General features: G+C 62.9%; 48 protein-coding genes (1 of these 48 cut by a window edge). 38 read left to right on the top strand and 10 right to left on the bottom strand.

The window, feature by feature from the left end:
* From ACLEJU_RS16615 to ACLEJU_RS16580, 8 genes are all read left to right on the top strand, one after another.
* Nucleotides 1–317: FAD-binding protein (locus ACLEJU_RS16615; protein ID WP_279856028.1), on the top strand; the 317-nt coding region annotated here is incomplete at its 5' end.
* Nucleotides 318–396: 79 nt separating this feature from the next.
* Nucleotides 397–1,218, top strand: a complete 822-nt coding sequence (locus ACLEJU_RS16610) for a substrate-binding periplasmic protein (RefSeq protein WP_435422567.1) — start codon at nucleotides 397–399, stop codon at nucleotides 1,216–1,218.
* Nucleotides 1,219–1,227: 9 nt separating this feature from the next.
* Nucleotides 1,228–1,581, top strand: a complete 354-nt coding sequence (locus ACLEJU_RS16605; RefSeq protein ID WP_435422568.1) for a DUF4398 domain-containing protein — start codon at nucleotides 1,228–1,230, stop codon at nucleotides 1,579–1,581.
* The gene (locus tag ACLEJU_RS16600) at nucleotides 1,581–2,390 is read left to right on the top strand and encodes an OmpA family protein (RefSeq protein WP_435422633.1); all 810 of its coding nucleotides are present in this window, start codon (nucleotides 1,581–1,583) and stop codon (nucleotides 2,388–2,390) included. Before ACLEJU_RS16605 ends, ACLEJU_RS16600 begins: the two co-directional genes overlap by 1 nt.
* A gap of 198 nt (nucleotides 2,391–2,588) precedes the next feature.
* Nucleotides 2,589–4,031: an aminotransferase-like domain-containing protein gene (locus ACLEJU_RS16595; RefSeq protein ID WP_027921315.1), complete on the top strand. Its 1,443-nt coding sequence runs from the start codon at nucleotides 2,589–2,591 to the stop codon at nucleotides 4,029–4,031.
* 67 nt (nucleotides 4,032–4,098) lie between these two features.
* Nucleotides 4,099–4,563: a hypothetical protein gene (locus ACLEJU_RS16590; protein WP_435422569.1), complete on the top strand. Its 465-nt coding sequence runs from the start codon at nucleotides 4,099–4,101 to the stop codon at nucleotides 4,561–4,563.
* Between the two features lie 124 nt (nucleotides 4,564–4,687).
* Entirely contained in the window at nucleotides 4,688–4,942 is a 255-nt protein-coding gene (locus tag ACLEJU_RS16585) for a YkgJ family cysteine cluster protein (protein WP_435422570.1), read from the top strand.
* Between the two features lie 34 nt (nucleotides 4,943–4,976).
* Entirely contained in the window at nucleotides 4,977–5,582 is a 606-nt protein-coding gene (locus ACLEJU_RS16580) for an START domain-containing protein (protein ID WP_435422634.1), read from the top strand.
* A gap of 67 nt (nucleotides 5,583–5,649) precedes the next feature.
* Here the strand turns inward: ACLEJU_RS16580 and gltA are convergent, their stop codons facing one another.
* On the bottom strand, nucleotides 5,650–6,939 hold the full coding sequence (gltA, locus tag ACLEJU_RS16575) for a citrate synthase (protein ID WP_054899921.1): 1,290 nt from the start codon (nucleotides 6,937–6,939) through the stop codon (nucleotides 5,650–5,652).
* A 351-nt stretch (nucleotides 6,940–7,290) separates the two neighbouring features.
* On the opposite strand from gltA, the gene sdhC reads away from it, so the two are divergent.
* From sdhC to ACLEJU_RS16520, 11 genes are all read left to right on the top strand, one after another.
* Nucleotides 7,291–7,677, top strand: coding sequence for a succinate dehydrogenase, cytochrome b556 subunit (gene sdhC / locus ACLEJU_RS16570; RefSeq protein ID WP_012315350.1), 387 nt, complete (start codon nucleotides 7,291–7,293; stop codon nucleotides 7,675–7,677).
* The gene (gene sdhD, locus ACLEJU_RS16565) at nucleotides 7,671–8,039 is read left to right on the top strand and encodes a succinate dehydrogenase, hydrophobic membrane anchor protein (protein WP_027921320.1); all 369 of its coding nucleotides are present in this window, start codon (nucleotides 7,671–7,673) and stop codon (nucleotides 8,037–8,039) included. Before sdhC ends, sdhD begins: the two co-directional genes overlap by 7 nt.
* A gap of 3 nt (nucleotides 8,040–8,042) precedes the next feature.
* Nucleotides 8,043–9,815, top strand: coding sequence for a succinate dehydrogenase flavoprotein subunit (gene sdhA, locus ACLEJU_RS16560; protein ID WP_159411395.1), 1,773 nt, complete (start codon nucleotides 8,043–8,045; stop codon nucleotides 9,813–9,815).
* 11 nt (nucleotides 9,816–9,826) lie between these two features.
* Nucleotides 9,827–10,531 (top strand): succinate dehydrogenase iron-sulfur subunit, encoded by a 705-nt coding sequence (locus ACLEJU_RS16555; protein ID WP_012315348.1) that lies wholly within the window; start codon nucleotides 9,827–9,829, stop codon nucleotides 10,529–10,531.
* 246 nt (nucleotides 10,532–10,777) lie between these two features.
* The gene (locus ACLEJU_RS16550) at nucleotides 10,778–13,609 is read left to right on the top strand and encodes a 2-oxoglutarate dehydrogenase E1 component (protein ID WP_159411394.1); all 2,832 of its coding nucleotides are present in this window, start codon (nucleotides 10,778–10,780) and stop codon (nucleotides 13,607–13,609) included.
* 42 nt (nucleotides 13,610–13,651) lie between these two features.
* A complete protein-coding gene (gene odhB / locus ACLEJU_RS16545) occupies nucleotides 13,652–14,875 on the top strand; it encodes a 2-oxoglutarate dehydrogenase complex dihydrolipoyllysine-residue succinyltransferase (RefSeq protein WP_435422571.1) in 1,224 nt (407 codons plus the stop codon).
* A 93-nt stretch (nucleotides 14,876–14,968) separates the two neighbouring features.
* On the top strand, nucleotides 14,969–16,405 hold the full coding sequence (gene lpdA / locus ACLEJU_RS16540; RefSeq protein ID WP_003254207.1) for a dihydrolipoyl dehydrogenase: 1,437 nt from the start codon (nucleotides 14,969–14,971) through the stop codon (nucleotides 16,403–16,405).
* 172 nt (nucleotides 16,406–16,577) lie between these two features.
* Entirely contained in the window at nucleotides 16,578–17,744 is a 1,167-nt protein-coding gene (sucC, locus tag ACLEJU_RS16535) for an ADP-forming succinate--CoA ligase subunit beta (RefSeq protein WP_003254205.1), read from the top strand.
* Nucleotides 17,744–18,628, top strand: a complete 885-nt coding sequence (gene sucD / locus ACLEJU_RS16530; protein ID WP_016393102.1) for a succinate--CoA ligase subunit alpha — start codon at nucleotides 17,744–17,746, stop codon at nucleotides 18,626–18,628. Before sucC ends, sucD begins: the two co-directional genes overlap by 1 nt.
* A 408-nt stretch (nucleotides 18,629–19,036) precedes the next feature.
* Nucleotides 19,037–20,350 (top strand): branched-chain amino acid transport system II carrier protein, encoded by a 1,314-nt coding sequence (gene brnQ, locus ACLEJU_RS16525; RefSeq protein ID WP_435422572.1) that lies wholly within the window; start codon nucleotides 19,037–19,039, stop codon nucleotides 20,348–20,350.
* A gap of 187 nt (nucleotides 20,351–20,537) precedes the next feature.
* On the top strand, nucleotides 20,538–21,287 hold the full coding sequence (locus ACLEJU_RS16520; RefSeq protein WP_435422573.1) for a DUF599 domain-containing protein: 750 nt from the start codon (nucleotides 20,538–20,540) through the stop codon (nucleotides 21,285–21,287).
* Between the two features lie 67 nt (nucleotides 21,288–21,354).
* Here the strand turns inward: ACLEJU_RS16520 and ACLEJU_RS16515 are convergent, their stop codons facing one another.
* Complete coding sequence (locus ACLEJU_RS16515; protein ID WP_435422574.1) at nucleotides 21,355–21,630, bottom strand: hypothetical protein; 276 nt, start codon at nucleotides 21,628–21,630, stop codon at nucleotides 21,355–21,357.
* A 155-nt stretch (nucleotides 21,631–21,785) separates the two neighbouring features.
* Between ACLEJU_RS16515 and ACLEJU_RS16510 the strand changes: the two genes are divergently transcribed.
* The 4 genes from ACLEJU_RS16510 (at nucleotide 21,786) to ACLEJU_RS16495 (ending at nucleotide 25,507) form a co-directional block, all read left to right on the top strand.
* Nucleotides 21,786–22,262 (top strand): PaaI family thioesterase, encoded by a 477-nt coding sequence (locus ACLEJU_RS16510; RefSeq protein ID WP_294337668.1) that lies wholly within the window; start codon nucleotides 21,786–21,788, stop codon nucleotides 22,260–22,262.
* Nucleotides 22,259–22,741, top strand: a complete 483-nt coding sequence (locus tag ACLEJU_RS16505) for a PaaI family thioesterase (protein ID WP_435422575.1) — start codon at nucleotides 22,259–22,261, stop codon at nucleotides 22,739–22,741. Before ACLEJU_RS16510 ends, ACLEJU_RS16505 begins: the two co-directional genes overlap by 4 nt.
* Nucleotides 22,742–22,810: 69 nt before the next feature.
* Nucleotides 22,811–24,718 carry a molecular chaperone HtpG gene (gene htpG, locus ACLEJU_RS16500; RefSeq protein ID WP_435422576.1) on the top strand — a complete coding sequence of 636 codons (1,908 nt, stop codon included), beginning with the start codon at nucleotides 22,811–22,813 and terminating at the stop codon, nucleotides 24,716–24,718.
* A gap of 63 nt (nucleotides 24,719–24,781) precedes the next feature.
* On the top strand, nucleotides 24,782–25,507 hold the full coding sequence (locus tag ACLEJU_RS16495; RefSeq protein ID WP_435422577.1) for a dienelactone hydrolase family protein: 726 nt from the start codon (nucleotides 24,782–24,784) through the stop codon (nucleotides 25,505–25,507).
* A gap of 65 nt (nucleotides 25,508–25,572) precedes the next feature.
* On the opposite strand, the gene ACLEJU_RS16490 is transcribed toward ACLEJU_RS16495, so the two are convergent.
* Nucleotides 25,573–26,436: a pirin family protein gene (locus ACLEJU_RS16490; RefSeq protein WP_435422578.1), complete on the bottom strand. Its 864-nt coding sequence runs from the start codon at nucleotides 26,434–26,436 to the stop codon at nucleotides 25,573–25,575.
* 115 nt (nucleotides 26,437–26,551) lie between these two features.
* Here ACLEJU_RS16490 and ACLEJU_RS16485 point away from each other — a divergent pair, with 115 nt between their 5' ends.
* Nucleotides 26,552–27,601 (top strand): amidohydrolase family protein, encoded by a 1,050-nt coding sequence (locus ACLEJU_RS16485; RefSeq protein WP_435422579.1) that lies wholly within the window; start codon nucleotides 26,552–26,554, stop codon nucleotides 27,599–27,601.
* 102 nt (nucleotides 27,602–27,703) lie between these two features.
* Here ACLEJU_RS16485 and fabB read toward each other — a convergent pair whose 3' ends face one another.
* The 5 genes from fabB to ACLEJU_RS16460 form a co-directional block, all read right to left on the bottom strand.
* Nucleotides 27,704–28,924: a beta-ketoacyl-ACP synthase I gene (gene fabB / locus ACLEJU_RS16480; protein WP_050706509.1), complete on the bottom strand. Its 1,221-nt coding sequence runs from the start codon at nucleotides 28,922–28,924 to the stop codon at nucleotides 27,704–27,706.
* Nucleotides 28,925–28,935: 11 nt separating this feature from the next.
* Nucleotides 28,936–29,451, bottom strand: coding sequence for a 3-hydroxyacyl-[acyl-carrier-protein] dehydratase FabA (gene fabA / locus ACLEJU_RS16475; protein WP_012315334.1), 516 nt, complete (start codon nucleotides 29,449–29,451; stop codon nucleotides 28,936–28,938).
* Between the two features lie 202 nt (nucleotides 29,452–29,653).
* Nucleotides 29,654–31,585 (bottom strand): ATP-binding protein, encoded by a 1,932-nt coding sequence (locus ACLEJU_RS16470; RefSeq protein WP_435422580.1) that lies wholly within the window; start codon nucleotides 31,583–31,585, stop codon nucleotides 29,654–29,656.
* Nucleotides 31,582–32,472, bottom strand: coding sequence for an ABC transporter substrate-binding protein (locus ACLEJU_RS16465; RefSeq protein ID WP_435422581.1), 891 nt, complete (start codon nucleotides 32,470–32,472; stop codon nucleotides 31,582–31,584). Before ACLEJU_RS16465 ends, ACLEJU_RS16470 begins: the two co-directional genes overlap by 4 nt.
* Nucleotides 32,472–34,619, bottom strand: coding sequence for a TonB-dependent receptor plug domain-containing protein (locus ACLEJU_RS16460; protein WP_435422582.1), 2,148 nt, complete (start codon nucleotides 34,617–34,619; stop codon nucleotides 32,472–32,474). Before ACLEJU_RS16460 ends, ACLEJU_RS16465 begins: the two co-directional genes overlap by 1 nt.
* A 231-nt stretch (nucleotides 34,620–34,850) precedes the next feature.
* On the opposite strand from ACLEJU_RS16460, the gene ACLEJU_RS16455 reads away from it, so the two are divergent.
* From ACLEJU_RS16455 to ACLEJU_RS16390, 14 genes are all read left to right on the top strand, one after another.
* Nucleotides 34,851–35,876 carry an NAD(P)H-dependent glycerol-3-phosphate dehydrogenase gene (locus tag ACLEJU_RS16455; RefSeq protein ID WP_435422583.1) on the top strand — a complete coding sequence of 342 codons (1,026 nt, stop codon included), beginning with the start codon at nucleotides 34,851–34,853 and terminating at the stop codon, nucleotides 35,874–35,876.
* Nucleotides 35,877–35,891: 15 nt separating this feature from the next.
* Nucleotides 35,892–36,239 carry a DUF4389 domain-containing protein gene (locus tag ACLEJU_RS16450; RefSeq protein ID WP_103446623.1) on the top strand — a complete coding sequence of 116 codons (348 nt, stop codon included), beginning with the start codon at nucleotides 35,892–35,894 and terminating at the stop codon, nucleotides 36,237–36,239.
* Nucleotides 36,236–36,694: a phosphohistidine phosphatase SixA gene (gene sixA / locus ACLEJU_RS16445; protein WP_435422584.1), complete on the top strand. Its 459-nt coding sequence runs from the start codon at nucleotides 36,236–36,238 to the stop codon at nucleotides 36,692–36,694. Before ACLEJU_RS16450 ends, sixA begins: the two co-directional genes overlap by 4 nt.
* Nucleotides 36,695–36,792: 98 nt before the next feature.
* Nucleotides 36,793–37,179 (top strand): hypothetical protein, encoded by a 387-nt coding sequence (locus ACLEJU_RS16440; protein ID WP_435422585.1) that lies wholly within the window; start codon nucleotides 36,793–36,795, stop codon nucleotides 37,177–37,179.
* Between the two features lie 92 nt (nucleotides 37,180–37,271).
* A complete protein-coding gene (locus ACLEJU_RS16435; protein ID WP_435422586.1) occupies nucleotides 37,272–38,060 on the top strand; it encodes an alpha/beta fold hydrolase in 789 nt (262 codons plus the stop codon).
* Entirely contained in the window at nucleotides 38,057–38,911 is an 855-nt protein-coding gene (locus tag ACLEJU_RS16430) for an alpha/beta hydrolase (RefSeq protein ID WP_435422587.1), read from the top strand. The genes ACLEJU_RS16435 and ACLEJU_RS16430 overlap by 4 nt, the downstream gene beginning before the upstream one ends.
* A 109-nt stretch (nucleotides 38,912–39,020) precedes the next feature.
* The gene (locus ACLEJU_RS16425) at nucleotides 39,021–39,815 is read left to right on the top strand and encodes a DUF4892 domain-containing protein (protein ID WP_435422588.1); all 795 of its coding nucleotides are present in this window, start codon (nucleotides 39,021–39,023) and stop codon (nucleotides 39,813–39,815) included.
* A 12-nt stretch (nucleotides 39,816–39,827) separates the two neighbouring features.
* Nucleotides 39,828–40,874 carry an AI-2E family transporter gene (locus tag ACLEJU_RS16420; RefSeq protein ID WP_435422589.1) on the top strand — a complete coding sequence of 349 codons (1,047 nt, stop codon included), beginning with the start codon at nucleotides 39,828–39,830 and terminating at the stop codon, nucleotides 40,872–40,874.
* A 117-nt stretch (nucleotides 40,875–40,991) separates the two neighbouring features.
* A complete protein-coding gene (gene kdpF / locus ACLEJU_RS16415) occupies nucleotides 40,992–41,081 on the top strand; it encodes a K(+)-transporting ATPase subunit F (protein WP_033696222.1) in 90 nt (29 codons plus the stop codon).
* Between the two features lie 9 nt (nucleotides 41,082–41,090).
* Nucleotides 41,091–42,785, top strand: a complete 1,695-nt coding sequence (gene kdpA, locus ACLEJU_RS16410; protein ID WP_435422590.1) for a potassium-transporting ATPase subunit KdpA — start codon at nucleotides 41,091–41,093, stop codon at nucleotides 42,783–42,785.
* 10 nt (nucleotides 42,786–42,795) lie between these two features.
* Nucleotides 42,796–44,850 carry a potassium-transporting ATPase subunit KdpB gene (gene kdpB, locus ACLEJU_RS16405; protein ID WP_435422591.1) on the top strand — a complete coding sequence of 685 codons (2,055 nt, stop codon included), beginning with the start codon at nucleotides 42,796–42,798 and terminating at the stop codon, nucleotides 44,848–44,850.
* Between the two features lie 10 nt (nucleotides 44,851–44,860).
* Nucleotides 44,861–45,412: a potassium-transporting ATPase subunit KdpC gene (kdpC, locus tag ACLEJU_RS16400; RefSeq protein ID WP_435422592.1), complete on the top strand. Its 552-nt coding sequence runs from the start codon at nucleotides 44,861–44,863 to the stop codon at nucleotides 45,410–45,412.
* 167 nt (nucleotides 45,413–45,579) lie between these two features.
* The gene (locus ACLEJU_RS16395; protein ID WP_435422593.1) at nucleotides 45,580–48,234 is read left to right on the top strand and encodes a DUF4118 domain-containing protein; all 2,655 of its coding nucleotides are present in this window, start codon (nucleotides 45,580–45,582) and stop codon (nucleotides 48,232–48,234) included.
* The gene (locus ACLEJU_RS16390; protein ID WP_435422594.1) at nucleotides 48,231–48,926 is read left to right on the top strand and encodes a response regulator; all 696 of its coding nucleotides are present in this window, start codon (nucleotides 48,231–48,233) and stop codon (nucleotides 48,924–48,926) included. Before ACLEJU_RS16395 ends, ACLEJU_RS16390 begins: the two co-directional genes overlap by 4 nt.
* Before the next feature lie 111 nt (nucleotides 48,927–49,037).
* On the opposite strand, the gene ACLEJU_RS16385 is transcribed toward ACLEJU_RS16390, so the two are convergent.
* Together ACLEJU_RS16385 and ACLEJU_RS16380 are read right to left on the bottom strand one after the other, a co-directional pair.
* A complete protein-coding gene (locus ACLEJU_RS16385; RefSeq protein ID WP_435422595.1) occupies nucleotides 49,038–50,900 on the bottom strand; it encodes an FAD-dependent oxidoreductase in 1,863 nt (620 codons plus the stop codon).
* A 56-nt stretch (nucleotides 50,901–50,956) separates the two neighbouring features.
* Nucleotides 50,957–50,987, bottom strand: the 3' portion of a protein-coding gene (locus ACLEJU_RS16380) for a LysR family transcriptional regulator (RefSeq protein WP_435422596.1). Its footprint extends 875 nt past the window's final position; 31 of the gene's 906 nt are visible here — the last part of the coding sequence; its start codon lies off the right edge, out of view; the stop codon is at nucleotides 50,957–50,959.

Raw genomic sequence — 50,987 nt, 5'->3', positions numbered from 1 at the left:
GCAACGGTGACAACTTCAAGCACCTGTACAGCTTGGCCGACAAGCTTGGCGCTGCCGTCGGTGCCTCGCGCGCTGCGGTGGACGCAGGCTTCGTGCCGAACGACATGCAGGTCGGCCAGACCGGCAAAATCGTTGCGCCACAGCTGTACATCGCCGTCGGTATCTCCGGCGCGATCCAGCACCTGGCCGGCATGAAGGATTCCAAGGTGATCGTCGCGATCAACAAGGATGAAGAAGCGCCGATCTTCCAGGTGGCCGATTATGGCCTGGTCGCCGACCTGTTCGAGGCCGTTCCAGAGCTGGAAAAGCTGGTCTGATCCGCCTGCTTCACTTATAAAGAAGCCCGGCCCTCACACTGAGGGCCGGGCTTTTTTGTTGCCGGGCAAGGAGTGAAGGATGGTGTTGCGCGAAGCGGGCAGGGTGCTGGCATGCATGGTGGCGCTGCTGTCGCCGATGGTGATGGCGGCAGGCAAGTGCGAGCGACTGGTGGCAACCGGCAGCCCGGACGCACCGCCGTATGCCTGGCAAGACCCGAGCGACCCGAAACACCTGATCGGCGCCAATGTCGACCTGCTGCGCCAGGTGCTTGGCGAGCTGGGGGTGAAAGTCGAGGTGCTCAGTGCCGGTCGGCGCGATCAGGCGCTGGAGGAAGTGCGCAGTGGCCGCATGGACCTGCTGCTCGATACCCCCATGCAGGTGGAGCAGTTGACGGCGCTGGACTACATCCATCCGCCCTTGCAGCTCAATGAATACCTGGTCTGGACGCGCCATGACGCCACGCTGGAGTTCGACGGGCCGGCCGACCTGGCCAAGTACCAGGGCAGCCTGTCCGAACGTGCACGCCTGACCCCGGCGTTCACCGCTTTCGCCAAGGCCCAGCTGAAGCTGGTGCCGGCGCAGAACCTCACCCAGGCCTTCCAGAAACTGGTGCTGGGCCAGGTCGATTATGTATTGGCCGGTCGCTACTCGGGCATGGCCATGACCCAGAGCCTGGGCATGAGCAACAACCTCATCGCGCGCGGCTTGCCAGTGGACCGCCCTGGCCTGTACCTGGCCTTGTCGCACAATTCGGCCTGCAATGACGCGTGGTTGCGTGGGCAATTGGCGAAAAAGCTGACAGAATTGCCGATCTCCGGTGCGTCCGAAGCCGTGCTGCAACGTAATGTCGAGCGTTGGAAAGCGCAGATGCAAGTGCAGGCGGACGCCCCAAAACATTAGGAAGAGTGCGTGAGAACCCAATCCCTTATCCTGGCCGCGGCCATGCTCGGCCTGGCCGGCTGCGCCAATGACCCGGCGCCCAATGAGCAGATGCGAATTTCCGAGCAGGCGCTGGAGCAGGCCAAGGCAGTCGGAGCCACCGACCAGGTCGAGGCGCTGAAGCTGGCCGAAGACAAGTTCGCCCGGGCCAAGACCAACATGCTGACCGAGGACTACCGTGACGCACGCATGCGTGCCGAGCAGGCCGAGCTGGATGCCCGCCTGGCCGAGGCGCAGGTGCTGAACCAGAAGAGCGAAGAGCAGCTTCAGCTGCTGCAAACGCGGGTCAAGCGCCTGCGCAAGCAGTTGGAGGTGCAGCCATGATGCGCCTGAATGCGAAAACCGCGCTGGCACTGCTGGTGCTGACGGCCGGCTTGCAGGGTTGCGCCAGCCAGCGCAGTTCGGCTGCGCTGGATGACGCGACCGTGGCCTTCCAGAAGGTCAAGGACGATGCCGACGTGCTGCGCAGCGCCCCGCGTGACGTGATCCGTGCCGGTGAGTCGCTGTCCCGCGCCGAGCGCCTTTCCGGCTACATCGGCACTGGCAGCGACGTGCGCCATTATGCCTACCTGAGCCAGCGCTACAGCGAAATTGCCAGCGAGCACGCCAAGCTGGCACTGAGCGAGGAGCGTCGGGCCAAGCTCGACCTCGAACGCCAGCGTCTGCAGTTGGCCTTGCGTGAGGCCAAGCTGTCCAGTGTCCAGCAGCAGGGCAAGTGGGTGGAGAACCAGATTGCCGCGTTGGCCTCGGAGCAGGCTGACCGAGGCCTGGTGATGACCCTCAGTGACGTGCTGTTCGACACCGGCAGTGCCGACCTGAAGAACTCGGCCAGCCGCACGGTGCTCAAGCTGGTGCAGTTCCTCCAGCTCAATCCGCGTCGCGTGGTGCGGATCGAGGGCTATACCGACAGCACGGGGACGCCTGAAGATAACCTTGGTCTGTCGCGTGATCGTGCCCAGTCGGTGGCTGACATGCTGGTCGACCTGGGGATCGATGAGAAACGCCTGCAGGTCGAAGGCTATGGTGACCAGTACCCGATCGAGGCCAATGCTTCGGAGCGGGGCAGGGCGCAGAATCGCCGGGTGGAAATCGTCTTCTCCGACGATAAGGGTCGACTCGCGCCAGCCCGCTGATCACGTTGAAGAAGGGGCTGCGAAGCAGCCCCGGGTTCCATCGGCATAGTGCGTATTAATCGTTTTGACAGGTGTCACGCAACGGTATGGTTGACTACCTGGCCATCTGTCCCAGTACACTTTGCAACTGTTACGGTATGCTCTACCGTCAGTGAGTCGTACAAGAATAACGAGCCGCCTGCGCGTCGAGATACCGCCATGACCAACCTGCTGCTGTACCAGCGTATCGCCCAGCAACTGGCCGACGACATCCGTCGCGGTGTATACCAGCCGGGCGAACGCGTACCGTCCGTGCGCAAGATGAGCGCCCAGCTCAACGTCAGCCACGCCACGGTGTTGCAGGCCTACGCCAATCTCGAGGATCAGGGGCTGATCCGTGCCCGGCCGCAGTCGGGCTACTACGTGCATCAGACGCCCGCCCTGACCGCGCAGACGCCGGATATCGCTCGGGTGGAACGCCCTGGTCTGGTCACGCGTGCCAGCATCATTCAGCAGGTGCTGACCGAGGCACGCCGCGATGGCGTATTTCCGTTCGGAGCCGCGGTGCCGCACGTCGATTACCTGCCGGTGCGAGCTTTGCACCAGCAGATCGCCAAGGTCACCCGCTTCCACAGCCCGCGAGCCTTCAGCTACATGTTCAGCCCCGGCTTCGAGCCACTGCGCCGGCAGATCGCGATTCGCATGCGCGATGCCGGCGTGCTGGTCGACCCGCGTGAGGTGATTGTCACCCATGGCTGTGTCGATGCCTTGCAGATGTCGCTGCGGGTGCTGACCCGTCCGGGTGACCTGATCGCGGCCGAGTCGCCGACCTATTACGGGCTCCTGCAGTTGGCGGACCTGCTTGGGTTGAAGGTGATCGAGATCCCCAGTGACCCGTCCACCGGTATCAGCCTTGAAGCTTTGCAACTGGCCGCCAATCAGTGGTCGATCAAGGCCTTGGTGTTGACCACGCGCCTGAGCAACCCATTGGGCGGCACTGTGCCAGAGGAACGGCAGAAGCAGTTACTGCGCCTGGCATCGGATTTCGATATCCAGATCGTCGAAGACGACATCTATGGCGAACTGATGTTCGAGCAGGGCAAGACCAAAGCGCTCAAGGCCTTCGACCGGCTGGACCGGGTCATCTATTGCTCGAGCTTTTCCAAGACCCTTTCGCCCGGGGTGCGGGTCGGCTGGATGGTGGCGGGGCGTTATCAGGATGAAATCCAGCGCCTGCAGACGTTCACTACCCACTCGGCGTGCAGTGTGACGCAGATGGGCGTGGCGGCGTACCTGGAGAACGGTGGCTACGATCGGCATCTGCGCTATATCCGCCAGGAGTATCGCAAGAACCTCAGTGCCTACCAGCTGGCGGTTCAGCAGCACTTCCCGGAAGGTACCCAGATGACCCGGCCAACCGGCGGTTTCATCCTCTGGGTCAGCCTGCCGGGGCGGGTCAATACCCAGGAGTTGCATGTGCGTGCACTGGAGCAGGGCATCAGTATCGCGCCTGGGTTGATCTTCAGTAACACCGAGCAGTTCAACCACTGCATCCGGCTCAACTGCGGTATTCCATGGAACAAGGAGGCTGAGCGGGCGGTCATTACGCTCGGGCTTTTGGCGCAGCAACTGTGCAGAGAATCGCAGCCCTCACTTTTGTAGGCTTGCCAGCAGCGGGCGGAACAGAGAGCATACGCACTTTTACAATGCCGCCTGCCTGTCGATGTCCATGAATCTGTTGCGTAGTGTCGCCCTGATGATCTGTATTGCGCCGTTGTGCCTGCCTTTGGGTGGGGTCCAGGCTGCGCAGCCTGCTGCCCAGGTGCAGGCAGGGCATGACAAGGCGGCAAAGCCTGTAGCCAAAGCAAAGCCAGCGGCCAGCAAGGCCAAAGCCAAGCCCAAGCCCAAGCCCAAGAAGCCGGTCATCAAGGCGGTCACGCAGCCGTTGCCTAAAGCCAAGCTGGACCTGAGTCTGCCGAGCGACATGGTCAAGAACCTCGAACCTGAAGTGGGCGATCCTTCGACCCGTCGCAAACCTTTGCTGCCCGCCATGTTCACGGAAAAGCCGGAAACCAACGATAGCCCGTTTCAGCTCAACGGCCGGCTGATCAGCAACGAGATGCAGCTGCAGCTGCGCAACGAAAGCCGGCATGATGTGGAAGGCGCGGCGATCGATTTCCAGTTCCGCAACTGAGCTGGCTCAACTGACTGCCGGGTCACGGCCGTTTTCATCGGCTTGGCAATTTAAAACGCATGTTTGAGCGGTTACTATCCAGGGACGATCGTCCCGTTTTGTTCCAGGGAGTCCTGATTTAGCCATGAAGTGTCGTGAGGGTTGTGGTGCCTGCTGCATCGCCCCGTCCATCAGCTCCGCGATGCCGCGCATGCCCCAGGGCAAGCCGGCGGGTGAGCGCTGCCTGCACCTGACAGTGGAAAACCTTTGCGACCTGTTCGGCAAGCCCGAGCGGCCGGCGGTGTGTGGCGGTTTCAAGGCGGACATCGAGGTGTGTGGCAATGACCGCGACGAGGCAATCAGGATTCTTGGTTGGTGGGAGCAGATAACGGCGGCGTGAGAGGCTGGATCTTCGACAACAAGGATAAAACATGATGAGATCGTTCAAGCGTATTGCACTGCTGTGTGGCGTGGGTGTCCTGCTGGCGCCGGCTGCCTGGGCTGAAAACTGGCAGGTGGCCAAGGACGAAGATGGGATCAAGGTCTCGCTCAGCGAAGTGCCGGGCTCCAAGTACAAGGCCTACCAGGGCGTGACCCTGATCAAGGCGCCGCTGGCCAAGGTCCAGGCGCTGCAGGAAGACGTGGTCGGGGCTTGCAAGTGGATTCACGAGTGCAAGTCGCAGAAGTTGCTCAAGCATGAAGGTGACCAGAGCTGGACCTACACCCAGTTCAATACGCCGTGGCCGGTGACGCCGCGTGATTCCGTGTTGCATGTCACCACCATCAAGGGGGCAGACGGCAGCCTGACCCGCAATCTGGTCGAAGAACCGGCCTACATCCCGGAAGAGAAAGGTTTTGTACGGGTGGCGAAGGTGCAGGGCTTCTGGAAGCTGGTTCCCAAGGGTGACAGTACTGAAGTAACTTACCAGGTGCACACCGAGCCGGGCGGTAGCGTGCCATCGATGATCGCCAACAAGTTCGTGGTCGATTCGCCGTTCAATACCCTCAAAGGGTTGCGAGAACTGGCCGAGAAGAACTGAACTCGGCCCGGCAGGGCAATAAAAAAGGCTGCCCAAGGGCAGCCTTTTTGCGTTCGGCGGGTAAGGCTTACTTGCGGTCCTTCAGCTCGACGATGTCGCGCTGCAGTTCGCCGGTGTACAGCTGGCGAGGGCGGCCGATCTTGTACGGGCTGGAGAGCATTTCTTTCCAGTGCGAGATCCAGCCGACAGTACGTGCCAGGGCGAAGATCACGGTGAACATGCTGGTCGGAATGCCGATCGCCTTCAGGATGATGCCCGAGTAGAAGTCGACGTTCGGGTACAGCGAGCGCTCGATGAAGTACGGATCGGTCAGGGCGATCTCTTCCAGGCGCATGGCCAGTTCCAGCTGCGGATCGTTCTTGATGCCCAGCTCGCCCAGGACTTCGTCGCAGGTCTTCTTCATCACGGTGGCCCGCGGGTCGCGGTTCTTGTAGACACGGTGACCGAAGCCCATCAGCTTGAACGGGTCGTTCTTGTCCTTGGCCTTGGCGATGTACTTGTCGATGTTCGAGACATCGCCAATTTCATCGAGCATGGTCAGGACCGCTTCGTTCGCACCGCCGTGGGCCGGGCCCCACAGTGCGGCGATGCCGGCAGCGATGCAGGCGAACGGGTTCGCACCCGAGGAGCCCGCCAGGCGCACGGTGGAGGTGGAGGCGTTCTGCTCGTGGTCGGCGTGGAGGATGAAGATCCGGTCCATTGCCTTGGCCAGCACCGGGCTGATCGGTTTGATCTCGCACGGGGTGTTGAACATCATGTGCAGGAAGTTTTCCGCGTACGACAGGTCGTTGCGCGGGTACATCATCGGCTGGCCCATGGAGTACTTGTAAACCATCGCGGCCAGGGTCGGCATCTTGGCGACCAGGCGCACCGCGGAAATTTCGCGGTGTTGCGGGTTATTGATGTCCAGGGAGTCGTGGTAGAACGCCGACAGGGCGCCGACCACACCGCACATCACCGCCATCGGGTGAGCGTCGCGGCGGAAACCGTTGAAGAAGGACTTCAGCTGCTCGTGAACCATGGTGTGGTTCTTGACGGTGCTGACGAACTGGGCCTTCTGCTCGGCATTCGGCAGTTCGCCGTTGAGCAGCAGGTAGCAGGTTTCCAGGTAGTCCGATTTCTCGGCGAGCTGTTCGATCGGGTAGCCGCGGTGCAGCAGCACGCCCTTGTCGCCATCGATGTAGGTGATCTTCGACTCGCACGAAGCGGTCGCCATGAAACCAGGGTCGAAGGTGAAGTGACCAGTGGCCCCCAACCCGCGGACGTCGATTACATCAGGACCAACGGTGCCGGTTAAAATGGGCAGCTCGACGGGGGCAGCGCCCTCGATGACCAACTGCGCTTTTTTGTCAGCCATGTGGCCTCCTATTAATGCTTGAAATCATCAGACAGCCCCCCACGCAGGGCCCGCACCACTATAGAGAAGTAAATTCGAATGTCAATTTGCCTAAAGGCTGCTTGAAAGCGCCTCTGAAGGCTGATTTTTCTAGAATTTCTCGCCCATTTACGCCTTTTGCTCACTAAAGGCAATCCGCTATTTGGGCTACCCCGTCACGTTGTCATAAGCAGCCTAACTGTCTATACTCGGCACCCGACTCCCAGGGGCTTGCAAGCCCGAACTGCTGGGGGTCGCCGTTCCCTGGGTGGTGGGTACCTGACCAGTACACTTACCAACAACTTTGCCCTGATTCGCTAGGGGCTCTTCAGTGTGAAAAAAGCCGTGAAAAGCCAACGACCTGTAAACCTAGACCTAAGGACCATCAAGCTTCCTGTCACTGCGTACACGTCCATTCTGCACCGTATCTCCGGCGTCATCCTGTTCCTCGGCCTTGCCATCATGCTTTATGCACTGGGCAAGTCGCTGGGTTCCGAGGAAGGCTTCGGTGAGGTGAAGGCGTGTCTGACCAGCCCGCTGGCCAAGTTCGTGACCTGGGGCCTGCTGTCCGCCCTGCTTTATCACCTCGTGGCAGGTGTACGCCACCTGATCATGGACATGGGTATCGGTGAGACGCTGGAAGGCGGCAAGCTGGGCTCGAAAATCGTGATCGTCATCTCCGTGGTGCTGATCGTTCTGGTGGGAGTTTGGGTATGGTAACCAATGTCACGAACCTGTCGCGTTCGGGCCTCTATGACTGGATGGCGCAGCGCGTATCGGCGGTCGTTCTCGCGGCTTACTTCATCTTCCTGATCGGCTACGTGGTCTGCCACCCAGGCATCGACTACACCCAGTGGCATGGTCTGTTCTCCAACAACGCGATGCGGATCTTCAGTCTGCTGGCCCTCGTTGCCCTGGGCGCTCACGCCTGGGTCGGCATGTGGACCATCGCCACCGACTACCTGACGCCGATGTCGTTCGGCAAGTCGGCGACTGCGATTCGTTTCCTGTTCCAGGCGGTATGCGGCGTTGCAATGTTCGCTTACTTCGTCTGGGGTGTGCAGATTCTCTGGGGTATCTGATCCATGGCTAGCATTCCAACCATTTCCTTCGACGCCATCATCATCGGTGGCGGCGGCGCCGGCATGCGCGCAGCGCTGCAGCTGGCCCAAGGCGGTCACAAGACTGCCGTAGTCACCAAGGTCTTCCCGACCCGTTCGCACACTGTATCCGCCCAGGGCGGCATCACCTGCGCCATCGCTTCGGCCGACCCGAACGACGACTGGCGCTGGCACATGTACGATACCGTCAAGGGTTCCGACTACATCGGTGACCAGGACGCTATCGAATACATGTGTCAGGAAGGCCCGGCTGCGGTCTTCGAACTGGACCACATGGGCCTGCCGTTCTCGCGTACCGAAACCGGCCGTATCTACCAGCGTCCGTTCGGTGGCCAGTCCAAGGACTTCGGTAAAGGTGGCCAGGCCGCCCGTACCTGTGCTGCTTCCGACCGTACCGGTCACGCGCTGCTGCACACCCTGTATCAGGGCAACCTGAAAGCCGGTACCACCTTCCTCAACGAGTACTATGCCGTTGACCTGGTGAAGAACCAGGAAGGCGCCTTTGTCGGTGTGATCGCGATCTGCATCGAAACCGGCGAAACCATGTACATCAAGTCCAAGGCTACTGTACTGGCCACTGGCGGTGCCGGCCGTATCTACGCCTCCACCACCAACGCCCTGATCAACACCGGTGACGGTATCGGCATGGCCCTGCGTGCAGGCGTACCGGTACAGGACATCGAAATGTGGCAGTTCCACCCGACCGGCATCGCCGGCGCCGGTGTACTGGTCACCGAAGGTTGCCGCGGTGAGGGTGGCTACCTGATCAACGCCCACGGCGAGCGCTTCATGGAGCGTTACGCGCCGAACGCGAAAGACCTGGCCGGCCGCGACGTGGTTGCCCGTTCCATGGTCAAGGAAATCATCGCCGGCAACGGCGTGGGCCCGAACAAGGACCACGTACTGCTGAAGCTGGACCACCTGGGCGAGGAAGTGCTGCACAGCCGCCTGCCAGGCATCTGCGAACTGTCCAAGACCTTCGCCCACGTCGACCCGGTGGTCGCGCCGGTACCGGTCGTTCCGACCTGCCACTACATGATGGGTGGCGTTGCCACCAACATCCATGGCCAGGCCATCACCATGGACGAAGAAGGCAAGGATCACATCATTCCTGGCCTGTTCGCCGTAGGTGAAGTGGCGTGCGTATCGGTACACGGCGCCAACCGCCTGGGCGGCAACTCGCTGCTCGACCTGGTGGTGTTCGGCCGTGCTGCCGGCCTGCACCTGGAGAAGGCGCTGAGCGACGGCATCGAGCACCTCGACGCCAGCGATACCGACATCGATGTTGCCCTGAGCCGCCTGAGCAAGCTCAACGAGCGCACTTCCGGTGAAGACGTTGCCAGCCTGAAGCGCGAGCTGCAGAGCTGCATGCAGAACTACTTCGGTGTATTCCGTACTGGCGAATACATGCAGAAGGGTATCGAGCAGCTGGCCGGCCTGCGCGAGCGCATTGCCAACGTCAAGATCAACGACAAGTCCCAGGCCTTCAACACCGCGCGTATCGAAGCGCTGGAGCTGCAGAACCTGCTGGAAGTTGCCGAAGCTACCGCCATTGCGGCCGAAGCCCGTAAAGAGTCCCGCGGCGCTCACGCCCGTGAAGACTTCGAAGACCGTGACGACGAAAACTGGCTGTGCCACACCCTGTACTACCCGGGTGAGAAGCGCGTCGCCAAGCGTGGCGTCAACTTTGCGCCGAAGACTGTTCCAGCCTTCGAACCAAAAGTCCGGACTTACTAAGGGTGGCTGCTATGTTGAAAGTCGAAGTTTATCGTTACAACCCGGACACCGACTCGGCGCCCAAGATGGAGTCGTTCGACGTCGATACCGGCGGCAAGGACCTGATGGTGCTGGACGTGCTGGCGCTGATCAAGGAGAAGGACGAGGGTTTCTCGTACCGTCGCTCCTGCCGTGAAGGCGTTTGCGGTTCCGATGGCATGAACATGAACGGCAAGAACGGCCTGGCCTGCATCACCCCGCTGTCGGGCGTGGTCAAGGGCAACAAGCTGGTTCTGCGTCCGCTGCCAGGCCTGCCAGTCATTCGTGACCTGGTGGTCGACATGAGCATCTTCTACAAGCAGTACGAGAAGGTGAAGCCGTTCCTGCAGAACGACACTCCGGCTCCGGCCATCGAGCGTCTGCAGTCGCCGGAAGATCGCGACAAGCTGGACGGTCTGTACGAGTGCATCCTGTGCGCTTGCTGCTCGACCTCCTGCCCGTCGTTCTGGTGGAACCCGGACAAGTTCCTGGGCCCAGCCGCCTTGCTGCAGGCCTATCGCTTCCTGGCCGACAGCCGTGACACCAAGACCCAGGAGCGCCTGGCGTCCCTGGATGACCCGTTCAGCGTATTCCGCTGCCGCGGGATCATGAACTGCGTCAACGTTTGCCCGAAGGGTCTGAACCCTACCAAGGCAATCGGTCACGTACGTAACATGCTGCTGCAAAGCGGCACCTGATACAAAGCGTTGTAACTGCAGTAAGCCGAGGTGCGGGTGGTGAGCCCGCACTGAGGTAAAACCTGAGCAAGGGCCCACAAAGCCCGCGCTCGATACCTATGAAGATATGAGACCAGCAGGGGCTTTCCGGGCTGGTACCCGGAAAATCAGCAGGATCCAAGTGGCGTGGTTCAGTCGCTTTATTCGGACTTTTCCAGGTTTGCTGTGGCTCTCGCCGATCAGTCCCCTAACCGAGGGTGACCAAGCATGCAAGAAAGCGTGATGCAGCGCATGTGGGATAGCGCCCACCTTTCAGGTGGTAACGCTGCATATGTGGAAGAGCTCTATGAGCTCTACCTGCACGACCCTAACGCTGTGCCAGAAGAGTGGCGCACTTACTTCCAGAAGTTGCCAGCCGACGGCAGCACCGCTACCGATGTATCGCACTCGACGATCCGCGACCATTTCGTACTGCTGGCAAAGAACCAGCGCCGCGCCCAACCGGTTTCCGCCGGGAGCGTGAGCACAGAACACGAGAAGAAGCAGGTTGAAGTTCTGCGACTGATCCAGGCCTATCGTATGCGCGGCCATCAGGCTGCCAAGCTCGACCCGTTGGGGTTGTGGCAGCGACCTGCGCCTGTAGACCTGTCGATCAATCACTACGGCTTGACCAATGCCGATCTTGATACGACCTTCCGTGCCGGCGACCTGTTCATCGGCAAAGAGGAGGGGAGCCTACGCGAGATCTTCGAGGCACTCCAGAAGACATATTGTCGCACCATTGGCGCCGAGTTCACCCACATCGTCGATTCCGAGCAGCGCAGCTGGTTCCAGCAGCGCCTGGAAAGCGTGCGCGGCCGTCCGGAATTCTCGGTCGACGTGCAGACGCACCTGCTTGAGCGCGTGACTGCCGGTGAAGGCCTCGAGAAGTACCTGGGCACCAAGTATCCGGGCACCAAGCGTTTCGGCCTCGAGGGCGGCGAAAGCCTGATCCCGATGCTGGACGAAATGATCCAGCGCTCCGGCTCCTACGGCACCAAGGAAGTCGTGATCGGCATGGCCCACCGCGGCCGTCTGAACGTTCTGGTCAACACCTTCGGCAAGAACCCGCGCGAGCTGTTCGACGAGTTCGAAGGCAAGAAGATGAACGAGCTGGGCTCCGGTGACGTGAAGTATCACCAGGGCTTCTCTTCGAACGTGATGACTCCCGGTGGCGAAGTTCACCTGGCCATGGCGTTCAACCCGTCCCACCTGGAAATCGTCTCGCCAGTGGTGGAAGGTTCGGTGCGCGCCCGTCAGGACCGTCGCAACGACACCGTGGGTGACAAGGTTCTGCCGATCTCGATCCACGGCGACGCTGCATTCGCCGGCCAGGGCGTGGTCATGGAAACCTTCCAGATGTCGCAGACCCGCGGTTTCAAGACCGGCGGTACCGTGCACATCGTGATCAACAACCAGGTTGGTTTCACCATCAGCAACCCGCTGGACGCACGTTCCACCGAGTACGCCACCGACGTCGCCAAGATGATTCAGGCGCCGATCCTGCACGTCAACGGTGACGATCCGGAAGCGGTGCTGTTCGTGACCCAGCTGGCCATCGATTACCGCATGCAGTTCAAGCGTGACGTGGTCATCGACCTGGTCTGCTACCGTCGCCGCGGCCACAACGAGGCCGACGAGCCAAACGGCACTCAGCCTCTGATGTACCAGCAGATCACCAAGCAGCGCACGACCCGTGAGCTGTACGCTGAGGCGCTGATCCAGGCCGGTCGCATCGATGCCGAGCGTGCTCAGGCCAAGATCGACGAGTACCGCAACGCCCTGGACAACGGCCTGCACGTGGTGAAGAGCCTGGTCAAGGAGCCGAACCGCGAGCTGTTCGTCGACTGGCGTCCGTACCTGGGCCACGCCTGGACCGCGCGTCACGACACCCGCTTCGACCTCAAGACCCTGCAGGACCTGTCGGCCAAGCTGCTGGAACTGCCGGAAGGCTTCGTCGTCCAGCGTCAGGTCGCGAAGATCTACGAAGATCGCCAGAAGATGCAGGCCGGTGGCTTGCCGATCAACTGGGGTTATGCAGAGACCATGGCCTACGCCACCCTGCAGTTCGAAGGTCACCCGATCCGCATGACCGGCCAGGACATCGGCCGTGGCACCTTCTCGCACCGTCACGCGGTGCTGCACAACCAGAAGGACGCCAGCACCTACGTACCGCTGAAGAACCTGTTCCCGGGCCAGCCACGTTTCGACCTGTACGACTCCTTCCTGTCGGAAGAAGCAGTACTGGCCTTCGAATACGGCTACTCGACCACCACGCCGAACGCGCTGGTGATCTGGGAAGCCCAGTTCGGCGACTTCGCCAACGGTGCCCAGGTGGTGATCGACCAGTTCATCACCAGCGGCGAGCACAAGTGGGGCCGCCTGTGCGGTCTGACCATGCTGCTGCCACACGGTTATGAAGGGCAGGGCCCGGAGCACTCCTCCGCGCGTCTGGAGCGTTACCTGCAGCTGTGCGCCGAGCACAACATCCAGGTCTGCGTACCGACCACCCCGGCACAGATCTACCACCTGCTGCGTCGCCAGGTCATTCGCCCGCTGCGCAAGCCGCTGGTGGTCCTGACGCCGAAGTCGCTGCTGCGCCACAAGCTGGCCATCTCGACCCTGGAAGACCTGGCAGAAGGCTCGTTCCAGACCGTGATCCCGGAAATCGACAGCCTCGATCCGGCCAAGGTCGAACGCCTGGTCCTGTGCAGCGGCAAGGTCTACTACGACCTGCTGGAAAAACGCCGTGCCGAAGGCCGTGAAGACATCGCGATCCTGCGTCTGGAACAGCTGTATCCGTTCCCTGAAGACGACCTGGTCGAAATCCTGGCGCAATACACCAACCTCAAGCATGCGGTCTGGTGCCAGGAAGAACCGATGAACCAGGGCGCCTGGTACAGCAGTCAGCACCACATGCGCCGTATCCTGGGCCGCCACAACAAGGCGCTGGTCCTGGAATACGCCGGCCGCGACGCTTCCGCCGCGCCAGCCTGTGGTTACGCATCGAAGCACGCCGAGCAGCAGGAAAAACTGCTGCAAGACGCCTTCACTGTTTAATGCCTTCGCGCACCTGAAACCGAATTTAAGGAAACACAGATAATGGCTATCGAGATCAAAGCCCCAACCTTCCCGGAATCGGTTGCCGATGGCACCGTTGCCACCTGGCACAAGCAGCCGGGCGATGCCGTCAAGCGTGACGAGCTGATCGTCGACATCGAGACCGACAAGGTCGTCCTGGAAGTGCTGGCTACCGCCGATGGCGTGCTGGGCGCCATCGTCAAGGGCGAGGGCGACACCGTTCTGTCCGACGAAGTGCTGGGTTCGATCGTTGAAGGTGGTGCTGCCGCCGCTGCTCCAGCTGCTGCCCCGGCCGCTGCTGCTCCGGCTGCCGCTGCTGCCGCCGACGCTGGCGAAGACGACCCGATCGCAGCTCCTGCCGCGCGCAAGCTGGCTGAAGAGAGCGGTATCGACCTGGCTACCGTTGCCGGCACTGGCAAAGGTGGTCGCATCACCAAGGAAGACGTCGTCGCCGCCGTCGCCAACAAGAAGTCGGCTCCGGCCCCGGCTGCCAAGCCTGCCGCTGCCGCTGCTGCTGCCCCGGTTGTGGTTGCCGCTGGCGACCGTACCGAGAAGCGCGTGCCGATGACCCGCCTGCGCGCCAAGATCGCCGAGCGTCTGGTCGAAGCCCAGTCGAACATGGCCATGCTGACCACCTTCAACGAAGTCGACATGACCGAAGTCATGGCCCTGCGTTTGAAGTACAAGGACCTGTTCGAGAAGACCCACAACGGCGTACGCCTGGGCTTCATGTCGTTCTTCGTCAAGGCCGCCACCGAAGCCCTGAAGCGCTTCCCGGCAGTCAACGCGTCGATCGACGGCAACGACATCGTCTACCACGGCTTTGCCGACGTCGGCGTTGCCGTGTCCAGCGACCGCGGCCTGGTGGTGCCGGTGCTGCGTAACGCTGAATCGATGAGCCTGGCTGAAATCGAAAACGGCATCGCCACCTTCGGCAAGAAGGCTCGTGACGGCAAGCTGGCCATCGAAGAAATGACCGGCGGCACCTTCACCATCACCAACGGCGGTACCTTCGGTTCGATGATGTCGACCCCGATCGTCAACCCGCCGCAGGCCGCGATTCTCGGCATGCACAACATCATCCAGCGTCCGATGGCCATCAACGGCCAAGTGGTAATCCGCCCGATGATGTACCTGGCGCTGTCGTACGATCACCGCCTGATCGATGGTAAGGAAGCGGTAACCTTCCTGGTCACCATCAAGAACCTGCTGGAAGATCCGTCTCGCCTGCTGCTGGACATCTAACCCTCTGGCTGCGTACCGTGCCGGCCCTGGCTTCGCGAGAAGCCATGCCGCGCGGTTCGCGGCCTGTAGCTTGTAGCTGATAAGGAATCTTTTATGACCCAGAAATTCGACGTAGTGGTAATCGGTGCTGGTCCTGGCGGCTATGTTGCTGCCATCAAGGCCGCACAACTTGGTCTGAAGACTGCCTGTATCGAGAAGTACACTGACGCCGAGGGCAAGCTGGCCCTGGGCGGCACCTGCCTGAACGTAGGTTGCATCCCGTCCAAGGCGCTGCTGGACAGCTCCTGGAAGTACAAGGAAGCCAAAGAGAGCTTCAACGTCCACGGTATCTCCACTGGCGAAGTGAAGATGGACGTCGCCGCGATGGTTGGCCGCAAGGCCGGCATCGTGAAGAACCTGACCGGTGGCGTTGCCACCCTGTTCAAGGCCAACGGCGTTACCTCGATCCAGGGCCACGGCAAGCTGCTGGCTGGCAAGAAGGTCGAAGTCACCAAGGCTGATGGCACCACCGAAGTCATCGAAGCCGAGAACGTGATCCTCGCTTCCGGCTCGCGTCCGATCGACATTCCGCCGGCTCCGGTCGACCAGAACGTCATCGTCGACTCCACCGGCGCCCTGGAATTCCAGGCCGTACCGAAGCGCCTGGGCGTGATCGGTGCTGGCGTGATCGGCCTGGAACTGGGCTCGGTATGGGCTCGCCTGGGTGCTGAAGTCACCGTCCTGGAAGCCCTGGACACCTTCCTGATGGCTGCCGACACCGCCGTGTCGAAAGAAGCCCAGAAGACCCTGACCAAGCAAGGCCTGGACATCAAGCTGGGCGCTCGCGTCACTGGCTCGAAAGTCAACGGCAACGAAGTCGAAGTGACCTACACCAACGCCGAAGGCGAGCAGAAGATCACCTTCGACAAGCTGATCGTTGCGGTCGGCCGTCGTCCGGTGACCACCGATCTGCTGGCTGCCGACAGCGGCGTGACCATCGACGAGCGTGGCTACATCTTCGTCGATGACTACTGCGCTACCAGCGTTCCGGGCGTCTACGCCATCGGTGACGTGGTGCGTGGCATGATGCTGGCGCACAAGGCCTCGGAAGAGGGCATCATGGTCGTCGAGCGCATCAAGGGCCACAAGGCTCAGATGAACTACGACCTGATTCCGTCGGTTATCTACACCCACCCGGAAATCGCGTGGGTCGGCAAGACCGAACAAGCCTTGAAGGCCGAGGGTGTTGAGGTTAACGTAGGCACCTTCCCGTTCGCGGCCAGCGGCCGTGCGATGGCAGCCAACGATACCGGTGGTTTCGTCAAGGTCATCGCCGACGCCAAGACCGACCGCGTCCTGGGTGTTCACGTGATTGGCCCATCGGCTGCCGAACTGGTACAGCAGGGCGCAATCGCAATGGAATTCGGCACCAGTGCCGAGGATCTGGGCATGATGGTCTTCAGCCATCCAACCCTGTCCGAAGCGTTGCATGAAGCAGCGCTGGCAGTGAATGGCGGCGCCATTCACGTGGCCAACCGTAAGAAGCGTTAATTATAAGAAACCACGGCGGGCTGCCCGTCGTGAGTCTTGCGCGCATGACTCACCGCGGAACGTCCGCCGGACCGGACTACACGGGAAAACCCGGGGTCAATGGTCACAGGTGGTGCGGCGCCAGCAATGGCGCAGCGCCGAAGCGCAGTACCTAACGAAGACGGTAAAAAGCATGAATCTTCACGAGTATCAGGGTAAGCAGCTGTTCGCTGAATACGGCCTGCCAGTTTCCAAGGGTTTCGCTGTCGATACCCCTGAGCAAGCTGCAGAAGCCTGCGACAAGATCGGCGGGAACGAGTGGGTAGTAAAAGCCCAGGTTCACGCGGGTGGTCGCGGTAAAGCGGGCGGCGTCAAGCTGGTTCGCAGCAAGGAAGACGCCAAGGCGTTCGCTGCACAGTGGTTGGGCAAGAATCTGGTGACCTACCAGACCGATGCCAACGGTCAACCCGTCTCCAAGATTCTGGTCGAATCCTGCACTGACATCGCCAAAGAGCTGTACCTGGGCGCTGTAGTGGATCGTTCGAGCCGCCGTATCGTGTTCATGGCTTCCACCGAAGGTGGCGTGGACATCGAGAAAGTTGCTCACGAAACTCCTGAGAAGATCCTCAAGGCTACCATCGACCCACTGGTTGGCGCTCAGCCGTTCCAGGGTCGTGAGCTCGCGTTCCAGCTGGGTCTGGAAGGCAAGCAAGTTCAACAGTTCGCCAAGATCTTCGTTGGCCTGGCCAAGCTGTTCAAGGATCACGATCTGGCGCTGCTGGAAGTGAACCCGCTGGTAATCAAGGCCGACGGCGACCTGCACTGCCTCGATGCCAAGATCAACATCGACGCCAACGCCATGTACCGTCAGCCCAAGCTGAAGACCTTCCACGACCCGTCGCAGGACGACGCCCGTGAAGCCCACGCTGCCAAGTTCGAACTGAACTACGTTGCCCTCGAAGGCAACATCGGCTGCATGGTCAACGGTGCCGGCCTGGCCATGGGTACCATGGACATCGTCAACCTGCACGGCGGCAAGCCAGCCAACTTCCTCGACGTGGGCGGCGGCGCTACCAAAGAGCGCGTTACCGAAGCGTTCAAGATCATTCTGTCCGACAGCAATGTCGCGGCCGTTCTGGTCAACATCTTCGGCGGCATCGTTCGCTGCGACATGATTGCCGAAGGCATCATCGGTGCAGTGAAAGAAGTCGGCGTCAAGGTTCCGGTTGTCGTTCGCCTTGAAGGCAACAACGCCGAACTGGGCGCTAAAGTATTGGCAGAAAGCGGTTTGAACATCATTGCGGCCACCAGCCTGACCGACGCTGCTCAACAAGTTGTCAAAGCTGCGGAGGGCAAGTAATGAGCGTCCTGATCAATAAAGATACCAAAGTCATCTGCCAGGGCTTCACCGGCTCGCAGGGTACTTTCCACTCCGAACAAGCCATCGCCTACGGCACCAAGATGGTCGGCGGCGTTACTCCAGGCAAGGGTGGCACCACCCACCTGGGCCTGCCGGTGTTCAACACCGTCAAGGAAGCCGTGGAAGCTACCGGCGCTGACGCTTCGGTCATCTACGTTCCGGCTCCTTTCTGCAAGGACTCGATCCTGGAAGCAGCCTTCGGCGGCATCAAGCTGATCGTCTGCATCACCGAAGGCATTCCTACCCTGGACATGCTGGATGCCAAGGTCAAGTGCGACGAGCTGGGCGTGACCCTGATCGGCCCTAACTGCCCAGGCGTCATCACTCCGGGCGAGTGCAAGATCGGCATCATGCCAGGCCACATCCACCTGCCAGGCAAGGTCGGTATCGTTTCGCGTTCCGGCACCCTGACCTACGAAGCGGTCAAGCAGACCACCGACGCCGGCTTCGGCCAGTCGACCTGCGTGGGCATCGGTGGCGACCCGATCCCAGGCTCCAACTTCATCGACATCCTGAAGCTGTTCCAGGAAGACCCGAAGACCGAAGCGATCGTCATGATCGGTGAGATCGGCGGTTCGGCTGAAGAAGAAGCGGCGGCCTACATCAAGGCCAACGTCACCAAGCCAGTCGTTTCCTACATCGCCGGTGTTACTGCACCTGCGGGCAAGCGCATGGGCCACGCTGGCGCCATCATCTCCGGCGGCAAGGGCACTGCGGACGAGAAATTCGCTGCGCTGCAGGACGCTGGTGTGAAGACCGTGCGTTCCCTGGCTGACATCGGCAAGGCCCTGGCCGAGCTGACCGGCTGGGAAGCCAAGAAGTAATACCTGCTACACCCCCCACGCGCACAGAGGCCACCTTCGGGTGGCCTTTGTCGTTTTTGGGTTTGGGTTTTCCTGTGGCGGCCTCTCGCGAAGAGGCCGGCGCAGGCAGCAAAGAATTTTCGATGAGTTTGATAGGAATTTTCGTACGGACGAATGTTTCAATCCGAGGATAATTTCTACTGTTCTCGGTCACACAGACGACAAACATGTACGCACATCGGACAAGCAGCACTGTGCCAGTGCGTTTGTCGGGTAAAACGGTTAATCTACGCGTTCACTCTGTGCCCGTACCCCAAAAGGGAACGACACGCTAAACGGGTCTGGCCTATCAAGCCGGGCAGCATTTCCCCTCATCCAAAGGGAAATCCCCTCTCGAATCCCGATTTCAGCAGTGTGGTACTACCTTAAATGAAAGTTCTCAAAGGCCAGGATATCCTGGCGCTTGGCTTTATGACGTTTGCGCTTTTCGTAGGCGCTGGCAACATCATCTTCCCGCCTATCGTCGGTCTGCAGTCTGGCCCGCACGTGTGGATGGCGGCTCTGGGCTTCCTGGTCACCGCCGTCGGTCTGCCGGTCATCACCGTGGTCGCTCTGGCCAAGGTTGGTGGCGGCATGGACGCCTTGAGCAGCCCGATCGGCAAGTTCTTCGGTGGCCTGCTGGCGGCCGTGTGCTACCTGTCGGTCGGCCCGCTGTTCGCGACGCCGCGTACCGCGACCGTGTCTTTCGAAGTGGGCGTGGCACCGCTGACCGGTGAAAGCCCGACGGCGCTGTTCATCTACAGCTTGGTGTACTTCGCCGTGGTGCTGGCCGTGTCCATGTACCCAGGCAAGCTGCTCGACACCGTTGGCCGCTTCCTCGCGCCGCTGAAGATCATCGCCCTGGCGGTGCTGGGCATCGCTGCCTTCGCCCTGCCGGCCGGGACCATTGGTGAAGCACAGCCGGCCTATGCCGCCGCTGCGTTCTCCAAGGGCTTCTCCGATGGCTACCTGACCATGGACACCCTCGGTGCCCTGGTGTTCGGTATCGTAATCGTCAACGCCATCCGCTCGCGCGGTGTCGAGTCGCCGAAGCTGATCACCCGCTACGCCATCATCGCCGGGCTGATTGCCGGTGTCGGCCTGGCCCTGGTGTACGTCAGCCTGTTCCGCCTGGGTGCCACCAGCCACGACATCGCCGCTGATGCCACCAATGGTGCCGCCGTTCTGCACGCCTACGTGCAGCACACCTTCGGCTCCCTGGGCAGCGGCTTCCTCGCGGTGCTGATCGCGTTGGCGTGCCTGGTGACGGCGGTGGGCCTGACTTGCGCTTGCGCCGAGTACTTCAGCCAGATTTTGCCGCTGTCATACCGTGCTCTGGTGGTGATCCTGGCCGGCTTCTCGCTGCTGATCTCCAACCTGGGCCTGACCAAGCTGATCATGTTCTCGATCCCGGTGCTGACCGCCATCTATCCACCATGCATCGTGGTAGTGGGCCTGAGCTTCGTGAAGGACCTGTGGAATTCGCCGACCCGCATCCTGGCCCCAGTAATGCTTGTGTCGCTGGTGTTCGGCATGGTCGATGCGATCAAGGGTAGCGATATTGCCCATGTGCTGCCGGACCTCCTGGCGCACCTGCCGCTGAGCGACCAAGGCCTGGCCTGGCTGGTGCCTTCGGTGGTGACGCTGATTGGCGCCGTGGCCTGCGATCGCCTGCTCGGCAAGCCGCGTGAAGCGTTGGCTTGATGGCATAGCTTGAAGCCCGAGGGCGGCGCCGGCCACAAGCCAAAAGGTGCTCGCCAAAGGTGGAGACTCGAAAGCCCCGCATCTGACAGGATGCGGGGCTTTTTCGTTTCAGTATGTGCCTTTTACCGCTTGTAGGCGTCGAAACCCGGTCACTATTCTTTGAGCACCTGGCCCTCGGGAATCCTGCATGAACTTCATCCAAAGCAACCTCCACAATCTCCTGGCCGTCTGCTGGTTCGCCCTCTGCTGGGGTGGCTACACCCGCTATGCCATCTGGAAGGGCCGCGACACCGCGTGCCTGGCCAGCGTGCTGCACCTGTACCGGGAAGACTGGATGCGCCGCATGCTGCTGCGCGACAACCGTATCGCCGACGCCAGCGTGATCGGCAACCTGGAGCGCAATGCGTCGTTCTTCGCCTCCAGTACCCTGATCATCCTCGCTGGCATCCTCACGGTCCTAGGCGCGTCGGATCGCGCCCTGTCGTTGCTCGCGGACCTGCCGCTGGTTCAGCAGGCGTCCCAAGGCATGTCGGAGATCAAGCTGCTGTGCCTGGCCATGGTGTTCGTCTACGCCTTCTTCACCTTCAGCTGGTGCATGCGCCAATACAACTTCGCCGTCGTGCTGGTGGGGTCTGCGCCGATGATTGGCGAGCGCCAGGTCAACGAGCAGGAGCGCAAGGCCTTTGCCTCTCGTGCCGCGCGGGTGTTGTCGCTGGCCGCCAACCAGTTCAACTTGGGCCTGCGCTCTTATTACTTCGGCATGGCCATGCTGACCTGGTTCATCAGTCCGTGGCTGTTCATGGTCATGAGTGTCGGTGTGGTGCTGATTCTGTATCGCCGTGAGTTCCATTCCGATGTATTGGACGTTATGGTCTTCACGCCAACCGAAAGTGCGCCGACAGACATGCCCAGGGAAAGTTCCAGTAGTATTAACTGAAACGTTTAATCCTCTGAAGGCAGGCACAAAAAAACCCGACAATGTCGGGTTTTTTTGATTCGCTCGATTACTGCTTGGCAGGCTCGACAGGCGCGGTTTCCGGCGCCGGAGTAGCCGGGGCGGCCTCTTCGGCGGCCTTCTTCTCGGCTTCAGCCTGATCTTTGGCGGCTTCGGCGTTTTCCTTGGCCGCGTCGTTCATTTTATCCTGAGCTTCGCCCATCTTTTCCTGGGCTTGCTCGGCGTGTTGCTGTGCGTCTTGGGCTTTGTCTTCGCTCGCTTTATCGCAAGCAGCCAGGCCCATGGCAGCAGCCAGCATCAGAGCAAAAGCAAAAGGTTTACGCATGGGGGTGTTTCTCCTTGGTGGAATAATTGACTTGTTCCTTCGAGTTCAGCTTTGCGGAATAAGTTCCGCAGCGGTTACAGATATATAACACCCCGTTGTATATAGACTTTTTATTGATTTTATGCCGTTGCGGCAGTGCGTATTGGGACTCGCCTATGAACGATCAAAGCTTGTTGGCCATGGCCGAGCGTTTTCTCTCGGCACTGAAACATTGCCAACGGTTGCAGATGCGCGTTGCCCATGCTGACAGTGACGGTATGACGCTGGTCATGCCCTGGTCGCCAGCGATCGTCGGCAACCCGCAGACCGGCGCGGTGCACGGTGGCGCCCTGACCACGTTGATGGATACCACCTGCGGCATGGCCACGTTGTGCGTATTGCCGCGTTTCGAGGTGTGCCCGACGCTCGATCTGCGCATCGACTACATGCACCCGTCCGCACCCGGCAAGCCGATCTACGGCCATGCGCATTGCTATCGTGTGACCCGTGACGTCATTTTCACCCGCGGCACCGCCTACCAGGACGACCCCGAGCAGCCGATCTGCCAGGTGGTCGGCACCTTTATGCGCCTGGGCCAGGAGATCAAGGGCGGCATCCGTTTCGGCAACAGCCTGAAGGAGGGCGGGGCATGATCCCTGAACACGTTCGCCAGCAGTTGAACGCGGCTCACGCGGTCGGCGACTACGGCCCCTTGCTGGCCTTGATCCCTTACGCCGGGCTGATCGGCATCGAGTGCCAGCGCGAGAGTGACGACCTGTTGTTCCGCTTGCCGGCCAGCCAGGACAACATCGGCAACCCGTTGCTACCGGCCATCCATGGTGGCGTTATCGCCGGTTTCATGGAGCTTTCCGCAGCCCTGTACCTGCTGATCTACAGCGAGAGCGCGAGCATTCCGAAGATTATCGATTTCTCTATCGACTACCTGCGCGCCGGGCATTTTCGCGACACCTACGCCCAGTGCCAGCTATGGCGTCAGGGGCGGCGGGTGACCAACGTCGCCATCACCGCTTGGCAGGCCGATCGACAGTCGCCGATCGCCACCGCCCGAGCGCATTTCAAGATCGAGCCGGAAAAGCCCTTGAAATCGTCCGGGCAGCCCCCATCTGCATGACATCCGCCGTTAAAGCAGGCCATGTCGGCCGCCAGGCGCCACTGCCATCAGATCGGAGTTTTGAAGACCATGAGTGTTGAGGCTCAAAAGGAAACACTAGGCTTCCAGACCGAGGTAAAGCAGCTGCTGCACCTCATGATTCATTCCTTGTACTCGAACAAGGAAATCTTCCTGCGTGAACTGATCTCCAACGCCTCCGACGCCGCCGACAAGCTGCGCTTCGAGGCCTTGGCCAAGCCAGAGCTGCTTGAGGGCGACGCCGATCTGAAGATCCGCCTGAGCTTCGACAAGGACGCCGGTACCGTCACCCTCGAGGACAACGGCATCGGCATGAGCCGCGAAGATGTCATCGCCCACCTGGGCACCATTGCCAAGTCCGGCACCGCCGACTTCATGAAGAACCTCACCGGTGACCAGAAGAAGGATTCGCACCTGATCGGTCAGTTCGGCGTGGGCTTCTACTCTGCCTTCATCGTTGCCGACAAGGTCGATGTCTACAGCCGCCGTGCCGGCCAGCCAGCTGACGAAGGCGTGCACTGGTCGTCGAAGGGCGAGGGTGAGTTCGAAGTCGCCACCATCGACAAGCCGCAGCGCGGCACCCGCATCGTCCTGCACCTGAAGAAGGACGAGCAGGAGTTCGCCGATGGCTGGCGCCTGCGCAACGTGGTCAAGAAGTACTCCGACCATATTGCCCTGCCGATCGAACTGCCCAAGGAGCAGGCCGAAGCCGCCGAAGGCGAAGAAAAGCCAGCGCAGGAATGGGAAACCGTCAACCGCGCCAGCGCCTTGTGGACCCGTTCGCGCTCCGAGGTGAAGGACGAGGAATACCAGGAGTTCTACAAGCACATCGGCCATGATTTCGAGAACCCGCTGGCCTGGAGCCACAACAAGGTCGAAGGCAAGCTCGAATACAACTCGCTGCTGTACGTGCCGGCCCGTGCACCGTTCGACCTGTACCAGCGTGAAGCGCCACGTGGTCTGAAGCTGTACGTTCAGCGCGTGTTCATCATGGACCAGGCCGAGTCGTTCCTGCCTCTGTACCTGCGCTTCATCAAAGGTGTGGTCGACTCCAACGACCTGTCGCTGAACGTTTCCCGCGAGATCCTGCAGAAAGACCCGATCATCGACTCGATGAAGACCGCGCTGACCAAGCGCGTGCTGGACATGCTGGAGAAGCTGGCTAAGAACGAGCCTGAGCAATACAAGGGCTTCTGGAAAAACTTCGGCCAGGTGCTGAAGGAAGGCCCGGCTGAAGACTTCGCCAACAAGGAAAAGATCGCCGGCCTGCTGCGGTTCGCCTCCACCCACGACGACAGCGGCGAGCAGAGCGTTGCCCTGGCTGACTACCTGGCGCGCGCCAAGGAAGGCCAGGACAAGATCTACTACCTCACCGGCGAGTCCTACGCGCAGGTCAAGAACAGCCCGCACCTGGAAGTCTTCCGCAAGAAAGGCATCGAGGTCCTGCTGCTGACCGACCGCATCGACGAGTGGCTGATGAGCTACCTCAACGAGTTCGATGGCAAGGCCTTCGTCGACGTTGCCCGTGGCGACCTGGACCTCGGCAAGCTGGACTCTGAAGAGGACAAGAAAGCCCAGGAAGAAGTGGCCAAGGACAAGGAAGGCCTGGTCGAGCGCCTGAAAGGTGCCTTGGGTGACAGCGTTGCCGAAGTGCGTGTGTCGCACCGCTTGACCGACTCGCCGGCGATTCTCGCCATCGGCGAACAGGACCTGGGCCTGCAGATGCGTCAGATCCTCGAAGCCAGCGGCCAGAAGGTGCCGGATTCGAAGCCGATCTTCGAGTTCAACCCGACTCACCCGCTGATCGAGAAGCTGGACAACGAGCAGAGCGAAGACCGCTTCGCCGAACTGTCGCACATCCTCTTCGATCAGGCCGCGCTGGCGGCCGGTGACAGCCTGAAGGACCCGGCGGCTTACGTTCGTCGTCTGAACAAGCTGCTGGTTGAGCTATCTGCTTGAGTTGATGCACAGGAAAGCCCGCTTCGGCGGGCTTTTTTATAGTGAGTGCCAAAGGAGTGCTTGATGAGCAAGGTAATCGTCGAATCGCTGGTCTATCACCTGTCCGGCAAGACCTATGAAAGCCGCCTGGTCTACGAACCAGGTGCGCTGGGCCGTCCAGGCCTGGTGATGGCGCCGAACTGGATGGGCATCGGCGAAGGTGCCGAGCGTATCGCCAAGGAAGTGGCCGAGAAGGGTTATGTGGTACTGATTGCCGACCTGTATGGGCAGTCGGTACGTCCGTCCAATGCCGATGAGGCAGGGGCGGCGATGATGCCGCTGAAGAACGACCGTGGCGAGTTGCGCAAGCGCATGAAAGAGGCCCTGGACCAGTTGCTGGGGCAGTCCAAAGCGTTGCTGGAGCCGGGCAAGGTGGCCACCTTCGGCTTCTGCTTCGGTGGCTGCTGCGCCTTGGAGCTGGCCCGTACCGGGGCCGACCTGAAAGCGGCGGTGTCGTTCCACGGCACACTGGACACCCCGAACCCGGAAGATGCCAAGCGTATCAAGGGCTCGGTGCTGGTACTGCACGGTGCTTCCGACCCGTTGGTGCCGAAGGAGCAATTGCCGGCGTTCGAAGACGAAATGAACGCCGCCAAGGTGGACTGGCAGCTGCTGAGCTACGGTGGCGCTGTGCATTCGTTCACCGACCCGAATGCCAATGTGCCGGGCAAGATGCAGTACGACCGCCGTACTTCGGAACGGGCGTTCCGCTCGATGCACAACCTGCTCAGCGAAGTGTTCCAGCGCTGATACCGCAGGGGGCCGCTGTGCGGCCCTTTCGGACCGGTCCGAAAGGGCTGCAAAGCAGCCCCAGATTATCGCGGCAACTCGATTCTTGAGGTTTCCCCAGGCACTGTAGGCCAATCCCCGGCAGCCCACCTAGCCCTGGCCTGCTCGATCAGCGCCAAATCACTGGCCACAAAATTCCAGTTCATCCGCCGCGGTCCATCCAGTGGCTCGCCGCCAATAAGCACTAGCTGGCATTCTTCCTCCGCATACAGCGTTACCTCTTCGCCCTCCGGCAGCACCACCAGGCTGCAAGCCTCGACCTGCTCATCACCCATCAGCAACTCGCCATCGAGCAGATACAGCGCCCGTTGCACATGTTCGTCGGGCACCACCAGCGTGGTAGCCGGCTGCATCAGCACATGTGCATAGAGGGTAGGGGAGAGCACCGGCACCGGTGATTCCAGGCAGAACCCGCTGCCAGCAATCATGCGGATGCGCACGCCCAGGTTATCACTGACAGGCAGGCTCGCCGCCGGATGATGGCTGTAGCTCGGCTCGCCCTGTTCGAGCGCCTGTGGCGAGGCCAGCCACACCTGCAGCCCGTGCAAGCGTGAGCCATGGGCCAGGGCGTCCGTAGGCGTGCGCTCGACATGCGCCACACCTTTGCCGGCGGTCATCCAGCTCACATCACCCGGCAGCACGCGCTGCTTCGAGCCGAGGCTGTCCTTGTGCAGGATCGCGCCTTCGAACAGGTAGGTGAGGGTCGAGAGGCCGATATGCGGGTGCTGTCGGATATCCATGCCATGGCCCGGTGCGTAGTCGGTCTCGAGCATGTGATCGAAGAACACGAACGGGCCGACGCTGCGGCACTGTGCCGAGGGCAGTGGGCGCAGGATCGGCTGGCCCTCGACCGATTCGGCGCGTGGGCGGATGATCAGGGGGCTGCTCATGGCGGGCTCCAGGCGAGGTGGAAATGCCCCAAGCATAGCGTTTTGCCGGGCAATGCTGAACCGTTGCGCTGGCAGCCCGGTCTACCCTGTTGATGCCCGGAGAAGGAAGCCGCCCATGATTGCCAGAGCACTGGCCTGCATGTTGTTGTCTAGCTGGCTGTGCCAGTCGGTACAGGCCCGCGACTATCACTACAGCGATGCCCATCTGCACTATGTGGACTTCTTTCAGGAGAGCGAAGGTATGCCGGCGCTGATCGAGGCCATGGATCAGGCAGGGATCGAGCACTCGATGATCTCCGGTATCCCGGTGGCCAAGAAATGGCATGAAGATGAGCCCAAGCGCCCTCGCTATTACGCCGGTGACGACGCCGACGCCTATTGGTACAGCGCCACTGATACCTATGTCGCTGCCGCGCTGGTAGCGTTGCCGGCGGAGCAGCGAAAACGTTTCCATCCGTTCTTGAGCGGTTTCAATCCGGTAGACAAGAATGCCGTCAGCCATATCGAGCGCATGCTCGAGCTCAACCCAGGGATGTGGCAGGGAATTGGTGAGGTCTTCACGCGCCATGACGACCTGACCGCGCTTACAAGTGGCGATACACCGCGGGCCAACAATGAAGCGATGACCCGCATTTACCACTTGGCGGCGGAGCGGGACATGCCGGTGTTGCTGCACTCGAACATCACCTCCAAGCGGGAGCGTAATCCGCTCTACCTGGCGGAGATCGAAGAGCCGCTGCGCAATCATCCGCATACCCGCTTCATCTGGGCGCACGCGGGGAGCAGCGCGGAGATCCATCGACACCAGGCCCGCATGGACTTTCTTCTGCCAGTGCTGACGCGGTTGATGGCGGATTATCCGAACCTGTATGTGGATTTGTCGTGGAGTGTGCTGCAGCCGTATCTGCTGGACGATCAGGGTGTGCCGCGCAAGGAATGGGTCGCGCTGGTCGAGCAGTATCCAGACCGGTTCATGCTCGGATCGGATGTGGTGGGCCGGTTTGGCAGTCTGGGCGAGCAGATGCACGGGTTCAGACCGTTTCTGGATGCCTTGTCTGCAGAGGTGGCCAACAAGGTGGCCAAGGATAACTTCCTGGCTGTGTTGCCCAGATCGCCCGCGCCGGCCCTTTCGCGGGGCAAGCCCGCTCCTACAGGTTTGCGCTGATCCTGTAGGAGCGGGCCTGCCCCGCGAAAGGGCCGGTACAGATAAGCACAAATGAAAACGCCCCGAACCAGTCGGGGCGTTTTCAGTTACCGCAGCAGCATCTTACTTGCCAGTCCAGCGCTTGAGCACCAGAGTGGCGTTGGTGCCGCCGAAGCCGAAGCTGTTGCTCATGACCGTATCGATCTTGGCGTTTTCTTCGGTCTTGCGCAGTACCGGCAGGTCTGCAACTTCAGGGTCCAGCTCGTCGATGTTGGCGGAGCCGGCGATGAAGTTGTTTTCCATCATCAGAAGGCAGTAGATCGCCTCATGCACACCGGCGGCACCCAGCGAGTGGCCCGACAGACTCTTGGTCGAGCTGATTTTCGGTGCCTTGTCACCGAACACTTCACGCACGCCCTTCATTTCGGCGACGTCGCCGACTGGGGTGGAGGTGCCGTGGGTGTTCAGGTAGTCGATCGGGGTGTCGACGGTGGACAGCGCCTGCTGCATGCAGCGGATGGCGCCTTCGCCGCTCGGCGCGACCATGTCGTAGCCGTCGGAGGTTGCACCGTAGCCGACGATTTCGGCGTAGATCTTGGCGCCGCGGGCGAGGGCGTGTTCCAGCTCCTCGACCACGACCATGCCGCCGCCGCCAGCGATGACGAAGCCGTCACGGTCTGCGTCGTAGGCGCGCGAAGCCAGTTCCGGGGTTTCGTTACGCTTGGTCGACAGGGCGCCCATGGCATCGAACAGGAATGACTGGCTCCAGTGTTCTTCTTCACCGCCACCGGCGAAGACGATGTCCTGCTTGCCCCACTGGATCTGCTCCAGGGCAGTGCCGATGCAGTGCGCGGAAGTGGCGCAGGCCGACGAGATCGAGTAGTTGATGCCCTTGATCTTGAACGGTGTGGCCAGGCACGCCGAAACGGTGCTGCCCATGGTGCGGGTGACGCGGTATGGGCCGACGCGCTTGACGCCTTTCTCGCGCAGGGTATCCAGCGCTTCCATCTGGTTCAGGGTCGAGGCGCCGCCGGAGCCGGCTACCAGGCCGGTACGCGGGTTGGAAACCTGCTCTTCGGTCAGGCCCGAGTCCTTGATCGCGTCCTGCATCGCCAGGTAGGCGTAGGCAGCAGCGTGGCCGACGAAGCGGTAGACCTTGCGGTCGATCAGTTCTTCGAGGTTGAGGTCGATGGACCCGGAAACCTGGCTACGCAGCCCCATTTCCTTGTATTCCGGGTTGTAACGGATACCCGGACGGCTGTTGCGCAGGTTTTCGGTGACGGTAGCTTTGTCATTGCCCAGGCACGATACGATGCCCAGACCAGTGATAACGACGCGGCGCATGCGAATAACCCTTAGAAATTGTCAGTGGAGGTGAACACGCCGACCCGCAGGGCTTCGGCAGTGTAGATCTCGCGGCCATCAACGCTGACCGAGCCATCGGCGATGGCCATGTTCAGCTTGCCCTTCAGGACGCGCTTGATGTGAATGTTGTAGGTGACCTTCTTGGCGGTCGGCAGTACCTGGCCGAAGAATTTCACTTCGCCCGAACCCAGCGCGCGGCCACGGCCCGGCAGGCCTTGCCAGCCGAGGAAGAAGCCGACCAGCTGCCACATGGCGTCGAGGCCCAGGCAGCCCGGCATCACCGGGTCGCCTTCGAAGTGGCAGGCGAAGAACCACAGGTCCGGGGTGATATCCAGCTCGGCGACCAATTCACCTTTGCCGTACTTGCCGCCTTCTTCGCTGATATGGGTGATGCGATCGACCATCAGCATGTTCGGCGCGGGCAGTTGCGCATTACCTGGGCCGAACAGCTCACCGCGACTGCAGCGCAGCAGGTCTTCCCGAGTAAAGGCGTGTTGTTTGGTCATGCGAGCTCCTCAATAACCCCCTGTGGCAGGGGATGAATCTTCCCGGCCGACCCTTCTTGCTTCTGGGGCGGCAGCCTACAGGTAGACTATTGCGTTGTGGTGAAAGTCACAGCGCACCTGGCGAAAGAAGTACAGGTGTGCACTGAAACGTCTATTTTCAGGTCCGAACAAGGTCCTGTCCAGTACTTAAGACTGCCGCACTTTAGCATTTATCGCCAGTCGCTGCTGTCCGTCCAGGCAACCAGCGCTGCAATACCCGCTGCAACTCGGTGCGGCGGAACGGTTTGCTCAGGTAATCATTCATGCCGGCGGCCATGCAGCGCTCGCGGTCACCCTGCAGGGCATTGGCGGTCAAGGCGATGATCGGCAGCTGGGCGCAGGCCGGCAACAGGCGGATGCGCCGGGTCGCTTCGTAGCCATCCATATGCGGCAGGCGGCAATCCATCAGCACGGCGGCGAACGGCTGCTGGCCGACCTGCTCCACCGCCTGAAGCCCGTCGTGGGCCACGCTGACCTCCATCCCCAGGCTGCGCAACATGGCTTCGATGACGCTCTGATTGACCGGATTGTCCTCCACTAGCAGGATGCGTTTGCCAACCTCGAGCGGTGCATGGGCCCCCGAACTGCCGGGTAGCGTTGCCGATACGGTGCTGGCCAGCGGCAGCGGCATTTCCAGGGTAAAGGTCGAGCCCAGCCCTTCGCGGCTTTCACCGCGCAGCTTGCCGCCCATGCGTTCGGCCAGGGTGCGGGCGATCGACAGGCCCAGGCCGGTACCGCCATAGCGTCGCGAAATCGAGCTGTCGGCCTGCTGGAAGGCGACGAACATCATTTCCAGGCGTTCGCTGTCGATGCCGATGCCGGTGTCACGTACGCTGCAGGTGAACCACAGCAATTGCCGGTCGAGCAGCTGCCAGTGCGCCTCGACCTGAACCTGACCACGCTCGGTGAACTTCAGGGCATTGCCGATCAGGTTGAGGAGGATCTGGCGGATGCGCGTCGGGTCGCCGACCACCTGCGGCTGTGTGCCCTCTGCCGGCAACTGCAGGTGCAGTTCCAGGCCGCGCTGCTGGGCGCTGTGCTGGAACGACTGCACGCTGCTGGCGATCAGTTCAACCAGATTGAAGTCGATGTGCTCAAGCTGCAGCGTCGTGCGTTCGATGCGCGAGAAGTCGAGGATGTCATTGATGACCTTCAGCAAATGCCCGGTGGATTCGCTGGCCACCGCCGTGTAATCCGCCTGTTCACTGGTCAGCTGGGTGGTCTCCAGCAATTGCAGCATGCCCAGCACGCCGTTCATGGGGGTGCGCAATTCGTGGCTCATCATGGCCAGGAACTCCGACTTGGCGCCGTTGGCCTGTTCGGCTTCCTCGCGCGCCTGGATCAGCTGGGCGATGGCCTGCTTCTGTTCGGCACTGGCCTGGTCCAGGGCGTTGGCGAGGTTGTTGATATGCCGCGCCAGGTGGCCGAGTTCGCTGTCGTCGACTACCGGCAGCGTTGCGTTGTATTCACCCTGCTGGATGGCCTTGACCGCATGGCCCATGTCGCTGATCGGCTTGGCCAGGCTCATGGCCAGGCGGCGGGCCAGGAGGAAGGTGAACAGCAGGGCGAATAGTGCAAGGATGGCGGCCTTGATCACGATTTCCTGCTGACGCTGGCTGAAGGCATCGTCCGACATGCCGACGATCACCCGGCCCAGGTAGTCGTCGCCGATGGCCGGTGTTGGCGTCTTGCCCTGTTGCAGGAAGTCACTGTCCAGGCGGATCTGCTGCAGGCGGATCGGCGCCTGGAACACTTCCACCTGCTGCGCCCGGTTGTTGCTCTCGTCCTGCTGCTCGACGTACACCAGGATGTGGTTTCGGCCGTCCTGTACTTCGAGGAAGCGCACGTGCGGGATGCTCAGGGTGGCGCGCATCAGGCCTTCGAGGACTTCATTGTTACCGGAGATGACACCGTACTCGGAGGCTGGTGCCAGCTGGTTGGCAATCAGCTGCCCGGTGTGGTTCAGCTCCTGGCGCAGATCCTGGATCCGCACGAAGGTGAAAAAGCTGATCAACAGCAAGGTCAGCAACAATGCCGGGCCCAGGCTGATGATCTGGGTGCGGGTGTGGATGTCCCAGCTCAGGCGTTTGCTCATGGGGTGGGTTCTCCTTCGGCCAAGGCCTTGGCAGTGGCGTTCGGATCGATCGGTTCAAGGCCCAGGGCGCGCGCCACCTGCTGGTTGCCGCTGACGGCATAGCGCGTCGGGTACAGGCTGCGCGGCCAGTGCGCCGGAGGCTGGTCGAGCAACCGGTCGAGCACTGCCAGCCAGTCGTCCTGGTCGCTGTAGGTGCTGGCCAGTGCGCCAGCGCGCACGAAGCCGGCATTCGGACCTATCAGCGCCATCTGTCGCCCGTAGCTGCTGAGCAGCAGGTTCTTCGCGGTCTTGGAGTTGTACAGGTCGGGGTCATCGAGGCCCAACAGCACGTCGCTGTTGGCCAGCAGGTGTTGCAGGGGGCGGCTGTCGCGTTGATCCGGCCAGTCCTGGGCGACGATCTCCAGGCCCATCGGGCGTGCCGCCTGGCGCAGTTCGTCGAGCAGGAACTGACTGTGCTTACCGTACAGCACGCCAATGCGCTGGGCCTGTGGCAACAGGTAGCGGGCCAGGCGCAGTTGCCGTGCCAGCGGCGGGTCGCTCCACAGCAGGGTGAGGTAAGCAGGGCGCGACTTTCCCAGGCGTTGTTCAGCCTGTACCCGGCTGACGCGCATGGCCAGCGCAGGTGGCCCGCTGTTGTCGCTCAGGCGCCACTCCAGTGCGCTGCTGTCGAGCAGCACCAGGCGCACGTCAGCCTTGAGCTGAGCGGGGCGGGGCAACGCGGCGATGCTCTGGAAGCGCACCTGGTCGTGGCTGCGGCGGGCTTGCAGGGCGTCGACAAAGCTGCGAAAGCCAGGCTGGTCGTCGCCGCCGACCAGCAGGATTTCGCTGGCGGACAGCGTACCCAGTGGCCACAGGCAGAACAGAAGCAGGCGCAGCAGCCGGGCCATCAGAACTCCAGCTCCGCGCTGACACTCAGGCGGTGGCGGCTGTCATAACGGTTCTGCTCCACCGTGTTGGGCTGGTCGTCCAGGCGTTGCTGCCACAGCGCGGCCAGCTCCAGGGTGCTGCCCTGGATACGGAAGCGCCTGGCCACGCGCAGGTCAACGCGTTCGTAGCGGTACGTATTGAGGGCGTCGTCACCGTAATAGAACAGCGCGCTGGACCAACCCTCGCCCCATTCGCGCATCCAGCCGGCCGAGCCACTGTTGCGGGCGCTCAGGCGCCGGTCGGCGGGGTTGCTGGCCCAGGCATCGACATAGGCATAGGTCAGGCGCAGACGATCGCGTGGCGCCAGGCGCCAGTCGAACTGCGCCTCGCTGCCGCTGAAGCGGGCCTTGTTGGCGTTGCTGGCGATGTACTGGTTGTTCTTCAGGGGCTCGCTGATCATTCCGGTGATCTCGTCGTAGAACAGCTTCACATCCATGCTCAGGTCGAGGTCGCTGAAGTAGCCGTTATAGCCCAGCTCACGCGAGCGCATGCGTTCCTGTTCGAGGTCGCCAGGGCCGCGGGTCTTGACGAAGTATTCGGCATTGCGCTGACCGAATGCGGTAGGGCTCAGGTTCTTGACCGTGTAGCTCCAGTTTACGTTGTTCTCGAACATGTCCGGCGAGCGCACGGCTTCGGAGTACACCGCACGCAGGCCGTGGCGCGGCGTGATCAGGTAGTTGACCGCCATGCGCGGGGTCAGCGAGCTGCCGGACAGGCGCGAGTCCTCGAACATCGCGCCGCCCTGGAGAATCCAGTGCTCGTCGGCGCGCCATTCCAGCTGGCCGAACAGGCGCCAGGTCTGGTCGTCGATGCTGCCGTTGAAGTAGGTCTGCGAATCGGCGCGGTCATACCGGTAGTTCATGCCGCTGAGCAGGCGCAGGCTATCGGTCAGGCTCAGGGTGTCCTGAACTTCCAGGTCATAGCGGGTCTCACGGGTGCTCTGGTCGACATCGCCGCAGACCACATTCTTGCCACCCTGGTTGTTCCACTGGTCCTTGATCGTATCGACCAGCGCCTGTTCTTCGGGGTTGCTGCTGCTTGGCGGGTTGTTCGCCCCGCGGGCGACCTTTTCGGCGAAATCGGGGTTCATCTGCCACAGGCGGGTCAACTCGGGGCTGAACGACAGCGCCGCATCGCAGGCGCGCCAGACCTGCTGGCGATCGAAAAGCTGGGCCGAACCCTGCACATACAGGCTGTGTTCGGGGTTGAAGTCGATGTTCCAGCGTACCGAACCGGCATAGTCCTTGGCATTGACGTCGGCGTTGTCGCCGGCCTGGGTGACGTAGGGGAACACCGGCTGGTAGGTATACGGCCGCTGGTTGCTGCCTTCTTTTGCCGCCAGTTGCCATTCCAGGGTCTGGTCCGGCGCCAGGACGTGGCTGACACTGAGGTTGAAGCGGTTCAGGCGGCGGCTGTCGCGGTAGTCCTGGCCGAACTGGTTCTTGTCGAAGCCATCGTCCTGCTGGCCGGATACCGACAGGCGCAGGTCGCCGCCGTCCCAGCCGAAGCCGTGGCTGAGGTAATAGTCGTTGATGCCATCCTGGCCGCGGGTCAGTTTCATCCGCGTGCCATGGCTGTCGGCCGGGTTGCGGGTGAGGATGTTGACCACCGCCATCAGCGCGTTGGCGCCGTAGCTGACAGTGTTGGGGCCGCGGAACACCTCGATTCGCTCGATATCCTCAATGGCGACCGGGATGTCGCTCCAGTCCACCGTGGCCAGGCCTGCGCGGTACACCGAGCGGCCGTCGATCAGCACCTGCATGCGCCGTGCATCGTTGACGTTGCTGCCGTGGTAGTTGACGGTCGGCTGGTTGCCGGCGCCGTAGCCGATCATCATGCCCGGTACCAGGCGCAGCAGTTCGGGGATGTCGCGGGCACCGCTGGCGCGAATCAGCTCGTTGTCGAGTACGGTCATGCTGCCTGGCACCGCTGCCGGGGATTGTTTCAGGCGCGTGGCGGTCAGAACCTGCGGCAGGTCGGTGTTGTCGATGAACAAGTCATCAGCCATGGCCGAGCCGCCGAGCAGGGCAGTCAGCAGCAGCAGGCGAGGGTAAGGGGGCGGGCCAGGGAACACAGGACAGCCTTGTCTCAGGATTGAAACAGGCATGTTAACTGACCGGGAAGGTTTTGCCAGTGTGCAGTGGAGTGCTCGCCTCCAAATGTGCAGCGTGGCGTAAATCGGGCGCCGACCGCGCGGCGCATCGCGGCTAAAGCCGCTCCTGCATTTATTGCAACGTGGCCATGACAGTGTCATCGGTGTTGCCAGCCTTGGCGCTTGGCAGGGGAATCGTATAATGAGCGGGTCGCCACTTAACTTATTGGCTTTAACGGATTGAATATGACTGAACAGCAACCTGTTGCAGTTCTGGGAGGCGGCAGCTTCGGCACCGCCGTGGCGAACCTGCTGGCCGAGAATGGCGTGCCGGTGCGCCAATGGATGCGCGACCCCGAGCAGGCCGAGGCGATGCGGGTCAATCGCGAGAATCCGCGCTACCTCAAGGGCATCCGCCTGCAGGACGGTGTCGAGCCGGTCAACGACCTGCTGGCCACCTTGCAAGCCAGCGACCTGATTTTCGTCGCGCTGCCTTCGAGTGCCCTGCGCAGCGTGCTGGCGCCCCATGCCGAGCTGCTGCGTGGTAAATACCTGGTCAGCCTGACCAAGGGTATCGAAGCGCAGAGCTTCAAGCTGATGAGCCAGATCCTCGAGGAAATCGCCCCCGAAGCCCGCATCGGCGTGCTCTCCGGCCCCAACCTGGCCCGCGAGATCGCCGAGCATGCACTGACCGCCACCGTGGTCGCCAGTGAAGACGAAACACTGTGCCAGCGGGTGCAGGCCGTGCTGCACGGGCGCACGTTCCGGGTCTACGCCAGCAGCGACCGCTTCGGCGTCGAACTGGGAGGTGCGCTGAAGAACGTCTACGCCATCATCGCCGGCATGGCTGTGGCCTTGGGCATGGGCGAAAACACCAAGAGCATGCTGATCACCCGTGCGCTGGCCGAGATGACCCGCTTTGCCGTCAGCCAGGGTGCCAACCCCATGACGTTCCTGGGCCTGGCGGGTGTCGGTGACCTGATCGTCACCTGCTCGTCGCCCAAGAGCCGCAACTACCAGGTCGGCCACGCCCTGGGCCAGGGCCTGAGCCTGGAGCAGGCCGTCAGCCGCCTGGGCGAAGTGGCCGAAGGGGTCAATACGCTCAAGGTGCTCAAGGCCAAGGCCCAGGAGGTGCAGGTCTACATGCCGCTGGTGGCCGGCCTGCACGCCATCCTGTTCGAAGGCCGCACGCTGAACCAGGTGATCGAGCACCTGATGCGCGCCGAGCCCAAGACCGACGTCGATTTCATTTCCATCAGTGGTTTCAATTAAGCGAAGGAGCAGCACATGAACGATACCCCCGAGCGCGCCCAGCGCGAGTCGATCATCCTGCGGGTGCTGTGGATGCTGGTGTTCCTGGTGGTCTGGCAACTGGCCGAGTTGCTGCTCGGTGGCCTGGTACTGGTGCAGCTGATCTACCGCCTGGTGTATGGCGCACCGAGCGCCAGCCTGATGAACTTCGGTGACAGCCTGAGCCAGTACCTGGCGCAGATCGGCCGTTTCGGTACTTTCCACACCGACCAGAAACCCTGGCCGTTCGCCGACTGGCCGGCAGCCCGTGCCCCGGAAGGCGAGGCGCCCCACGCCGTTGCCCCCGCACCGCACCCGGTGCGCGACGAGGAGCCCAAGCTGTGAAGCTGTGGGTGCTGCGCCACGGCGAGGCGGAGCCGCGCGCCAACACCGACGCTGAGCGGCGCCTGACCGGTCATGGCCGCGAGCAGGTGCTGCACAGCGCGGCCCAGCTGCTTGGCCAGCCGTTGCAGGCGATCATCGCCAGCCCATATGTACGGGCACAGCAGACGGCGGCGCTGGTGCATGACACCCTGGGCTTCGCCGAGCCCGTGCGCACCGTGCCGTGGCTGACACCTGAAAGCGATGTGCGGCAGGTGATCGGCGAGGTCGAACGCCTGGGCCTGGAGCATGTGTTGCTGGTCAGCCACCAGCCATTGGTGGGCTCGCTGGTCGGCATGCTCGAGCATGGCCATGTTCAGCAGCCGGCACCCATGAGCACCGCCAGCCTGGCGGAGCTGGAAGGCGACTGGCCGCTGGCAGGGCTGATGACGTTGCGCGCGCTTAGTTCGCCAGAGTGAGCGGGAGCAACTGGCATTTTTGCCAGTTGCCAGCCATTTGGATCCAACGGATGCTTGGCGTCAGGTTGTTCAGCAGATGACAGGACAGGGAGCGTTGTATGAGCGGGTTGGTGCACGAGCTTTTGCGCTCTCTGGATCTGCAGCCCACGATTGAAACCGTGCAGCGTGACCAACGCCTCGATTTCGCCCAGTACGCACTGTTGCGCGAGGCCGCCGACGCCAAGCTCTATCACCTGATGGGCATAGTCCGTAACAAGGTCGAGCACCACCCCAGTGACAACCAGGTAGTCGAGCAGGACCTGCGCGATCTGCAGAAATCCTGCATGCGCATGTCCCTGCTGCTGCAAACCAGCTGTTTGGCCCTGCGCCGACTGCAACTCGACCTGCACGAGCAGAGCGTGGCCCGTGAGGCGCTAGAGAGCCAGATTGCCTACATGCAAGCCTGCCTGCGCCGTTCGCTGGCCAGCTTCGACCAGTCGGCGTGACCTGATAGCCCTTGGCGATGACCTTTACAAACGTTGCCGAGTGCCGGCGCGATGCCGACAATGAGCCATCATCCCCGTCCGGACCAGGCGCCATGTCGCAGCAGATCTTCTTCGCCCATGCCAACGGTTTTCCCTCGGCCACCTACGGCAAGTTGTTCGCCGCTCTCACGCCGGATTATCAGGTCAGTCATCTGGCCCAGCATGCCCATGACCCCCGCTTTCCGGTGGGAGACAACTGGCAGAGCCTGGTCGACGAGCTGCTGCACCACCTGGCGCAGCTGGAGGCGCCGGTGTGGGGCGTCGGCCATTCGCTGGGCGGCGTGCTGCACCTGCACGCCGCCTTGCGCCGGCCCGAGCTGTACCGCGGCGTGGTGATGCTCGACTCGCCGGTATTGACCCGCGCAGACCAGTGGCTGCTGCGCACGGCCAAGCGCTTTGGCTTCATCGACCGCATCACCCCGGCTGGCCGGACCCTTGGGCGGCGTGAAGCGTTTGCCGACCGTGACAGCGCGCGTGACTATTTTGCCAGCAAGTCGCTGTTCCGCCACTTCGACCCGGATTGCCTGGAAGCCTACCTCGAACATGGCCTGCAAGCGGACGAGGAGGGCTTGCGCCTGCGCTTCGACCCGGCCACGGAGATCAGCATCTACCGTAATATCCCGCACGCCAGCCCGGCGCCTGCGCGCCAGTTGCAGGTGCCCCTGGCGATGGTGCGTGGCGAGCGCAGCAACGTCATCCGCCGTCACCATGCACTGGCGGTTCGCGGCATGCCGCGGGGCGAATACCACAGTGTGCCGGGCGGGCACATGTTCCCGCTGGAACGGCCGACCGACACGGCGAGCCTGATCAAGGGCCTGTTCGATCGCTGGAGCCAGGCATGAGTGCGCAGGTCGAGGAAGTGCGCCTGAGCCTGGGCCATATCGAGCTGGCCGCTCACCTGTTCGGCCCGGAGGATGGCCTGCCGGTGATCGCCCTGCACGGCTGGCTGGACAACGCCAACAGCTTCTCCCGCCTGGCCCCCCGGTTGAAGGGCCTGCGCATTGTCGCCCTCGATCTGGCCGGGCACGGTTATTCCGAGCACCGCCCATTGGGCGCGGGTTATGCCTTGGCCGATTACGCCCATGATGTGCTGCGGGTTGCCGAGCAGCTGGGCTGGCAGCGTTTTGCCCTGCTCGGGCATTCGTTGGGCGCGATCATTTCGGTGCAACTGGCAGGTGCCTTGCCAGACCGGGTGAGCCACCTGGCCCTGATTGACGGTGTCATTCCCCCGACCGGCGCCGAGCAGGATGCCGGTGAGCGACTGGGCATGGCCCTGCAGGCCCAACTGCGCCTCGATGGCAAGCGCAAGTCCGTTTACCCGACCCTGGAGGAGGGCGTGCAGGCGCGCATGAAGGGCATGGTCGCGGTCAGCCGCGAAGCCGCCGAGCGGCTTGCCCAGCGCGGCCTGATGCCGGTGCCCGGTGGTTACAGCTGGCGCAGCGACAGCCGCTTGACCCTGCCATCGCCGGTGCGCCTGAGCCAGGCCCAGGCCATGGCCTACGTGCGGCGAGTCAGTTGCCCAGCCAGCCTGGTGGTGGCGGCCGACGGCATGCTGGTGCGCCACACCGAACTGCTGGAGCAGCTACCCTTTGAGCAGACCGTGTTGCCCGGCGGGCATCACCTGCACCTGAACGACGAAGAGGGCGCGGCCCTTGTCGCAGACTGTTTCAATCGCTTCTTTGGCTTTGCTTGACTTGCACCGGACAAGTGTCGAGGCTTGGCGGGTTGAACAGGGAGACAACCATGCAACTGCCAGACATCCTGGAGCTTCAACCCGGCGTACTGCGCCGCATGGGTCGCCGATGAGCGCCCTCGTTTCCATTCGTACAGCCTTTGCCGCCTGCCTCGCACTGGCCAGCCCCTTGCTGTGGGCCGGCAGCCTGCCCGTGCCGGTGGACGCCAAGGTGGTCGACCAGCGCCCGGCCGTGGAGCAGGAACGCGTCTATCCCATGGGCCCGCTGCGCAAGATCAGCGGCCGCCTGCGTGTCGAAGACAAGATCGAAAGCCGTGGCCAGGTCAGTTCGGTCACCTACGAGCTGCCGGTCGAGCGCAGCGCCCGCGAAGCCTTCACCAGCGCCCGCGAGGCGCTGCAGCATGACGGTGGCTATCCGTTGTTCTGGTGCCAGGGCCGCGATTGCGGCGAAGGCAGCCTGTGGGCCAACGACGTGTTTGCCAATGCCCGGCTGAACGGCGGTGACGAGCAGCAGGCGTTCATCCTGCTGCGCCGCTCGGCCGAGGAGGCCGACACCCTGGTCGCGTTGTACAGCGTCACCCGTGGCAACCGCCGCGCCTATCTGCATGTGGAAGAGTTCGTCGCCGGCAGCCCGCTGGGCGAGATACTGCCCACTGCCGCCACGGTGCTGCGCGAAATGCGCGACACCGGCAAGCTCGACTACCCTGACCTGGCTGCGCCGCAGGAAAGCTGGGTGACCTTGCTGGCGCGAAGCCTGAACCTCGACAGCACCTTGCGCGCGAGCCTGAGTGGCGCCCAGGCCGAGGCCTGGCGCGAGCAACTGGTCAAGGCCGGTGTGCGTGATGGCCGGCTCGAAGTCGGCAATGCGCCCACCGATGGCCTGCACCTGGAACTGATTCGTTGAGTGAGCGCCACCATGGCCAATAATGACCGCCTGCTGATCCAGATTCTGCTGCTGGCGCTGTTGGGTGCCGCCCTGTGGGTCATGGCGCCGTTCATCTCCGCGCTGCTGTGGGGGGCTATCCTGGCGTTTGCCAGCTGGCCGCTGATGCGCCTGCTGACGCGTGTGCTGGGTGGGCGCGAAACCTTGGCCGCCAGCCTGCTGACCACGGCCTGGATCCTGATCGTTGCCTTGCCGCTGGTGTGGCTGGGCTTCAACCTGGCCGATCACATCCGCGACGCCACTGCCTTTGTGCGTGACGTGCAGGTCGATGGCCTGCCCGATGCGCCTGAGTGGCTAGGCGGCATTCCCTTCGTGGGCGAGCGCCTGGTCGGTTGGTGGCAATCTCTCGATCAGCAAGGCGCGGCCTTGCTGCAGTCGATAAAGCCGTACCTGGGGCAGGTCGGCAACTGGTTGCTGGCGCGCAGTGCGCAGATCGGCAGCGGTGTGCTGGAGCTGACTCTGAGCCTGGTGTTCGTGTTCTTCTTCTACCGTGACGGGCCGCGGCTGTCGGCTTTCGTGCTGCGGCTGCTGAACCGGTTGGTGGGCCAGCGGGCCGATTACTACCTGGAGCTGGTGGCCGGGACCGTCCAGCGGGTGGTGAACGGTGTGATCGGCACGGCGGCAGCCCAGGCGCTGCTGGCACTGATCGGTTTCCTGATTGCCGGAGTGCCTGGGGCGATCGTGCTGGGCCTGGTGACCTTCATGCTCAGCCTGATCCCGATGGGGCCGCCGCTGGCCTGGATTCCGGCGACGGGCTGGCTGGTGTGGAAGGGCGAATACGGCATGGCGGTATTCCTCGGTATCTGGGGCACCTTCGTCATCAGCGGCGTGGACAACGTGCTTAAACCCTACCTGATCAGTCGCGGCGGCAACCTGCCGCTGGTGATCGTGTTGCTGGGTGTGTTCGGCGGCTTGTTGGCATTCGGCTTTATCGGCCTGTTCATCGGGCCAACCCTGCTGGCAGTTGGCTACAGCCTGCTGCTGGACTGGAGCCGTAATTCGGCGCAAACCCCACAGTAAGGCTGTTTTTACGCATTCTTTATAGCCAGCCTCTCCCTCCGGTCTCGTCCCTTTACGCCCCTCCCTCAGACAATTCCCCCAAAGCGGCCCAGGCCGCACCACGGGGGAGTTGCACGCATGTACATGCTCGACGGGTTGTCACTGCTACTGGCAGTGGCATTGGCGGTTTACCTGCTGGTAGCGCTGCTGCGCGCCGATCGCAGCTAGGGAGCGGCCATGCACAGTTACGATTACCTCTTGCTGTTGGCCTTCTTCGCCATCGTGCTGCTGCCGGCACCCTGGCTCGGGCGTTTCTACTACAAGGTGATGGAAGGGCAGCGCACCTGGCTGACCCCAGTGCTCGGCCCGGTCGAGCAAGCCTGCTACCGCCTGGCCGGGGTGAACGCCGGCCAGGAGCAGAACTGGAAGCAGTACACGCTGGCCCTGTTGGCCTTCAACCTGGCCGGCTTCCTGCTGCTGTTCAGCGTGCTCCTGCTACAAGGCCACCTGCCACTCAACCCGCAGCACCTGCCCGGCCAGGAGTGGTCGCTGGCATTCAACACGGCGGTGAGCTTCGTCACCAACACCAACTGGCAGGCGTACAGCGGTGAGGCTTCGGTCAGCTACCTGAGCCAGATGCTCGGCCTGACCGTGCAGAACTTCGTCAGCGCTGCCACCGGCCTGGCTGTGCTGATCGCGCTGTGCCGCGGCATCGCCCGTCGCTCCACCACCAGCCTGGGCAACTTCTGGGTCGACATGACCCGCGCCACCCTCTACGGCTTGCTGCCGCTGTGCCTGCTACTGGCACTGCTGCTGGTGTGGCAGGGCGTGCCGCAGACCTTCGCCGACTACGCCCATGCCGTGACCCTGCAAGGCGCCGACCAGACCATCCCGCTGGGCCCGGCCGCGAGCCAGATCGCCATCAAGCAGCTGGGCACCAACGGTGGCGGCTTCTTCGGTGTCAACTCGGCGCACCCGTTCGAAAACCCCACGGCCTGGAGCAACCTGTTCGAGGTGGCCTCGATCATCCTGATTCCGGTGGCGCTGGTGTTCACCTTCGGGCACTACGTCAAGGACTTGCGCCAGAGCCGAGCCATCATCGCCTGCATGCTTGGCCTGTTCCTGCTGGGTGGCGCCACGGCACTGTGGTCGGAGTACCAGCCGAACCCGGCGCTGGAAAGCGCCCAAGTGCAGCAGAGCGCACCCATGGAGGGCAAGGAGAGCCGCTTCGGCACCACCGGCTCGGTGCTGTGGACCGTGACCACCACGGCGGCCTCGAACGGCTCGGTCAACGCCATGCATGACAGCCTCAACCCACTGACCGGCATGGTCGCGATGGTCAACATGATGGTGGGCGAAGTGATCTTCGGCGGCGTCGGTGCCGGGCTCTACGGCATGCTGCTGTTCGTGCTGATCGCGGTATTCCTGGCCGGCTTGATGATTGGCCGTACGCCGGAGTACCTCGGCAAGAAGCTTCAGGCGCGCGAAGTGCAGCTGCTGGTGGCCACCCTGCTGGTGATGCCGGTCGGCGTGCTGGTGCTCGCGGCCATCGCCGCCAGCCTGCCAGGGCCCGCCAGCGCAGTGAGCAACCCCGGCGCCCACGGCTTCAGCCAGCTGCTGTACGCCTATACCTCGGCCACCGCCAACAACGGCTCGGCATTCGCCGGGTTCGGCGCCAACACGGTGTTCCACAACGTGATGATCGGCCTGGCCATGTTGATCGGCCGCTTCGGCTACATCCTGCCGATCCTGGCCCTGGCCGGCAGCCTGGCGGCGAAAAAGAGCGCGCCCCAGGGCAGCAACAGCTTCCCCACCCACGGCCCGCTGTTCGCCAGCCTGTTGCTGGTGACCATCCTGCTGGTCGGTGGCCTGACCTTCCTGCCGACCCTGGCCCTCGGGCCGATCGCCGAACAACTGAGCCTGGGTTTCTGAGGAATCATCCATGAACATGCCCATTCCTGAAGTGAACGCCTCACACAGCGCCAAGGACCAGACTCGCTTTGCCGCCCTGTGGCGGCCGGCGCTGGTGCAGGCCTTCGTCAAGCTAGACCCGCGCCAGCTCAAACGGGCACCGGTGATGCTGGTGGTCGCCCTGACGGCGATGCTCACCACCGCGCTGTGTTTCGCCCCCGGCAATGGCGTCAGCACCGGTGTCGCCGCGCAGATTGCCCTGTGGCTGTGGTTCACCGTGCTGTTCGCCAACTTTGCCGAGGCCCTCGCCGAAGGCCGTGGCAAGGCTCGCGCCGACAGCCTCAAGGCCGGTAGCCAGGGGCTGACGGCGCAGCGCCGCAAGCGCGATGGCAGTTTCGAGAGTGTCGCAGCCACGGGGCTGCGCAAGGACGATGTGGTGCGCGTGGTGGCCGGCGAGATGATCCCCGGTGACGGTGAGGTTCTCGAAGGCATCGCGGCGGTCAACGAAGCGGCCATCACCGGTGAGTCCGCGCCGGTCATCCGTGAGTCCGGCGGCGACCGCTCAGCCGTCACCGGCAACACCCGGCTGGTCTCCGACTGGCTGCTGATCCGCATCACCAGCAACCCCGGTGAGTCGACCCTGGACCGCATGATCGCCCTGGTCGAAGGCGCCAAGCGGCAAAAGACCCCCAACGAAATCGCCCTCGACATCCTGCTGATCGGCCTGACCCTGATCTTCCTGATCGTGGTGGTGACCCTGCAACCGTTCGCCCATTTTGCCGGCGGCAGCCTGCCGCTGATCTTCCTCGCCGCGCTGCTGGTGACGCTGATCCCGACCACCATCGGCGGCCTGCTCTCGGCCATCGGCATCGCCGGCATGGACCGCCTGGTACGCCTGAACGTGATCGCCCGCTCCGGCCGCGCGGTGGAGGCGGCCGGCGACGTGCATACGTTGATGCTCGACAAGACCGGCACCATCACCTTCGGCAACCGCCGCTGCAGCGCTCTGCATGCGGCCCAGGGTGTGACTGCCAAAGAGCTGGGGGAGGGCGCCTTGCTCGCTTCGCTGGCCGACGACACCGCCGAAGGCAAGTCGATCGTCGAGTACCTGCGCCAGTTGCACGACTTCGTCGAGCCATCACTCGGTCAGTACCAGGCCATCGCCTTCAGCGCCGAGACGCGCCTTTCGGGTATCGACTTCCAGCAGCACCACTACCGCAAGGGCGCCGTCGACGCCGTGCTGGCCTTCGTCGGCATGCAGCGCCTGGACCTGCCTAGCGCCTTGGCCCGTGAGGTGGAGCGCATTGCCCAGAGCGGTGGCACCCCGCTGCTGGTGTGCCTGGACAAGCGCCTGCTCGGCGTGATCCACCTCAAGGACGTGGTCAAGCCGGGTATCCGCGAGCGCTTTGCCGAGCTGCGCAAGCTGGGCATCCGCACCGTGATGGTGACTGGTGACAACCCGCTGACCGCTGCGGCCATCGCCGCCGAAGCCGGCGTGGACGATGTGCTCGCCGAAGCCACGCCGGAGAAGAAACTGGCCCGCATTCGCCAGGAGCAGAACGACGGTCGCCTGGTGGCCATGTGCGGCGACGGCGCCAATGATGCCCCGGCGCTGGCACAGGCGGACGTCGGCATGGCGATGAACGATGGCACCCAGGCGGCGCGCGAGGCGGCCAACATGGTCGACCTGGACAGCGACCCGACCAAGCTGCTGGACGTGGTGCAGGTAGGCAAGGAACTGCTGGTGACCCGGGGTGCGCTGACCACCTTCTCCATCGCCAACGACGTGGCCAAGTACTTCGCCATCCTGCCGGCGCTGTTCGCCGCCATCTACCCGCAGCTCGGCGTGCTCAACCTGATGCACCTGGCCAGCCCGCAGAGCGCGATCCTCTCGGCCATCGTGTTCAACGCGCTGATCATCATCGTGCTGATCCCGCTGGCATTGCGCGGCGTGCGCGTGCAGGCGGCGAGCGCGGCGCACCTGCTGCGGCGCAACCTGCTGATCTACGGGCTGGGCGGCATCATCGTGCCGTTCGCCGGGATCAAGCTGATCGACCTGCTGCTCAATGCCTTGCACCTGGTCTGAGGAGGCCATCATGAACAGTTACGTACGCCCGGCGATGAGCCTGATCCTGCTGATGACGGTGGTCACTGGCGCGCTGTACCCGCTGGCGGTGACCGGGGTTGCCCAGCTGGCGTTCCCCGAGCAGGCCAATGGCAGCCTGGTGCGCGATGAGCGCGGGCAGGTGCGAGGTTCGGCCTTGATCGCCCAGGATTTCCAGGGTGATGCCTGGTTCCATCCACGGCCTTCGGCGGGTGCTTTTGCCACCGTGGCCAGTAGCGCGAGCAACCTGGCACCAAGCAATCCGGCGCTGGCCGAGCGGGTCAAGGGCGATGCCGCGGCGCTGTACCAGGCACAGCTTGGGCCGGTGCCGCAGGCCTTGCTGACCACCTCGGGCAGCGGCCTCGACCCGCACTTGCCACCGCAAGCGGTGGCCTACCAGATTCCTCGGGTGGCGGCGGCGCGGCAGGTGCCGGTGGAGCGCTTGCAAGCCTTGCTGGAAGAGGCCACCCTCCACCCATTGATCGGGCCACCGGTGGTCAATGTGCTGGCCTTGAACCAGGCACTGGAACAGCTGAGCCGCTGATACAAAGCTGCCCTCTATCTCTGTAGGAGCGGCCTTGTGTCGCGAAAGGGCTGCAGAGCAGCCCCAGCACTCTCAGCAATGATGCTGAATGCCTGGGGCCGCTTTGCGGCCCTTTCGCGACACAAGGCCGCTCCTACAAGGCATGAATTGCCCCAGAAGGATGAAACATGAGTGACTCCACCCGCGCAGACGCGCTGTTGGCCACCCTCCCGCGCAGCGGTCGCGGCCGGCTCAAGGTGTTCCTCGGCGCCGCCCCCGGCGTTGGCAAGACCTTCGCCATGCTCCAGGCCGCCCACGCCCAGCAACGTCAAGGCGTGCAAGTGCTGGCCGGGGTAGTGGAAACCCACGGCCGCAGCGAAACCGAAGCGCTGCTCGGTGGCCTGCTTCAGCAGCCTTTGCTGCGCAGCGAATACCGCGGCGTCACCCTCGAGGAAATGGACCTCGACGGCTTGCTCAAGGCCGCGCCGACCCTGGCCCTGGTCGACGAACTGGCCCACACCAACGCCCCCGGCAGCCGCCACGCCAAGCGCTGGCAGGACGTGCAGGAGTTGCTCGCCGCCGGCATCGACGTGTACACCACGGTCAACGTCCAGCACCTGGAAAGCCTCAACGACAAAGTCCGCGGCATTACCGGCGTGCAGGTGCGCGAAACGCTGCCAGACTGGGTGCTGCAGGAAGCCTTCGAGCTGGTGTTGATCGACCTGCCGCCGCGCGAGCTGCTCGAACGCCTGCGCGAAGGCAAGGTGTATGTGCCGGAGCAGGCACGGGCCGCCATAGATGCGTACTTCTCGCAAACCAACCTTACTGCCCTGCGCGAGCTGGCCATGCAGACCGCCGCCGCCCAGGTCGACGCCGACCTGGCCCACGGTTACCGCCTGCGTGGCGAAGCGGCGCCGGCCTTGCGTGGGCGCCTGCTAGTGGGCGTGGATGGCGATGAGCAGGCCGAGCGCCTGGTGCGCCACGCCAGCCGTGTTGCCCAGCGCCGCCACCTGCCGTGGAGCCTGGTGCACGTCGACAACGGCCGGCTGCGTGACGAAGCCGCCCGCCAGCGCCTGCAGGCGGCTCAGCAACTGGCCGAGCGCCTGGGGGGCGAGGTGGTGTTGCTGCGTGCAGGTGAAGTGGCGCGAACCTTGATCCAGCACGCCACCGAGCGTCGCGCCAGCCTGGTGCTGGTCGGGCAATCCCGCGATCGGCTGCGCCGTCGCCTGTTCGGCGCTGGCGTCGCCACCCGGCTGCTGCGCGAAAGCCATGGCCTGGAGATCAACGTGCTCGACCGCGACAGCCAGGCACGGCCGGTACGGGCGGCGGTCAGCCGGGTGTGGATCTGGCGCCACTACCTGCTGGCGCTGGTGGCCACGGTGCTGGCCGCCGGCCTGGCCTGGGGCGTGTCGAGCGTATTGGCGCTGCCCAACATCTCGCTGGTGTTCCTCGCCGCCGTGCTCCTGGTGGCCGTGCGCAGCAGCCTGGGCCCGGCGCTTGCCTGCGCGGCGCTGTCGTTCCTGACCTACGACTTCCTGTTCATTCCGCCGAACTTCTCGTTCAGCATTCAGCGCGAGGAAGACGTGCTGACGCTGGTGTTCTTCCTGCTCATGGCGGCCCTGACCGGCAATCTTGCGGCGCGCCAGCGCAGCCAGTTGCAGGTCCTGCGCGAAACCCAGGCGCAGACCAACCAGCTGCTCGACCTGTCGCGTCGCCTGACCGTGGCCACCGATCGCCAGGCGGTGTTCAACGCCGCCGGTCGCCACCTCAATGGCTGGAAAGACGTGCAGGTGTGCCTGCTGGAGCGCAGCAGCGAAGGGCTGCTGCACCTGGCGAGCGGCGAAGCCCAGGCCTTGAGCGACAACGAGCGTGCCGCCGCCGAGTGGGCCTGGCAGCATGGCCAGGCCGCCGGTCATGGCAGCGATACCTTGCCCAATGGCCGCTGGTGGTGGTGGCCGCTGGCGGTCGACGATCAGCCCCTGGCCCTGCTCGGCGTGCGCCCGCGCTCCGGAGAGCCTTTGAGTAACCAGCGTCGGCGCCTGCTGATGGCCCTCGGCCAACCCTTGGCCCAGGCCCTGGCTCGTGCCCGACTGGCCGAACAGCTCGAAGCCGCCCGGCTGCACGGCGAAACCGAGCAGCTGCGCAGTGCCTTGCTCGCCTCTGTGTCCCACGACCTGCGCACCCCGCTGACGGCCATGCGCGGCAGTATCGACAGCCTGCTGGCGCTGGGCGAGGCGATCCCCGTCGAAGATCGCCGCGAGCTGCTCGAAGGCACGCGCAACGAGGCCGAACGCCTGGACCGCTACATCCAGAACCTGCTCGACATGACCCGCCTCGGCCACGGCGGCCTCAAGCTGGCCCGCGACTGGGTGGCCCCGGCCGACATTGTCGGTAGTGCCCTCAACCGCCTACGTGCGGTGCTGGCGCCGTTGCACGTGCACACAGAGGTGCCCGGTGAGCTGCCGTTGCTGTTCGTGCACGCCGCGCTGATCGAACAGGCGCTGATCAATGTGCTGGAAAACGCCGCACGCTTCTCGCCCGCGCAAGGCCGCCTGGAGCTGCAGGTTTCAGTACACGACGAGCAGCTGCACTTCGCCGTCAGCGACCAGGGCCCCGGTATCCCAGTGGCCGAACGCGAGAAGATCTTCGACATGTTCTACACCGCTGCCCGAGGCGATCGCGGCGGGCAGGGCACCGGCCTGGGCCTGGCGATCTGCCAGGGCATGATCGGTGCCCACGGTGGGCAGATTCTGGTGGGCGACGGCATCGATGGCCACGGCACCTGCATCACACTATGCTTGCCGCTGCCCCAGCAACCCGAAGCCGAAAGCGAAACCCCATGAGCCAGTCCGCCACCCTGTTGGTCATCGACGACGAACCACAGATCCGCAAGTTCCTGCGCATCAGCCTCAGCTCCCAGGGCTACAAGGTGATCGAAGCCGCCACTGGCAGCGAAGGCCTGGCCCAGGCGGCGCTGGCCAAGCCTGACCTGGTGGTGCTCGACCTCGGCCTGCCCGACATGGACGGCCAGCAGGTGCTGCGTGAGTTGCGCGAGTGGAGCGCAGTGCCGGTGCTGGTGTTGTCGGTGCGGGCCAGCGAGGTGCAGAAGGTTGACGCGCTGGATGGCGGCGCCAATGACTATGTGACCAAGCCCTTTGGTATCCAGGAGTTTCTTGCCCGGGTGCGCGCGTTGCTGCGTCAGGTGCCGCAGTCCGGCGGCAGCGAAGTGACGGCGAGCTTCGGGCCGCTAGTGGTGGATTTCGCCTTTCGCAAAGTGACGCTGGATGGTCTGGAGATCGCACTGACGCGCAAGGAATACGCGCTGCTGGCACAACTGGCGGGGCACCCGGGGCGGGTGATTACCCAGCAGCAATTGCTCAAGGATATCTGGGGGCCGACCCATGTCGACGACACCCACTACCTGCGGATCGTGGTGGGGCATTTGCGGCATAAGCTTGGCGATGACCCGACGGCGCCGCGGTTCATCATTACCGAAGCGGGGGTGGGGTATCGGCTGGTGGCGCCGGTCCATTAGCGCAGAGCGCGACGTCTGATCAGTGGGCGCCCTGCTAGCCAGTGATGTGCTGTCACGGGGGCGCAATCGACTGATTGACGTACAAGGAAAATCCTGCTGTTGCCGGGTATATCAGTGCAACTCGTTTACCGCACGCAACGCTTCATCTATGGCCGCGTGCGCGTAGGCCTCCCAGGCAGCATCGGAGTTGGCGATCGCAACATTGCCGACTTTCTGGCGCGCCAGGTTCATCAGCAGTTCACTCTGTTTCTGGTCATCGAACAGGCTGTTGGCATAGTACGCGTAACCATGCGGCCATCGATTGATGGTGATGGCCTGTACATCCTTGCTGTAATCGAAACCTGCCGGCCCCAGCATTGCCTGCAACTGATCACGTACCATGTTTTCCATTTGCTCGAAGCTCATGGCAAATAGCTTGCTGCGGCCGGTACGGGCCTGGCTGCGGGCGTCGAGCCCTGCGTTTGGCGTAGTCGGCACGTAGACCATGTGCAGACCGATGGGCTGGTCGGGGTCGCGTGGATGGCGGTAGCCGCCAATATCCACCGGGTAATCCAGTTTAACCCGGCTGTAGGGCTGGTTCGGTGCGTAGATTTCGTGAACGCCCAGCTTCATAAAACTCTGCCAGTTGCGAATCAGCACCTTGGTGTACACCAGCGGAAACTTTACGTTCTGCTCCAGCGCGTGGGCCTGCTCGGCGGAGAGGTCGCGCAGCAGGTACGGGATCATCATGTTGTAGCAGGCCAGCACACAGAATTTAGCGCGTACCCGGTGCAGCTGGCCGGCCCGGCTGTAGCCGATATCGACGCCGGCGTCGCGGTTGCTGACACTTACTGCGGTGCTGTTCAGGCGCAGGCGTACAGGGCTTTGCACGAGGTCTAGCTTGGCATAGTCGAAGGGCGCCAGGACGATGTCGTCCATATTGTTGCCGGGCGCTACAGCGGGAATCAGGCTGCGCACCAGCAGGCGTGCCAGCGAGGCGTTGCCGTCGGGGAAGTGGTAGATGTAGGGTTCTTCCATTTCCGCTTTCAGCTCTTCGTTGACCGGCGCGAGGCCCATGGCAGCAAAGCCTGGGAAGCCCACACCATAGGCATCGGCGGCGGCCACAGCGTCGATGCTCAGTGCGGAGAAGTCGTTAGTGCGGCTGAGGAAGTAGCGCGCAGCGGCCTCACTGAGGCCGACGTCCTTACGCAGAAAGTCCTGGTAGCTGGTCTTGGCCAGATAGGCCTCTTTATCTTCCAGGCTTTTGCCAGCCAGGTAGTCGCGGGGTGCCTCGTGCAGGTCGATCAATGCCTGGCGATCGGCTTCTGGCAGCGGGAAGTCACCAATGAATGCGCGCCAGCTGCGGGCGTTGAGTTTGTCTGGGGCGATATCATCGGCGACCATGGGCGTCGGGTCGCCACTGACCAGCTTCGCTTCACCGAAGCCGGCTTGGTCGAAGAACACCCCACGGGACAGGCCGAGGTTGGGGTAGAAATTGCGGTCGAACGCGGTCCGGAAGCGGTCTACATCCACGTTCAGTTGTTTGAGCAGACCGTTGACCGTGTCGCTGAAGAGGTGCTTGGGTGACTGGAAGGCTTCGCTGCCGCCGTAGCCAAGGATCATCTGGCCACCGGCGAGGAACTCGTTACGCTTGGCATGCCCACCGAAGTCGTCGTGGTTCTCGATGATCAGCACGCGGGCGTTCGGGTGCTGCTGGCGGTAAAACCAGGCGGCAGACAGGCCGCTGATGCCTGCACCGACCACCACGAGATCGTACTGCTCATCTGCTTTCAGGCTGTTGGTGTCAAAAACCTGCTTCTCCCAGCCCATCTGGTGCGCCACCTCGAACGCGCCTGGGTGGCTGCCGCGCAGGCCGGTGAGGGCGGGTGGATAATAGCGGCCAGACGGCGCCGCCTGGAGAATCTGCAACGGGGTCAGGCCCGCGCCGATAGTGAGGGCTATGCCATTGAGAAAGTCGCGTCGGGTGATGGTCATGTCAGTGTCCTTACCGGGGTAACCATTGGCTTGCTCGAAGCGTAGCCGGGTATGGCTCAGGACCTTGGAGATTCTGTTTCAAAGCAT

Source organism: Pseudomonas sp. SMN11 (assembly GCF_052041945.1).
Lineage (GTDB): Bacteria > Pseudomonadota > Gammaproteobacteria > Pseudomonadales > Pseudomonadaceae > Aquipseudomonas.
This window is presented reverse-complemented; position numbering and strand designations above follow the sequence as displayed.

Excerpts from the sequence above, each read along its gene's own strand:
- ACLEJU_RS16610 (WP_435422567.1), top strand. The coding sequence starts at position 397 with ATGGTGTTGCGCGAAGCGGGCAGGGTGCTGGCATGCATGGTGGCGCTG.
- ACLEJU_RS16600 (WP_435422633.1), top strand. The coding sequence starts at position 1,581 with ATGCGCCTGAATGCGAAAACCGCGCTGGCACTGCTGGTGCTGACGGCC.
- ACLEJU_RS16595 (WP_027921315.1), top strand. The coding sequence starts at position 2,589 with ATGACCAACCTGCTGCTGTACCAGCGTATCGCCCAGCAACTGGCCGAC.
- ACLEJU_RS16590 (WP_435422569.1), top strand. The coding sequence starts at position 4,099 with ATGAATCTGTTGCGTAGTGTCGCCCTGATGATCTGTATTGCGCCGTTG.
- ACLEJU_RS16585 (WP_435422570.1), top strand. The coding sequence starts at position 4,688 with ATGAAGTGTCGTGAGGGTTGTGGTGCCTGCTGCATCGCCCCGTCCATC.
- ACLEJU_RS16580 (WP_435422634.1), top strand. The coding sequence starts at position 4,977 with ATGAGATCGTTCAAGCGTATTGCACTGCTGTGTGGCGTGGGTGTCCTG.
- gltA (WP_054899921.1), bottom strand. The coding sequence starts at position 6,939 with ATGGCTGACAAAAAAGCGCAGTTGGTCATCGAGGGCGCTGCCCCCGTC.
- sdhD (WP_027921320.1), top strand. The coding sequence starts at position 7,671 with ATGGTAACCAATGTCACGAACCTGTCGCGTTCGGGCCTCTATGACTGG.
- sdhA (WP_159411395.1), top strand. The coding sequence starts at position 8,043 with ATGGCTAGCATTCCAACCATTTCCTTCGACGCCATCATCATCGGTGGC.
- ACLEJU_RS16555 (WP_012315348.1), top strand. The coding sequence starts at position 9,827 with ATGTTGAAAGTCGAAGTTTATCGTTACAACCCGGACACCGACTCGGCG.
- ACLEJU_RS16550 (WP_159411394.1), top strand. The coding sequence starts at position 10,778 with ATGCAAGAAAGCGTGATGCAGCGCATGTGGGATAGCGCCCACCTTTCA.
- odhB (WP_435422571.1), top strand. The coding sequence starts at position 13,652 with ATGGCTATCGAGATCAAAGCCCCAACCTTCCCGGAATCGGTTGCCGAT.
- lpdA (WP_003254207.1), top strand. The coding sequence starts at position 14,969 with ATGACCCAGAAATTCGACGTAGTGGTAATCGGTGCTGGTCCTGGCGGC.
- sucC (WP_003254205.1), top strand. The coding sequence starts at position 16,578 with ATGAATCTTCACGAGTATCAGGGTAAGCAGCTGTTCGCTGAATACGGC.
- sucD (WP_016393102.1), top strand. The coding sequence starts at position 17,744 with ATGAGCGTCCTGATCAATAAAGATACCAAAGTCATCTGCCAGGGCTTC.
- brnQ (WP_435422572.1), top strand. The coding sequence starts at position 19,037 with ATGAAAGTTCTCAAAGGCCAGGATATCCTGGCGCTTGGCTTTATGACG.
- ACLEJU_RS16520 (WP_435422573.1), top strand. The coding sequence starts at position 20,538 with ATGAACTTCATCCAAAGCAACCTCCACAATCTCCTGGCCGTCTGCTGG.
- ACLEJU_RS16515 (WP_435422574.1), bottom strand. The coding sequence starts at position 21,630 with ATGCGTAAACCTTTTGCTTTTGCTCTGATGCTGGCTGCTGCCATGGGC.
- ACLEJU_RS16510 (WP_294337668.1), top strand. The coding sequence starts at position 21,786 with ATGAACGATCAAAGCTTGTTGGCCATGGCCGAGCGTTTTCTCTCGGCA.
- ACLEJU_RS16505 (WP_435422575.1), top strand. The coding sequence starts at position 22,259 with ATGATCCCTGAACACGTTCGCCAGCAGTTGAACGCGGCTCACGCGGTC.
- htpG (WP_435422576.1), top strand. The coding sequence starts at position 22,811 with ATGAGTGTTGAGGCTCAAAAGGAAACACTAGGCTTCCAGACCGAGGTA.
- ACLEJU_RS16495 (WP_435422577.1), top strand. The coding sequence starts at position 24,782 with ATGAGCAAGGTAATCGTCGAATCGCTGGTCTATCACCTGTCCGGCAAG.
- ACLEJU_RS16490 (WP_435422578.1), bottom strand. The coding sequence starts at position 26,436 with ATGAGCAGCCCCCTGATCATCCGCCCACGCGCCGAATCGGTCGAGGGC.
- ACLEJU_RS16485 (WP_435422579.1), top strand. The coding sequence starts at position 26,552 with ATGATTGCCAGAGCACTGGCCTGCATGTTGTTGTCTAGCTGGCTGTGC.
- fabB (WP_050706509.1), bottom strand. The coding sequence starts at position 28,924 with ATGCGCCGCGTCGTTATCACTGGTCTGGGCATCGTATCGTGCCTGGGC.
- fabA (WP_012315334.1), bottom strand. The coding sequence starts at position 29,451 with ATGACCAAACAACACGCCTTTACTCGGGAAGACCTGCTGCGCTGCAGT.
- ACLEJU_RS16470 (WP_435422580.1), bottom strand. The coding sequence starts at position 31,585 with ATGAGCAAACGCCTGAGCTGGGACATCCACACCCGCACCCAGATCATC.
- ACLEJU_RS16465 (WP_435422581.1), bottom strand. The coding sequence starts at position 32,472 with ATGGCCCGGCTGCTGCGCCTGCTTCTGTTCTGCCTGTGGCCACTGGGT.
- ACLEJU_RS16460 (WP_435422582.1), bottom strand. The coding sequence starts at position 34,619 with ATGCCTGTTTCAATCCTGAGACAAGGCTGTCCTGTGTTCCCTGGCCCG.
- ACLEJU_RS16455 (WP_435422583.1), top strand. The coding sequence starts at position 34,851 with ATGACTGAACAGCAACCTGTTGCAGTTCTGGGAGGCGGCAGCTTCGGC.
- ACLEJU_RS16450 (WP_103446623.1), top strand. The coding sequence starts at position 35,892 with ATGAACGATACCCCCGAGCGCGCCCAGCGCGAGTCGATCATCCTGCGG.
- ACLEJU_RS16440 (WP_435422585.1), top strand. The coding sequence starts at position 36,793 with ATGAGCGGGTTGGTGCACGAGCTTTTGCGCTCTCTGGATCTGCAGCCC.
- ACLEJU_RS16435 (WP_435422586.1), top strand. The coding sequence starts at position 37,272 with ATGTCGCAGCAGATCTTCTTCGCCCATGCCAACGGTTTTCCCTCGGCC.
- ACLEJU_RS16430 (WP_435422587.1), top strand. The coding sequence starts at position 38,057 with ATGAGTGCGCAGGTCGAGGAAGTGCGCCTGAGCCTGGGCCATATCGAG.
- ACLEJU_RS16425 (WP_435422588.1), top strand. The coding sequence starts at position 39,021 with ATGAGCGCCCTCGTTTCCATTCGTACAGCCTTTGCCGCCTGCCTCGCA.
- ACLEJU_RS16420 (WP_435422589.1), top strand. The coding sequence starts at position 39,828 with ATGGCCAATAATGACCGCCTGCTGATCCAGATTCTGCTGCTGGCGCTG.
- kdpF (WP_033696222.1), top strand. The coding sequence starts at position 40,992 with ATGTACATGCTCGACGGGTTGTCACTGCTACTGGCAGTGGCATTGGCG.
- kdpA (WP_435422590.1), top strand. The coding sequence starts at position 41,091 with ATGCACAGTTACGATTACCTCTTGCTGTTGGCCTTCTTCGCCATCGTG.
- kdpB (WP_435422591.1), top strand. The coding sequence starts at position 42,796 with ATGAACATGCCCATTCCTGAAGTGAACGCCTCACACAGCGCCAAGGAC.
- kdpC (WP_435422592.1), top strand. The coding sequence starts at position 44,861 with ATGAACAGTTACGTACGCCCGGCGATGAGCCTGATCCTGCTGATGACG.
- ACLEJU_RS16395 (WP_435422593.1), top strand. The coding sequence starts at position 45,580 with ATGAGTGACTCCACCCGCGCAGACGCGCTGTTGGCCACCCTCCCGCGC.
- ACLEJU_RS16390 (WP_435422594.1), top strand. The coding sequence starts at position 48,231 with ATGAGCCAGTCCGCCACCCTGTTGGTCATCGACGACGAACCACAGATC.
- ACLEJU_RS16385 (WP_435422595.1), bottom strand. The coding sequence starts at position 50,900 with ATGACCATCACCCGACGCGACTTTCTCAATGGCATAGCCCTCACTATC.